Origin of the sequence: Lutibacter sp. B1, assembly GCF_012524075.1 — a bacterium.
Classification (GTDB): Bacteria; Bacteroidota; Bacteroidia; order Flavobacteriales; family Flavobacteriaceae; genus Lutibacter.
On sequence record NZ_JAAZUI010000023.1, the window covers coordinates 1 to 44,823 of the forward strand.

The following is a 44,823-nucleotide window of genomic DNA, read 5'->3' on the forward strand; positions in this document are numbered from 1 at the left end:
TGCTAAGAACAGTCTATGGTGTCATCCAAAGTCGTAAACCATATGATATGAACCATATTTGTATTGACCCAAGAAAAATGAGTTGAAAAAATAACGATTTTATTTGGTTTTTAATAGAGTATATAAATAAGCGAGGGAAGAGGCGTTGGTTTTATGCCGTAGTCTTTTGATGGAAGTATTTTACGAGTTTAAATTGCAGTAATATTGTATGATAATAAACTTCCCTTACGAAGACGTAAGGCTGTGATTCAACAGAATTTATTATTTAAATAGAAAATCCATAAGGTTTAAAGTCAAATTGAAACAATTATTATCAGTATAAATGTTCTTTTAGATGTTGTGAAATCATTGGTTGAACCAAGCCGGTTTCGTTGTCTAAATTTTCACAATCACAAGAGTCAATTTAAAATAAATGTTATAAAATTGAAACTCTCACTGGATTCCAAAACCTTTACAAAAATAGAAATTTCATCTTGCTGTTCTGTAAACATTTCTGTTTTGCTATCAACCAATCACTTCCACTTCATTTTTTGAATACGCACCGCATTTAAAATTGCCAATAATGCAACGCCTACATCAGCAATAACAGCTTCCCACATTGTTGCCATTCCCCAAGCACCAAGAATTAAAACGAGTATTTTTACACTTAATGCCAACCAAATATTTTGCCATATAATTTTGTTGGTTGCATTTCCAATTTTTATAGCAGTTACAATTTTTGACGGTTGATCGGTTTGTATTACAACGTCGGCAGTTTCAATGGCTGCATCACTCCCTAATCCACCCATTGCCATACCCACGTCAGCTATTGTAATTACTGGAGCATCATTAATTCCATCGCCTATAAAAGCTATTGTTCTTCCCATAGCTTTCAATTTTTCTACTTCTGAAATTTTATCTTCAGGAAGTAAATCACCTATTGCTTTATCAATCCCTAATTTATTTGCAATAGTGTCAACAACTGCTTGTTTATCGCCCGAAAGCATAACTATTTCAATTATTATTGGGATTTTATGTAAATTAGTAATTGCCTTTAGAGCATCCTCTTTTAAGGTGTCAGAAATAGTAATATAACCTACATATTGCTGGTTTATTGCAACAACAACAATTGTTTTATCATTTGAATTTATGGCTTCATCAAAAGGAATATTAAATTTTTTCAACAATTTAGAATTACCAGCAAGTATTTCAAAATCACCTATCTTTCCTTTCATTCCATAACCTGAAATTTCTTCAATAGTTGTTGCCTTCAATTTTGAGTTATCAATTTTTACATAATTGACAATTGCTTGTGCAATAGGATGTGAAGAATTGGATTCTAAGACAGCTACTAGTTCTAAAAATAAATTCTTATCAATGTTTGAGGTCACAACTTCTTGTACTTCAAACACACCTTTTGTTAAAGTGCCTGTTTTATCCATAACCACAGTATCTACTTTGGTTATTAAATCCAAATAATTAGAACCTTTAAATAAAATTCCATTGTGTGATGCTGCACCGATTCCACCAAAATAGCCAAGTGGAATAGAAATTACCAACGCACAAGGACACGATATTACCAAAAAGATTAAGGCACGCTGTAACCAAACTTGAAATATATAATTATCGGCAAGAATAAAATAGGGAACAATTACTAATGCAATTGCTAACCAAAAAACAATAGGTGTATAAATTTTAGCTAAACGACTAATTAAGAGTTGGGTCTTTGCTTTTTTACCAACTGCCTCTTGCACCAATTTAAGAATTTTGGAGAGTTTGGTGTCTTCGTATTTACTGGTAACTTTTATTTCTATTACTTTGGTAAGATTTACCATTCCTGCCAGCACTTGCTCACCTTTAGAACTGTTTTTAGGAACGGATTCTCCTGTTAATGCAGCTGTATTTAAAACGGCATCGTTTGAAATTAATTCACCATCTAAAGCTATTTTTTCGCCTGCTTTAACCCTTATTATTTGACCAATATTAACATCTTTAGGATGTTTTATGAAGGTTAATTCATTCTCAATAATTGTTACTTCTTCAACCTGAACTTTTAATAAGGCTTCAATAGAACGTTTTGCTCTATTAACAGCACCGTCTTGAAATAGTTCTCCTACTACATAAAATAGCATAACGGCAACACCTTCTTCATAAGAGCCTATTAAAAATGCACCAATTGTTGCAACCGACATTAAAACAAACTCATTGTAAATTGTCCCTTTAACTATTAATTTTGCTGCTTTTAAAAGAACAGGACCGCCAATAAGCATATAAATTACACTAAACCAAATTAAAGGAATAGGGGCTTTAAAAAAAGGAACTTCAAAAAAATAAAAACCAATACCCAACAATAGAAAAAGTAAACTAATTATTGGAATTATGTAGGCTTTGTTTATGGCTAAAGTTTTATTTGATGCAACAGTTTCCTTTGTGTAATCTACTGCACAAGCACCATCTTCGCATTCATTGTTTTTATTCATAATTTAATATTTAATTCAAAATTAAGTAAATAGTGTATGCAATGGAAGTGCATTTATTAGGTTGATTATTATTATCAACTTGTAAGTTGTTATTAAAAAACTTTTGCTGAAATAAATTATAAAGAAGGCTTCATACGAAATAAGCCAAAACTTCTTTTAACTTGTTACGAATATGAAAATTGAATTCAGTTAACTCATATTAATTTAGTGAAACTAGTTTGATTTTCTCATGTTCCAATGGAAATCTAACAGCTGTTAAAATTTCTTTAAACGAATCTAAATTAAAAGAAATTGGGTCGTATTCTATGTATAGATGCTCCTGCTCAGAAATTTTTATTGACATATTGTCTTCCGAGACTTTAGACAAAACCTGTGTTTTTGTAATAGGCACCAATTCTTGGGACGTTGCATGATACACACTTAACAAAAACAAAATGACATATATGTTTCTTATTTTTCGCATTGATTCTTAATTTATACTGCAAAACTACATTAGTTAAAAACGTAAGCCGGTAGCAAGGGTTACTTAATAAAAAGGCATTGAGTATTGCCAGAAAGGCCACTCCAACATCTGCAAAAACAGCTTCTCACATTTCTGTTCATAACTAGCTCCCAAGAACGAATGTTAATATTTTTACATTAAACGCCATTGTAATATTTTATGTTATCAGATTATGTATGCCTCATTATTCTTATTGCATTCGCCAAATAATGCTTATTTCCTTTATAGTAACAATAGCTTCCGATTTTTGTGTTTATATAGCTTAATTCCTCAACATTTTTAAATCCTGCATTTATCATATAATTTGGAATAAGCCCTTCAACATTATCTTTAGTTGTCTTAAACCCATCTAGAAGTTGGACAATGTAAAACCGAATTCTCATAAGTTTTGATTTGGCTTCCCCCCAATCCCCTATGATCAGTTCACCATTTGGCTTGAGCACTCTAAAAATTTCATTTAAACAAGAATTCTTAGTTTGCTTATCAAGTTGGTGAAAAACCAAGGAACTTACAATCTTGTCGAATGTATTATCCTTATAAGGAAAAACGGTTCCATCGTATAGGTCAAGTCTTATTTCAATCTCTTTTTTTTCCAAACTTCTTTTCTGCAATGTATTTTACTTTTGGATCAATCTCTAAACCGAAATAATTTATCTTCTCATTTCTATTATTTGCTAAAATTAAATTTTCACCTGTTCCAAAACCAAATTCTAGTATCTGTTCATTATCTTGTGGATTCAAGTAATCCTTTATTTAAACTTTCAAATCCATTCATTTCAAGGATAATGATAACCATGAATTGTATTTGACTGCCAAAGCTCAAAACATTTCAGACATTCTAAATCAAATTCTTTCAATGCTAGGTAAGAAATAATAAATTCTTAATCTTTTAAACCTAATTTACTCAAAATGGTTTCCAACAAACACCATTTAGTAAATGCAGATTGGATTAAGTTCACACCTATAAAAACAGTAAACCACAACCAATTTTGATGCACATATACTGCCAATACTACACTTAATAACACAAATGTGCCAACAATAATTCTAAAATATTTATTTAACATTATAATTACTTTTTTAGTTTATATAAATTTTTTAATTGGAACAACCACGGCTTTTATTGGGTTGTTTGTTTCTAAACTTTCATTCAATACTTCTATCAAATCAAATAGTTTTTGGATTTTTTCTTCATCGGTAAATGAGAAGAACAAACTCGATTCCGCTCCTGTTTTTTCACTCGGAAACCAACTTCTGGTCATCATGAGTGAGGCAATATTTTTATAGCCATCAATTTCAGAACCACTAAAGTTTTCTATTTGCGCTTTTTTGAATAGTTTCAAAACATCGCTCTGAAACTGATCTACCGAGGTAACTATTAATAATTTCATTTTTCACATGTAATTTTATCCATTCGAGCGGCGTCTAGAACTAATTACTGTTCTATCAAGGTTAAAGGTCTCGACTGTGCTCGACCAGACAGATTATTTATAATTCTTCTTCTCTATCATATAATAAACCAAAGGCACAACCAATAATGTTAATACAGTTGAGACAATTGTTCCTCCCATTAACGAGATTGCTAACCCTTGAAAAATAGGATCGAACAGAATAACGAAAGCTCCAATCACCACTGTTCCTGCTGTTAATAAAATTGGTGTTGTACGCACTGCTCCAGCTTCAATTGCTGCTTGTTTTAATGGCACACCTTCTGCTGTTCTTAAATTGATAAAGTCAATCAGTAATACTGAATTTCTCACCATAATTCCTGCTAAAGCAATCATTCCAATAAAAGAGGTTGCAGTAAAAAATGCTCCCATTATCCAGTGACCTAGAATAATTCCGATTAAGGATAGTGGTATGGCAACCATCATTACAATTGGTGCTTTAAAGTTTTGAAACCATCCAACAATCAAGATATAAATCAAGATAATGGCTCCTAAAAAGGCAATACCTAAATCTCTAAATACTTCTAAAGTAATTTGCCATTCTCCATCCCATTTTACGGTGTAATTATCTTCAAAATCTGGCTGACCTAAATACAATTCGTTAAGCTCGTAGCCTTTTGGTAACGGAATTTCTTTTAGTTTTTCTTCCATTCCAAGAATAGCATAGGCAGGACTTTCTAACTCTCCAGCCATATCTGCCAAGACGTAAACCACACGCTTTTGGTTTTTACGATAAATACTTTTTGCTGCTATTGTTTCCGTAATTTCTACCAAATCAGCAATAGGAACCATGTTTCCTTGTTTTGATTTCACCTTCAGTTGTGAAATATCACTGATTGTAGATTTCTCTTTTTCATCTAAAGTCAATACTAAACCAACTTGGTTTACTGCATCTTCATCATATAAAGTCGTGATGGCTCTGTTAGACAAAGCCATATTCATAGTGTAGGCTATTTGTTGTGGTGCTACACCATACAACATTGCTTTTTCCTTCTTAATATCAAATTGATATTCCGTTTGGTCTGCTTCAACCATCCAATCGATATCCACCACATCATCTGTGTTTTTCAATATTGTTTTAATGCTATTTGCAATCTTAATCTGTTCGTTATAATCTGGTCCATATACTTCTGCAACAATTGTTGATAAAACTGGAGGTCCTGGTGGCACTTCCACTAATTTCACATTTGCATTATATTTTGAAGCAATCTTTTGAATCTCTGGTCGCAATAACTTAGCAATACCATGACTCTGAATATCACGTTCTCCTTTATCAATTAAATTTACCTGAATATCTGCCATATTAGATCCACCACGTAAATCGTAATGACGTACCAATCCATTAAAAGTAATTGGTGCAGAAGTACCAACGTAGTTTTGATAATTCACCACTTCTGGTCTAGTCGATAAATACTGAGCAATTTCTTTTGTTACAACTCCAGTACGTTCTAAGGTAGTACCTTCAGGCATGTCAATGATTATCTGAAATTCATTCTTATTATCAAAAGGCAGCATTTTTACAGCGACAGATTTGGTAAAAAACAACACCATTGTTGCCATTAATACCATAAAAGTTAACCCTAAAAACAACCAACGCTTCGCTTTGCTTTCTAATAAAGGACGTTCAAACTTGTTATAAATCTTATAGATAAATGTTTCTTCAATAGGTTTTTCTGGTTTTTCTTCTTCACCTTTTTTCTCTTTTTCTCTTAAGAAAATATATCCCAAATAAGGTGTAATAGTTAAGGCAACAAATAAGGATAAAATCATTGCAATAGATGCTCCTATTGGCATTGGTGCCATATATGGGCCCATTAATCCAGATACAAATGCCATTGGTAACACAGAAGCTATTACTGTAAATGTTGCCAAAATTGTTGGATTTCCTACTTCGTTAATCGCATATAAAGCTGCTTGTTTAAAAGGCAAGCGTTTCATTTTAAAATGCCGATGCATGTTTTCGGCAATAATGATAGAGTCATCCACCACGATTCCTGTTACAAAAACCAATGCAAAAAGGGTGATTCTGTTTAAGGTATAATCGAGCATGTAGTAACTCAACAACGTCAATGCAAACGTAATTGGCACAGATAAAAACACAACCAATCCACCTCTCCAACCCATTGCTAGCATTACTACAAGTGTTACAGCAAAGATAGAACCAATAAGGTGCCACAGTAATTCTGATACTTTTTGCGATGCTGTTTCACCATAATTTCTAGTGATTTCTACATGCACATCATCAGGAATTAAAGTGCTACGTAAATGGGCCACTTTATCTATAATGATTTCCGAAAGTTTCATCGCATCTGCACCTTTTCGTTTCGCAACAGAAATAGTTACTGCAGGATATTCCGATTTATAATCTGCCGATTTTACACTTCCTTTTCCGTAACCTAAACTCACATAATTTAGTGGTACTTCTGGTCCATCAATAATTTTAGCAACTTGCTTTAAATATATTGGCTGATTTTGCTGCACACCAACCACTAAGTTCTCCACATCTGTAACCGATTCTAAAAACTTTCCAGTATTGACAAGGAATTCAGTGTCATTCTTATCAAAACTTCCTGAACTTAATTGACTGTTATTCGCCTTTATCATTTCAGAAATCGACAAGAAATCTAATCCACTAGCAGCCAATTTATCTTTATCTAAAACCACTCGCAATTGGCGATTTCTACCTCCAATTTTGTCTGTAATCGCAACATCGTTAACCTTTTTTATTTCGGCTTCCAACTCTTGTGCCATTTGGCTTAATTGGTAATCGTCGTAATTCTCGCTCCACAAGGTTAAACCCAACATTGGGACATCATCAATTGCACGCGTTTTCACCAATGGGAACGTCACGCCTGCTGGCATTTCGTCCATGTGCTTGTTAATTTCGTTGTATAATTTCACTAAACTTCGCTCAATGTCTTCATCTACATAAAATTGCACGATGACCATTCCTTGCTCTTTCATAGACGTAGAATACACATATTCCACACCTTTAATATTCGAAATTAATTGCTCTAAAGGCTTAGTCACGCGCGATTCCACTTCAGTAGGACTTGCTCCAGGATAACCTACAAAAATATCTGCCATAGGCACATCAATTTGTGGTTCTTCTTCACGCGGAATTAAAAACGAACTGTACACACCAACTACCATAAACACAATCATTAACAATACTGTTAGCTTAGACTGCATAAAGACTTTGGCAATTTTTCCTGCGATACCTTCTTTCATAATTATTACTTTTTTTCATTCCCACGAAAGTGGAAATCTTTAAATTTTGGGCGTTTAAACAGGCTATACATTACAATCTTTTTTTGCCATATATGGCAGCAAAAAAAGGATTTTCACTTCTATCCTTAACGCGACTTATAAGTTATTGAATTGTAATTTTCACTCCATTAAACAATTTACCTTCAGCAGAAACTATGTATGCTTCGTCTGCATTTAAACCAGATAGTACTTCTACTTGATCTCCAAAAGTTCTACCCAAACGCAACCAACGTAATATGGCTGTATTGCTTTGACTTACTGTATATATACCAGATAATTGGCCGTTAATTATAATAGCATCTGTTGGAATTAAAACCATTGATGTGTTTGCTTTTCTTTCCACAGGAAATTGTACTGTAGTAAACATTCCAGATAATATATTTGTATCTGTTTTCTCTAAATCTATTTTTACTAAATATTGCCCACCAGTATTCTTTGCAGATGTACTTATTTCTGTAACTTTTCCTTTTATGGTTTTATTAATAGACTTTACTAATACATCAACCGAAGAACCATTTTTAATTTCAGAAATTTCTGTTTCTGGAACCATTGCCATCACTTCAAAATTCTCAGGCGTTTCCATACTTATTAATGGTACTCCAGGATTAGCCATACTTCCAGCCTCTACATTCTTTCTAGTAACTATTCCGCTAAAAGGTGCAGTAATATTGCTGTAAGCAAACTGTGCGTTTATTTCATTTTTCATTTGGTTTGCAGCTTCTACTCTAGCTTTTGCCATGTCATAATTAGCTGTCATGTCATCCATTTCTTTTTGAGATGCGCTATTATCTGCAAATAAATTTTGAAAACGATTGTAATCTTTTTGTGCATTTCTTAAAGCAGCACTTGCTTCTGTAATTCCTGCATTTACTTGTGCTCTTTTTGCTTGTAAATCGCTATTATTGATTGAAACTAATATTTGTCCTTTATTTACTTTATCTCCAACATTTACATGCACTTTATTAACGAAACCCATCATTCTGGTACTTAAATCTGCACTATGAGATGCTTGAATTTTTCCACTAACAGATAAAAATGGACTGTTGCTATTTGCTACCACTTGACTTGTTTTTACAGAAATTGCTGGCGAATTATCTACAACAGGTTTTTTGTCTTTGCTACCACAACTTGCTACTAATAGCACTACAGAAAGTGTTAGGATTGTATATATTTTTTTCATCTTAAAAATTATTCTTTAGTTAAAAATTGTAAATAAGCTTGTGCGTAATTGTATTCAAAAATAGTTTGGTAATATTCTAATTGCTTTTGTGCATATTGTGTTTCAGCAATTAACAAATCGGATGTTTTTTCTAAACCTTCTTTAAATCTATTGGTTCTTATTCTTAAAGATTCTTCTGATTGTTGTAGTGCTAAAGAGGTTAGTTTTAGTTTATTTTCAGCATCTAAAAAAGCACGTTTTGCTTTATTCAATTCTAAATTACTTTGGGACACATATTGCTTGTATTCTAGCTTAGATTTTTCAAATTCCGCCTTACTTTTCTGTTCTTTTCCAAATCGCTTTGAACCTTGAAAAATATCCCAACTTAATTGCGCTCCAATCAAATACCCATTGGCATCACCTTGAAAAATTTGGTCATCATACAATTCGTAACTCCCAAATGCATTTAAACGTGGTAGAAAAGCCATTTTATCTGCTTTATTCATAGCCTCATATGCATTAGAAGCTAATTGCATTGCTTTGATGTCTGAACGATTTTCTGAAATCGTTTTATCTTCAACTGTAAATGTTGCAACAGTTAATTCATCTGATGGTGTATAAACTACATAGTTTTCATCATTCATTAAAAATGATAAGTAATTAGATGCGTTTTGCACATTACTTTTTGCTGTTTGTAATTGGTTTTGCACTTCGGTGACTCTTACTTCAACATTCAACACATCTGCACGTTGTAAATAACCTTGTTTAAAGCTATTATCTGCTAACTTTTTATTGTCGTTTGCGGCTTTTAAAGCTTTTTCTAAAACAGCAACCGCTTTATATGCTAATTGTAATTGCATGTATGCTTTCTCAACCTCAAAAACTAAATAATCTTGTGTGCGTTCTGTTTTTAAAGACATCGCTTCCATTTTAGACTTGGCAGCTTTACGTTGGTAAATACCATCTAAATTGATTAATGGTTGCTGAATTTCGAACTTTGTTGCGTAGTTTTCTATCTGTGAAGGATCATTTAGTAAAGCAGGATTAAAATCGTTTTGCGTTAATATTTCCTGATTCAACTTAGAACCAAAAGCCATTAACGGATTGGTGGTTGCAATGCCTGTATAACTTGCTGTAATATTTGGTAAAAACACAGCATTGGTCTGCCTGTAATCTGCTCTGGCTTGATTAAATTCTTCTTCCGAAATTTTTATTGATATGTTATCTTCCGAGACTTTAGACAAAACCTCTGTTTTTGTAATAGGCACCAACTCTTGGGACGCTGCATGATGCACATTAAACAAAAACAAAATGACACATATGTTACTTATTTTTCTCATTGATTCTTAATTTATACTGCAAAACTACTTTACTTTTGTGTTCATTTTTGTGTTCATTTTTGTGTTCATTTTTCTAATATTTTTTTGTTAATGAATTAATTTTCAAGGTTATTGCTTTTATGTGTTTCTATATACGTTTGTAATAATGCTTTTAAACTATCTAGATAATCGGAAAAAGTGTTAACGGTTAGCTCGGGGTGATCAATCGCAGGAATGGTGGCAGGATTTTCATCCAGATACCTGTACAATTCCGGATATTCTTGTTCTAACTTCAACGTCAAATCGTTGATTTCCTTAGTAAGCTGTTGTAGTTTTTTCATCATTCTGATTTCAAAATTCCTCAATCACCCTCTTTCAGTTTTTCTTTGTCTTGTACTTCTCATAATCAATGTCATTCCTTTTAATTTACCATGATTATGAAAATTGAATTTGATTAACTCATCAAATTCGATGAAGCTAATTTAATATTTTCATCTTTCAATGGAAATCCAACAGCTGTTAAAATTTCTTTAAACGAATCCAAATTAAAAGAAATTGGGTCGTATTCTATGTATAGATGCTCCTCCTCAAGACATAGACTAATAATTCCAGCTATGTTCAAAAAAGGTTTAAATTTTAAGCGAAAGTTACTTTGTTCTTCTGTTGTAAGCGTTCTGTTTGTTTTCAATACTTCAAGCTTAAATGAATTTTTCATGATTTTAATTTTTAATGTTTATTAATACGTTATACGAGATACTGGTCATCATTTACGCATCTCAAGTAATTACCCCATCGTTTTAATCTTTGTCATCTTCATCATCTTCCATTTTACATTGGCACGTTCCATCTTCTTTTTTACACTCACATTCACACTTCATCCCTTTTTCTTTTTTCATTGTGGCCATTTTTTCCTTCATCTTTTTTGACATTGTTGTGTCCTTTTCCATCATCTTCATCATTTTTTCCATCATCATTTTTGACATCATAGAATCTTTCTTTACCATTTTTTCCATCATTTCCATTCTCATTTCGGGATTGTTGCTAATGGCCGTCATAACCTGTTCCTTCTTTTTAGGGTCTTTCAAAATCTTGTCTGTGTTTTGTGCATTGCTTTGAAAACTTATCATCGAAGCTACCAAAATCATTAAAATACCTGCATTTTTAATTTGTTTCATAATATTTGTATTTAATTAATATTTAATTGTTATTGGATTTCATTCTATCAAACACTTGTAACAAACTAAGTGCAATACATAAACTCCATAAATTTATTTGGTTTACCTTCTAAACAAAGTTTAGCCTGTTTAATTTCACTATCTAGTAACTCTATAAATTTATCATTATCACATAAGCCTATTTGAAAACCATTCACGTTTGCCATAATTAGAGGGTTTTTTTCCTTAATTATTTGTTCCCTAAACGCCATACATTCATTTATGTGATATGTTGCGTCGCATTTTAACTGTTTACTAATGTTTGATTTTTTCATATTATATAAATTTTCATTAATTTTTTTTAAGCATAAAAATCAGAATGTCATTCTGGTTGTCTCCTGTAAATATTTGTAACATTTAATCAAAATTATTTTTCAATTTTTGTTTTTTCTAAACCAAACCAGATAAATAAGTAGTAGAGAAATCAATCCAGGAACAATTATTAAAACCGAGTTGAGCGTTTTTGTTATAGTTATTCCGAACCAAACCAGAGGAAACGATTCCGAATACTTTAAAACAGTTTGACCAATGGTTACAGAAGCTAAAATACCTGCTATGAACATTATAATTACTTTTAAATTTTCCATGGTCTTAGACATTAAATCATTAAATATTGTCAATAACACTTTTCAGCTTATCTCTCACTTCTGCGGCGACTTTTCTCAATGTTTCATTCTCTACTGCACTCATAGAAGCAGCGGGGTCAACCGCAGAAACTTCTATTATTCCTTTTTCTCTTTCTTGAACGATAACATTACAAGGCAACATTGCGCCAATTTTATCTTCAGCTTGCAGTGCTTTATATGCAAACGGAGGATTGCAAGCACCCAAGATTCTGTAATTATAGAAATCCACATCGAGCTTTTTCTTCAACGTAGCTTTAATGTCTATTTCAGTTAATATACCAAAACCTTCTTTTTTTAGCTCTTCAGTGACTTTTTCAACTATCTGATCAAAATTTCCAGAAATGATTTTATTGAAATAATAGTTCATAATTATTTTTTATTTGGTATTAATAGATTCACTTTATAAATTTCCTCTTTGATTCCGACTGAACCCTTACTCCGCTTCTAGCATTCTTTTTCTTTCTTCAAACTCTTCTGTAGAGATATCTCCTGAAGCGTATTTACGTCTTAAAATTTCCAAAGAAGAATCTTTTCCTTTCTTATTAATCAAATATGGTTTTAACACCAAAAAGATTACTATTAATATGACAACCCAAAAGAGCCACCAGAATCCGTGCATTCCAAAATAATGCCAATCGTTGTTACATTCGTACCACATGATTTTTAAATTTTAGTATTAATTATTTTATGTTTTAAAGCAAATAACTTCTACACTGTATATTCAATATTATTTATCTCATCCCCATACCACAACCACAGCCTCTTCGCATTCTGTAGTTAGAGTTTTGAGCACTACTTTTCAGAGTACTTAAATAGGCATAGATATCTTCTTTATTTTTATTTTCCATAGCCTCAAATGAAGGCATATAACAAGGACCCATATTTAATATTTGTTTAAATTGGGAAATATTAACCCAATTATTAACTCCATTAAGTAGAGGAGGCTTCATTCCCCATTGCATTTGTTTTGGTGAATTTGAATTTTCTACATCTGGTTCGTGGCATTGTGCACAATTTGCCACAAAAAGATTTTTACCTTGTTCTATAGAAGAAACTTCAGTTACAATAGCTGACTCAGTTGATTCACCGTATAAAAAACCTACAATGGCTTTTCTTTCTGAATCAGATAAATGAGAGAAATTAGGCATTATATTCCTTCCTGTTTTAAGCAGTTCACTTATATGATCTTTACTCAACTTTTGATTGATATCTACTAAAGAAGGAAAAGTCGGTAAGTTTCCTTGCCGTTCAGAGCCGTGACAAACAGCACAGTTATTTTGAAATAGTTCACTACCTGTTATCTTTAGCTCTTTTTTAATAGGCTGATAATTGTTTGTAGCAATTTTAGAATTATTGCTTTGAAAACCATACGCTAACATAATTAATATGGTTAATAATAAACCGAAACCTATATTCATTTTTGTTTTCATATTGTACTTATTTACGAATTAATATTCAATAAAAGTACTTCTATTTATAGTGCAACGGAAGTGCATTTATGTGTTGCATTTATCACAAATACCTGTAACCGTTAAACTAACATTATCTGCCTCATAACCATCAGGTAACTTTATATAAGGAATTTTATTTTTGGGAAAACAAATAGTTTCATTACAAATTTTACAGTGAAAATGTACATGCAAATCCGTTTCTATTTCACAATGGCAATTTTCTTCACACAACGCATATTTTGTAATTCCGGTGCCATCAACAATTTTATGTGCAATTTCGTTTTTTACAAAGGTTTTTAAAGTACGGTATATTGTAGTTCTGTCTGATTTTATAAAATGATCTTCTAAGTCCGTTAAACTAACTGCTGCATTTTTATTTCTGAGAAGTTGTAAAACCAACAAGCGCATAGCAGTTGGTTTTACATTCTTATTCTCCAATATTTTTTCCAAATCTTGCATAGTGCTAAATATTAAATCTTTTTATGGATTTGCCTGTTTTAATTCTGTACGCATCATTAATGTCTGATACATAAATAATCCCATCTGCAGGATACGGTGTAGCGGCATTTTTACAAATGAGCTGGCAAGCTTGTTCGGCTTCTTCATTTTGGCAAACCAATTCAAGTTTAATCATTTTACTGTCCGCAAAGTGAAATTTTAACGAAGGCAATGAGTCCTCACGTTTATAAGTTCCTGTTCCTTCACACTCGGATAATGTTACACTTTCAAAGCCCTTTTCTTTAAGGGCTGCTACTACTTTCTCTAATTTAATTGGTTTTATAAATGCTTTAATTTCTTTCATCTGGTTATATTTAGTTTTTTTTAATGTCAAATGTAATAAGCAAATAGTCATTTCGGTTGGTATTGAAATACTGATTACGCTTATTTCATCTTTTCAAATTTTATATTGACTTAATTTAATCATCATCACCAAACTCACCTTTTTGCATTTCAGAGTTTAGGTAATATGCTCCTTTAATTACAATAATAGTTGTTGGTGAAATTTCTTCAATAAATAAAACTTCAGAGAATCCTAAATCTGAAATACCTCTGTTTACTTGAATCTTTTCAAATTCAATGTTCTCGTCAGTCTTCTCCTTTTGAACAAACACATAATCCAATCCTTTTTCACTTATAAAGGCTTCATCGGATAATGCATTTACTATCTTATTTGAAGTAACTATTCTTGCATCTACGAACATTCCAGCTAAAAACTCGTGACGTTTCTCAATTATATCCGCGTGAACTTTTACAGATCGGGTGTTCATATCAAGTACTTTACCTACATTAAAAATTTCTGCTTCATAGATTTTATCGGGTGTTGTTGTTAGCGAAAACGTGATTTTTTGACCCACTTTGGCTTTGTCAATATCTTTTTCAAAAACTTTCAACCCTAAATGTAAGTGATCATTGTCTACAATTTCAAACATTTCTTGTTCTGGAGAAACAAATTTACCAATATTTATTGCTATACTTTGAACATAACCATTAATTGGAGCAATTACAGGTATAGAAGAAATAATTTGATTATTCTCCAATTCTGAAACATTTATTCCTATTAATTGTAAAGTAGATTTGGAGGCGTTTAGTGCTGATTTTCCTTCATTATATGCCGCTTCTACTTCTTGAAAAGATTTGGAGGATACAATACCCTCTTTTAAAAGTGCCTCCTTACGTTTATAATCTTTTTCTAAATAGGAAATATTACTTTTGTCTATAAGATACTCGCGCTGCATTGTTATAAATTTAGGGTTGTTCAATTGGGCAATTACCTGACCTTTTTTCACATAATCACCCTCAATAACACCAACACTTTGAACACGACCACCAACGATAGCACTAACACTTGCCATATTTTGTGGAGGTACTTCTAATTGCCCATTCACTTTAAATGAAGTGCCTAAATCAACTTGTTTAACAACTCCCAATTCTATTTTCATTACCTCTAATTGTTCGAGTTGCAATGTAAGGGTAGAAGCTTCTTCTTCGTGTTCACCACTTTCTTCTTCATTATTGCCCTCATTATTTTCATTATGTTCATTATTACGAGTAGTCTTATCTTGACAACTTCCAAAAACAATAAGAAGTAGTAAAATGGCGCTTATTTTTAATGTATTTTTCATTTGTTAATTATATTTTCCTGTTAAATAATTGATTTCATTCACGGTTTGATTGTAAAGATTTAGCCTATCCAAATAATCCCTTTTAATTTGTACTGCTTGCTCTAAAGTTGTGATATATTCTACATAACCAACTTCGCCTTCTTTATAGGCTGTATTGGCTGAAGAAAAAAGTTTATCGGCCAATTGCAAGCCTTTGGTTTCATAATATAATAATGATGCCTTATGTTTTTCATATTCTTGGATATTAGCCTGTAATACCGAGTTAATATCTAATTTAGTTTGTTCAAAATTCATTTGGGCTATTTCAGTATTTTTCTTGGCGGCTTGTGTTTTTCCTTTTTGAGACCAAAAGAACAAAGGGACTTTTACACCTACCTGAAACCCGGTAAAGTTTTCTACACCTTCTATTTGCTGATTGAAATAACCGGCAGATAAATCGGGTAAAAACTGTGCCTTTTCTAATTTATATTCTCTTTCTGAAACAGCAACAAATTGTTCCTGAACTTTTAAAATTGGACTATTGTCACCTGATTCTTCCGAAATAAAAGAGGTTTTTTGCAAGGCACTATCTGAAATTGTTAAAGTATCTGTTATATTAAGGATTAATTGCAATTGCCTTCTTAAATTATCTACATCTAAACTTGCTTCAGATTTTAAGAGGTTTATTTCTTCCCGTTTCCCTTCAGCAGACATTTTCTCTATTAAATTTGTTTCACCAGATTCAAATCTTTTTTCGGCAATAATGGCAAAACTTTGAAACTCTTTTTCTAAATTTGAAATTAAAATAAATTTACTTTTAGCAAACCACAACTCCATATAAGCCGCTCTCACATTCCGTTCCAACCTATTTTTTTCGAGAGCCAAAGAAACTTCGCTTAATGCAATCCGTTCTTTCTGTAATTTTGATTGTGTGCCATAAACAGTTGGAAATTTAAAATCTTGATTCACGCTGATTTCATAATCGGTTTGCAACCCATTTAGTTGCCCTTTTGTATATGAAATTGCTGTTTTATCTAAATCGAAAGCCGATTTTTTTAAACTTTCTTGCTTTTCAATTTCCAGATTGGCCGCTTTTATGGTTGGATTATTTTCAAACGCAATGGCAACAGCTTCCTCTATTGTTAAATGTTGAGGCTGTTCTTGGGCAATTGCTGAATTTATTCCTATGAAAGAAAAGAAAACCAATAGGATTATCGATAAAATTGAAGTATTTATTGCACCTGTTTTTTTATCCATTCTTTTTTGTAAACGCTTTTCAACAAAATAATATAACACAGGAACCACCAATAATGTTAATAGGGTTGATGAAATTAAACCACCAATAACAACAGTGGCTAAAGGTCGTTGAACTTCAGCACCTGCTGAGCCAGAAATTGCCATTGGCATAAAGCCCATGATAGCTGCAATTGCTGTTAATAATATTGGGCGCAAACGTTCTTCGGTTCCTAATAAAATACGATCTTTTAAATTTGTCATTCCTTCTAATTTTAAGCTGTTAAACCTACTTACCAGCACTAAACCATTTAATACAGCTACACCAAACAACACCACAAAACCAACACCTGCCGAGATGCTAAATGGCATACCACGTAAAAACAGGCTAAAAATTCCGCCAATAGCCGCCAATGGCACCGCCATATAAATCATTGTTGCTTGTTTTACAGAGTTTAAGGCGAAGTATAGCAATATAAAAATCAGAAAAAGGGCTATAGGCACTACAATGGTTAAGCGTTCTTTTGCCCTTTTTAAATTTTCAAAAGAACCTCCATATTCAATAAAATAACCTTCAGGTAGATCTAATTCAGCATCTAATCTTTTCTGTACTTCTTCTACCATAGATTCCACATCTCTACCTCTTACATTAACACCTACAGAAACTCTTCGATAGGTATTATCACGAGAAATTTGCATAGGACCAGGTTTGTAACTAATTTTAGCTAATTCTTTTAGTGGGATTTGAGAACTTTCATTCGGTAAATCCACAAATAAGTTTTTTAAATCATCAATACTTTGCCTGTTCTTATCTGCAAAACGAACTACCAAATCGAATCGTTTTTCACCTTCGAAAATAATTCCAGCATCGGCACCTGCAAAAGCAGTGCTTACATATTGGTTTAATTTATCTATGGTTAATCCGTATTTAGCCAGTTTCGCTCTTTGGTAATTTACTGTAATTTGTGGTAATCCGTCTGTAGCTTCAGCACGAACACCTGCAGCACCATCAACCGTTTGGATAATTTTAGCCATTTCTTCCGCTTTAATTGCAAGTACATCCAAATCGTTACCATATAATTTAATAGCAACATCTTCACGAACACCTGTAAGCAATTCATTAAATCGTAATTCAACTGGTTGTGTAAACAGAAAATTGGCACCTACAATAGCTTTCAACTTAACTTCCATTTTTTCAATTAATTCAGCTTTAGTTTCTGCTGAGGTCCATTTACTCTTATCTTTTTCAAGAATGATAAACGTATCCACAATATCCATAGGCATAGGATCCGTTGGTATTTCTGAAACACCGATTCTACCAACCATTGTTTTAACTTCATCAGGGAAATTAGCATTGATGATATTTTCCGCTTCTTCTGACACTTTTATGGATTCTGACAGCGAACTACCGGGTTTCATAAAAATTTGCATTGCAATATCCCCTTCATCTAATTTTGGAATAAATTCTCCTCCCATTCTTGCAAACACAAAAGCCGCAATTACAAATAAAAACACAGCCATAGCAAGTACCATTTTTCTGAACTTTAAAGCACCTTGAATTAAAGGTTTATATACTTTAAAAATGCTTGTCATCATTTTACCACTAATTTTGGTTAACCAATCTTCAAGTTTGGAGAACCAATTTCGTTTTTTCTGTGAGGTTGGCTTTAAAAATAATGACGCCATTACAGGTACATAGGTTAAGCATAATAATAAAGCGCCTAAAACAGCAAATCCAAAGGTGTATGCCATAGGGGTAAACATTTTACCCTCTACACCAGTTAAGAATAAAATAGGTGTAAAAACGATAAGGATAATTAGTTGGCCAAAAAAAGCCGAGTTCATCATCATACTACTCGATTTATAAGTAAGTTCGTCCATTTCTTGAGACGTAAAATCGGCTTTATTCTTTTTGATTCGTTGCTCTATATGATGCACAGTTCCTTCAACTATAATAACAGCCCCATCCACTATAATTCCAAAATCAATAGCACCTAAAGACATTAAATTTGCCCAAACCCCTGTTGCTTTCATCAAAATAAAAGCGAACAATAAGGATAAAGGAATAATAGATGCCGTTAGTAAACCTCCTCGTAAACTTCCCAACAATAAAACCAATACAAATACAACAATCAATGCCCCTTCAATTAAGTTTTTTGAAACGGTGCTTGTAGTACGTGCAATTAAATCACTTCTATCTAAAAAGGGTTTTATTTCAAGACCTTCTGGTAGTGATTTTTGAATATTTTCAATACGTTTTTGAACATTTTTAATCACTTCATTCGGATTCTCTCCTTTTAGCATTAGTACTTGACCACCAACAGCTTCCTGGCCGTCTTCAGTGAAAGCGCCATAACGAACTGCAGACCCAAAACGAACGGCATCAGCCACATCTTTTATTAAAATGGGTGTGTTTTCATTGTTTTCTATAACAATATTTTCAATGTCTTCTAAAGTTCTTGCTAAGCCTTCTCCACGAATAAAGTTGGCCTGATGATTTTTTTCGATGTAAGCACCACCTGTATTGGAGTTGTTAGCCTCAAGAGCTTCAAAAACCTCACTAATACTAATTCCCATACTGTTCAGTCGATTGGGATTTAATGCTATTTCGTATTGTTTAACATTACCTCCAAAAGAATTGATTTCAACTACTCCTGGTACTAATGCCATTTGCCGCTTAACAATCCAATCTTGAATAGTTCGTAAATCTGAAGGCGAATATTTATGTTCAAACCCTCCTTTGGCACCAATGAGTATTGGTAAATTTCTCCCAAACCAGTAGCGATTGGCGCCATAAATGGCTTTCCAAAACCTGCCGGTATATCTTCTTGTATTTCAGCTAATTTTTCTTGAACCAATTGGCGGGGTAAATAAGTTCCCATTTCATCTTTAAATACAATGGTTACTACTGAAAGGCCAAAACGAGATACAGAACGCAACTCTGTAACACTTGGTAAATTAGCAACAGCCAACTCAATAGGATAGGTAACAAATTGTTCAATATCTTCTGTTCCCAAATTGGGAGCAACAGTAATTACTTGTACTTGATTGTTGGTAATATCGGGTACAGAACCCAATTTTATGGTCATCATTGAATGTATTCCAGCACCAATAAGTACCAAAATAAATAAGCCAACAATGAATTTATTGTTAATAGAAAAGCGAATGATTTTATCGATCATTTTATGATATGTTTAAGTTATAAAAATGTGTAATCACCAACAAAAATGCAGGTGCTTAAAAACGTATTTATAAACTAAACTTGAGGGGGCTGATCTATTTTGTTAGAAAAATTATTTAAGAAGAATGTTTCTTGTATGCCAATAACTGCTTTTGAAGCTATTGTAATATAAAGCTCTTTCTCAACAGGTGGCGTTGGTTTTGTGATACTAATAGAACAACATGCGCAAATACAAAAAGGAGAGCATAAATCCATCGTATTATCACCGTTATCATCATTATTTTGAGTAATTGAAGCTAATTGCTCAGACCCAAAAACAGCTTCATCATCACAATGTATTGCTGTTAAGGCTATAGAATAAATAGATAATATGATTACTAATACTTTCATTAAGGAAGCAAATATAACAATTTAATAAATGCAATAGGGTTGCAAAGTTTTTTTAGCAGCGTTTTAATTTTATTTAAAAAAGGTTAACAGCAACCTTTTTTTTCTTGAATAGATGGGCAAGCGACTGTTCCATAAGTACAATATATACAGCAATCTCCTTCATTTGGTTTTAGAACGCTTTTACAATTTTCACATTCGTAAAAGAATTGACAAGCATCTGTTGGCATTGTTTCCTCTTTTTTATGTCCACAGTTTGGACAAGTGATTTCTGATTTTAATATGATTTTCATAAATTTTGTTTTTTGACCTACTTAATTTATTGCTTTTTAAATATACAAATAAATTGATGCAATGGTAGTGCAAAAAAACAACTCCTTATTAATTATTATAAAATAAGAAAGCCTTCAGAAATATTAAATGAAGGCTTTAAAATATTTTTATGTTGTTATAATGATCAATTTATTTTTTTTGTCCCTGAAAATGAAATTCTCCATTTTCCATTTTGAACGTATATTCAAAAGAGTGGTTTTGCATATTAAAACCTCCAAAATGTTCATCAGAGTCTTGATGTTCATTGTTTAAATGTTGCATCCACTCTGAACCCATATTTTGCATATTTCCATTCATATTTCCTTGACCCATCATATGACCATACATGTTTTCAAAATCGGAACCAGTTAAACATGTGTTCATCATGTTGCCATCTTCAAAAAGATTTAACATAATTGTGGTATCAAAATCATCGTTAAAACAATGAACTTCAATTTGATCACCTACCATAGTTACTTCAGCTGTTGCAATATTATTGACTTTTGAACTACTTGATTTACCAGCTATATTGGTAGTTAATGTACCTTTATAAACGCCTACAACATCATTATAAGCTACATCATCATTTTTATCGCAAGCTGTAAACAACAATCCTATAGCTATTACTAAAACACTTGCTATTCCTATATTTTTATTTATTTTCATTTTATTATTTTTTAATTATTTATACTGTATTTATTGCTTATTTGAAAGTAACTATAGCATTTATAAAAACGCCTATTTTGAGTTACTTAAAATGGTTTGAATTGTATGTTAGTGTTGAGTCCCAACACTACTATTTTAAATCAAATTAGAAAGCATTGTATAAAAATTAATACATCTTTAAAAATTAAGGGAGGCGAGTAGTTATGATATTCACCCCTATTGTTTGTAAGACCTACTAATTTTTCAAATAAATTAAAATAATTATTTGAATTGAAAAAGGAAGTTTGAATGCTAAAATTTGAATCAAGATTTTTTTCAAATATAGAACCTTGCTTTAATTCCAAAACATTTGTGCAACAACTCGATTTAGAAAAGGATGCATTATGGTTTTCCAATTTACAAATTGGCATATCCATTTCACATTCTTTTGCATTACCAAAAACTGAAAAACTCTTAAGTTTACCCTGACAATAATGTTGATCAATTAACACAAAAGAAGATGAAAACAACACTAAGGTTGTCATTAAAATTGCCGATATTTTGAGCGGTATATTTTTCAATTTTATGTACTGATTTATACTATCAAAAATACGCAAATGTGGCAACTCTATATGCTACTTAAGTTACATAACTAGTTGTTTTTTTAAATCATTTCACGAAGTTATTTTGTGTTAAAATAAAAAAATATACTTATTAAAGTTCTAGTATTTAAATGTTTGCATTTTTTTATATAAACATAAATACCTTCAGAGTTTTTATAATACTTCTGAAGGTATTTAAAATTATTAGAAACCAATTTCTTCAGTTATATATTCACTGATACCTTCAAAATGATATTCCATATCATCAATTAAAAATGTGTAATTAAAACTATTGTCCAACATTTTAAAAAAGCCATAATGTATATCATTTTCAATATGCTCTAAATCTAAATGATGCATCCATTGCAAGTTCTTATTTTGCATATAGCCAACCATATTCTCCTTACTTAAACGATGTCCATACATAATAAGCCAAAACTTCTTTTAACTTGTTACGAATATGAAAATTGAATTCGGTTAATTCATATTAAATTAGTGAAGCTAGTTTGATTTTCTCATGTTCCAAGGGAAATCCAACAGCTGTTAAAATTTCTTTAAACGAATCTAAATTAAAAAATATTGGGTCGTATTCTATGTATAGATGCTCTTCCTCAAGACATAGACTAATAACTCCTTCTATGTTCAAAAAAGGTTTAAATTTCAAACGAAATTTACTTTGTTCTTCTGTTGTGAGAATTTTGTTTGTTTTCAAAACTTCTAGTTTAAATGAATTTTTCATGATTTTAAGTTTTAATGTTTATTAATTAATTATTAAATTGACTATTACTGTTTGGTATTTCTTTAAGTTCAGCTTCAAAAAAACATTATCAATAGGTGAATCTTTTAAACCAACCATCTTAATATTTAATACCGGTTTCATATTTTTATAAATTATTATTGGATTTCATTCTATCAAACACTTGTAGTAAACTAAGTGCAATCCATAAACTCCATAAATTTATTTGGTTTACCTTCTAAACAAAGTTTAGCCTGTTTAATTTCACTATTTAGTAACTCTATAAATTTATCATTATCACATAAGCCTATTTCAAAACCATTGACGTTTGCGATAATTATAGGATTCTTTTCCTTTATTATTCGTTCTCTAAACACTATACATTCATCTATATGGTATGTTGCATCGCATTTTAACTGTTTATTAATTCTTACTTTTCGCATATTTTCTAAATTTTTTGGCATATAAATCAGAATGTTTTTCTAGTTGCTGCCTGTAAATATTTGTAACATTTCATCAAAATTATTATTCAATTTTTACTTTTGATTTTCTAAACCAAAACAAATAAATAATTATTAGAGAAATCAATCCAGGAACAATTATTAAAACCGAGTTGAGTGTTTTTGTTATAGTTATTCCAAACCAAACCAGAGGAAACGATTCCGAATACTTTAAAACAGTTTGACCAATGGTAACAGAAGCTAAAATACCTGCCATGAACATTATGATTACTTTTAATTTCTCCATGGTCTTAGACATTAAATATTATCGATAACCCTTTTTAATTTATCTCTTACCTGAGAAGCTACTTCACTCAATGTTTCATTCTCTACTGCACTCATAGAAGAAGCAGGGTCGACAGCAGAAACTTCAATTTTACCCGCTTCTTTTTCCTGAACAATAACATTACAAGGAAGCATTGTGCCTATTTTATCTTCTGACAGAAGTGCTTTATATGCAAACTGAGGGTTGCAAGCACCCAAGATTCTGTAATTATAGAAATCTACATCGAGCTTTTTCTTTAAGGTAGCTTTAATGTCTATTTCAGTTAATATACCAAAACCTTCTTTTTTTAGCTCTTGAGTGACTTTTTCAACTATCTGATCAAAATTTCCAGAAATGATTTTATTGAAATAATAGTTCATAATTATTTTTTATTTGGTATTAATAGATTCACTTTATAAATTTCCCATTGATTCCCATTTTTCAAATTCTTGACCAGACAAGGACGGCATCATATAATCACTATTCTCATAAATATTTAATAAAACTGTAGTATTAAAATCATCATTATAAAAATAAACTTCAATTTTTTTACCAATGGAAGAAACTATCGCAGTAGCCTATTTTGAATTAATTTGATTGCCTTGTAAATTTCCAAATTTTTTGTTAAGGTACCAGTATATGCGCCTATAATATGGGCATTTGTTATTTCATCATCCTTAGAGCAAGCAACTTAAATTATACCAAATGAAATTATCATTAGGCATTTTGCTATTTGATTTTTTTTCATGATATTTTTTATTAATAATTAACTACCTAGTTTAAAAAGAATGTTAAAGAACATTTTTTCAATAACACTTCTTTTCTTGCCAATGGAAGGTTTATTAATTAGCTGATCTTAAAAAATCAAATATTTTTTTTGATTCATCAGCTGTTAAATTTGCTCTCACTCTCATATGCATTTCAATTGTTGACCAATCCGCATCATTAAAATCTGCTGGAGATGGTGTATTATGACATCTCATACAGGTTTCACTCCATAATTGAACGCCAGATTTACCTTGAACTATGGCAGCTCTTTCAGGCGAACAAGAGATAGTTGCAAATCCAATAAATCCTATAATCGATACTATTTTAAATGTTTTCATAATTTAAAGTTTTAATTTATTATATACCAAATGCCCATTGTATGGTAAATAGTTTTTTATCTATTCCGCCACCACCGTGGCCACCGGTACCATCTGTAATTTGATAATTTACCTTTAAGGCTGACCTCCAACTTAACCAATAATTAATTCCAAAAGCCGTTTGCTTAACATTTGATTCCCATTCAGCACCTTCGGGAGTATTTAATTCAGAGTAACGCCCAACTAATTCTATATTTTTCAAGAAATTACTGGCCGACATTGTAGGTTTGTAACTTAATTGTGCATAAAAGGAATTACTTGTATTATTAAAAGTATATTCTTCAAAACCACCGCCATCTAAAGGTTCAAAATATTCCGCGTCATCAACTAAGGATTTATTATATTGAGCTTTTATATCAATTATACCTGCTAAAGGATTTACTTTTTTAATAAAGGAGAAGTCATACGCAATTAATTTTGCCCCAATTTTTTCATAATCAGATTCTGTATTCCCAACTTTTGAATTTAAAAATGAAAAACCAATTTCTGTTGAAGAGTCCGTAAATGGTAAATACCCAATTCTACCACCCAAAGATTTATTTTTATTATTATCTTCATAATTATCGAAATGTAAAATTCCTGCCTCATCTGGATCCATACTACCATCATTTAATTTTGGACCATTTGTAGAATAAACAGCATAGTTAAATTTAGAGCCACTTACTGTAAAAGTTCCTCTTAATTCTACTCCTACTCCAGAAGAAGGAACAATCCCATCGTGACCGAAACCTAAAGGAACTGATGATAATTTATTAATCCACGAAGGATGCAAGCGCTCCATAAATGTACCAAAAGGCAGTAAAAATTTACCTGCTCTAATTGTCATATAATCGTTTAATATATACATTACATCGGCATATTCAAGAGCTGTTTCTAATTCGCCATTTTCATAGGCAAATTCCATTTCTGTTTCAAACATAAACTTGTCAGAAAATTTAAATAACATTATTGGTGCAAAAGTTCCACTATTAAATGAAGACTCTTTTTCTCCTTCATCATTTAAAGATTGAAAACCTGCACTTCCATAACCTCTAATCATAAATTGAGTTTTGCTTGGTTTTAAGTCTTGTTGTGCAATTATATTGCCTACAAAAAACATTGCTAGGATTGGTAAAATAATTCGTTTCATAATTATATTTTATTTTTTAATGGTTTTTAAATAACTTACCAATTGCCAACGTTGTGTAATTGAAAGTGATTCTTTGTAAGAAGCCATTGGAGGTTTACCTTCCGTAAGCTTCCAAAAAACAGCTCCATCAGTTTGTTTGTGAAATTTATCTATTGTGAAATTTGCAGGTTTTGGATTTAAAGCGGCACTCGCTACACCATCTCCTTTACCCTTATCACCATGACATACAGCACACAATTGCAGATAAAGTGTTTTTCCTTTTTTAATTGCCGTTTGATCGTTTTTTAAAGGATTTGAAATTACATCAGCATTTTTTGGTGCTACCCAAGTAGATTGAGCTTTTGTGTTTACAAATCCAACAAACAGTACCAATGCAACTACAATTTTGTTTTTTGTTTTCATATTTTAATCTGGTTTATAATTACTGGCAAAGTTATATTTTGCATAAAATAAAATTATACCCAATTACCCCCATAAATTACAGTTTATGAAAAATACCATGTAATACGTAGTTTTACGGTTTTATTAAAATAACTGAAAGTAAATTATTTTAAAAATTGGATAAAGAAGCTGGATTTTATGTAAAAGAGGTAGATAAGGGAGTTATTAAATCAAATTATTTTGAATTGCATAGTGAACCAATCCGATAGTGCTTTTTACATGTAGTTTTACCATAATGTTTTTCCTATGAGTTTCAACAGTTCTTATGCTAATAAACAGTTTATCTGCAATTTCTTGATTACTATAATCTTTAACAATAAGTTTTAATATATCTATTTCTCTATTGGTTAAAGGTGTTTTTTCCTTAATTTTTATCTTACCTTTATCCAAAAGGGCATCATCTTTTAGCACCTCTTTATCATCATCTCTTTCTCTTTGGTTATAAGCTAGATATAATATTCCTGTTTTATGATTGTTGCTATCATAAATAAATGATTTAGAAAAAGTTATTGGTATAGCCTCATTATCTTTAGTAAAATAAGTATTGAAAATATTTTGTGCAGATTCATCTTCTGTTGTTGTCGGTATGTTTTTTCTTTCACCTAAAAGAACCTTATTAATAGATTCTCCAATTAGTTCCTGTTCAGCATATTTTAATAATTCTAATGTAGATTTATTAACTATCAAAATATCTCCATCAAGATTTGTAATTATTAATGATTCATCAATTCTTTGAAGAATAATATTGAGGTAATCTTTTGATACCGTATTTTTAGACAAAACACGAATCATATTTTTAAATAAATTCGAAAAATTATCAATCTCATCGTGGTTAATAGGTAATTCTTTTAACTTTGATTTTGAATTTACTGAAGTGACTTTTTGAGCTATTAATGTTAAATTTTTTATTGGCCTTGTAATTTTTTTTACAAAATAGTATCCACCAACCAATAAAAGAATCATTATTATTACCAATACTATAATAATTACACTTGTTGCTTTTGAATTTGTGATTTGACTATTGCTTATGTAAGCACTTACTAAAGAGGATGATGACGCTAATAAAATATCTATTTTTTTTGTGCATCTATAACAATGCCATCCATTACTTCCATCATGATAGCTCCTTCATTATTTCCAATCGGTTCTTTTAGTTCGAATATGTTATTACTCAATCTTTCAACCTCATGAAAAATATCTTCAATTTCTTCTAAAAAATGCTCGTTAAAATGATTGTCTTCAAAAGTGTTAGATTTCTCTAATTGCAACCTAGTAATAGCATTTAACTTATTGAAATTTAAAATTTCAACTTTATTGCCATGAATAAGATAATCATTTGCCGGCATTAAAAGTTCCGTGAAATTTAATTTTAAATTCTGAAGATTGTTGTATTTATTAGTTTCCTTTAATACAATTTTAGAATTGTTTTTAAGTTTATTGGCACTTACAATTCCAACATAAGCAACAATAATATTAAGTATAAGTAATGCTATTATCCCAATCAATAACTTTTGGAATATTGTTAAATTTATTTTTAAAGTTTTAAACAACTTTAGCATATCTTATATTTTATATGAATTACCTTTTGTAATTATTTTTTTATTTAAATCATTTTTAATGATGATGACCTTGATGCACTATTTGATCCCCAAAAATGGCTTCATAATTTTTATTGTTATTTTTTAGTTTCAACACTACTTGTTGAAAATTATTAAGGCCATTGATTCCTAATTTTACCCATAAAAAATTATCTTCAATATTTAATTTACTAACTTTTTGTGTTCCGTCTTTAAAAATTACAATTATTCTGCCAGTTAGCTGAGATAAGTCCAAGGTATTATCAACCAAATTGAATTTGATTTTTTTATTTCTAATTAATTCTTTACCACATACAATACAATTACCATTCTCATATACTAATTTGTTGGGATGAAAGTCACAAGAATATGATTCCAGTACCATTGTTATTTTAAAGTCTTTTAAGTCAACAACATTGGTATTAATTATATGTTGTCCACTAATTTTTACCACCGTAAAAAGTAACAGAAATAAGGTTATATTTAATTTATTCATTTTTTGTTTTTTATTAATTTTCTAATAGTTTTAGAAGAAGTAAACCATAAAACGAAACCACTTAAAACGGTTAAAAGTCCTAATAAAGAAAACACTCTTAAAACAATGGTATTAAAATTATCTCTTCCTTGATAATCCATAGTATGTGTCATCCACAAAAAATCAAACCATCTCCAATTTCTATGACGAACTGTTTGAAAACTTCCATCACTAATCGAAACATACGCTTTTATGTTTTCTTTGTGGTTGTATGAAATTACATAAGCAGGTAATAGTTTTTCTCTATATTCGTGGTGTTTATCAGTTTGTGTTATTAACTTTATATCTTTAACAATTAGCTTTTTTAACATATGCTTTTTTGCAATGGATAATGCCTCATTCTCAGTAATACCATTTTTAAGATGACCTGTTGTAGCATTATATAAGCTATTTTTATTTATCCAATAAAACGGTTGGTTATCAATTTCTTTTAATTCAATTGAATTTACACCTGATACTATATTTAATTTTGAAGGGCTGATTAACTTGTTAAATGACTTTGGTTTGTAGTTAAGATTTCTAAAATTATCGCCGTGTATTTGGTCAATATCGGTCCAACTAAAATACAAACCACTTACTGTCCACATTATAAATTGTAACCCTATAAATATCCCTAAATATCTGTGAATTTTTCTAATCTTTTTTTTCATTTATACACTATCTTTTAATTTTGTGAACCATTCAATAACTTCCTTTTTTTGTAACTCATTTAATTTAGTATTACGATGTATTAAGGTATAGGATTTTAAAGGCATTTTATCATCTCTAATTTGATTGATTATTGATTTTAATTTACTTTTTTGTTTACGTTTCGAATAGTCACCAAAAGTGCTAAAGTTGAGTTCTTTCTTACCTTCGTTTATGTGTTTTTCTAAAAACCAACTTGCTGGTTGAATTTTATTATACCAAGGATAATTGGTGTTATTGCTATGACAGTCGTAACATGAGTTTTTAAGAATATTTTGAATATTTTTAGGAACCACAATATAATTATTGAATTCTGTTTTTGAAATTACAGAACTTTGATTGTGATTTGTGGGTACCAATTGGATACCCACAAATACAATCAGGAAAAAAAACAACATTTTTTTAAGATGTTTCACTAATTTATTTTCTTTTGAATATTGCCACAAGTTGGCATATTACTACCTAAATATGGATTTTTGATTGTTTCGGTTTCACTTAACCACATTGCTCCTTTATTGTTATTGTACATAGGACAAAAATCTACATATAATGTTTTATCTGTGCCAATTAATTCTATCAGGTCGTTAACGTCTTTACTTAATTCTTCAAAATGTTCCCGTTGGTGATCAATTGGACTTTTAATAATATGTTCCGCATGTTCTTTCGAGTTTTCCATAATTTCCATATAGGTCATGTGTTGTTCATCAGACAATTTGGTCATATCAAAATTTGAAAAAGCAGTAAGTATTTTATTTCCTGCTTCAGCAGCTTTGTCTTTGCTATCTTCGGTTAATGCATTTTTTAACTGTAAATACGCATCTATTATTTCAGAACTACTGCTATTTTTTTCGGTTGTACTTTTTAGATCTCCTTGCATTGACGAGTTATCCATTGAACTATGTTCGTCTTGCTGATGCATGTTAGTTTCTTCCATTGAGGCATCATGTGATTCGGTTTGTTTTTTGTCGTTTTTACAAGCACTTAAAAATAATATTGAAAATGCTATTACGTAGATTGTTTTTTTCATTTGTTTTGATTTTAAAATTAGTATTTAAATTATTTTTCTTTTAAATTTCTCTCTCCATATTTATAAAATGGATGGCTTCTTTTATACTAAGTGGTCTTGTTGAATTACCTGTTCTTAAATAAAAAGTAGTATTTGAACCTGTTATAACATAGGCAGGTTCTTTAGTTTTTTCGACATCGACAATACAAATAGAATTTTTTTCAATTTCCTGAAAAAACACAGTTATATAAGCACAGTATTCTTTCCCTATAAATTTTGAAATGATTTGATATATTTTTTGCTCAAAACCATCTATATTTTTTAATTTTAGTGTATTATAATCATTTTCTAAACCTAATACTTGACCTTTGTCATTAATACCAATAATTAATTTACCACCTTTTGCATTCATAAAACCAACAATGGTTTTTGCAATTACCGTTTCAAGATCAACATTCACTTTTTTTAGCTGATAATCAAAACGAATAGATGATTTAAACTCTAGAAATTGGTTTTCTCCTTGATTTATTAAATTAATTAAATCTTTTTTTAGTAGACTTAAATGTTTGTTTAGTTTTTTAGTTTTAATACGATACATTCCAAATACAGCTCCAATAGCACCTCCCATTATTATGAATGCCAGTGACATATTTAACATTTTATATGAAAAAGAGTGGAGTGTTCTATGACTTAAAACTTCAAAAAATGATTTTGTTGTAATAGGTTCCTTGTTAAATTCGTACCAATATAAAACCATAGTTATAGGGTGAAAAATGAAATAAAAAACAACTACACCTAAAATGATATGAATTAGGATGGTTTTGTTTTTAGCTACTTTATTTCTATTTGCACTAACTGCTATCATAACTTATTTCGGTAAACTTAAAATTGTTTAGAGTTTTGCGGTTCTTAACCTTAGTGAATTAACTATTACTGAAACAGAGCTAAAACTCATTGCCAATGCTGCAATAATTGGCGAAAGTAAAATACCAAATACTGGGAATAATAATCCAGCAGCTACAGGTACACCAAGCACATTGTACGCAAAAGAAAAGAACAAGTTTTGTTTAATGTTTTTCATTACTTCTTGACTCAAATTTTTAGCTTTCACAATTCCTTTTAAGTCGCCTTTGATTAAAGTAATTTCAGAACTTTCAATAGCAACATCGGTACCTGTTCCCATAGCAATACCAACATTGGCTTGAGCTAGCGCAGGAGCGTCGTTAATTCCGTCACCTGCCATTGCTACAATTTTTCCTTCTGCTTGTAATTTTTTAATAAACTCTAATTTATCTTCGGGTAAACAGCTTGCTTTGAAATTACTTAGGTGTAATTCATCTGCCACTGCTTTTGCTGTATTTGCATTATCCCCAGTTAGCATAATAACATCAAGACCTTTCTTCATTAGTTCATTTACTGCTTCTTTGCTGGTTGTTTTTATAGCATCAGAAATACTTACATAACCCAATGCAATATTATTAACAGCAATGTATGAGACCGTTTTACCTAATTTTTGTTCAACTAATATTTCCTTTTTTAAAGTTGATGGTACTGTTGTATTTAGTTTTATCATTAACTTTTCATTACCTACAGCAACTTTAGCTTCGTTAACAGTACCTATAATTCCCATTCCTGTTATTGCTTCAAAATTTGAAACTTTTGAAAATTTGAGTTCATTTTTTTTGGTATATTCAACTATAGCCTTTGCTAAAGGATGTTCGCTATATTGATTTAACGAGCCAATTTTACATACTAAATCAGTTGCTTCACCTTCAATAGCAAATACTTTTTCAACTGATGGTTTTCCTTCAGTTAAAGTTCCTGTTTTATCGGTGATTAATACATTTACTTTATTCATTAATTCTAAAGCTTCAGCATTTTTAATTAAAATACCATTTTGAGCACCTTTACCAACTCCTACCATAACAGACATTGGTGTTGCTAAACCCAAGGCACAAGGACACGCAATAATTAACACTGCTACTGCATTTACAAAAGCATAAACCAATGCAGGATCTGGTCCAAAATTAGCCCAAATAATAAAAGTAATTATTGATATAAGGACTACAACAGGCACAAAGTATTTTGAGATGGTGTCGGCTAATTTTTGAATTGGCGCTCTTGATCTACTAGCATCACTTACCATTTGTATTATTTGAGCTAAGAGCGTTTCAGAGCCAACTTTAACAGCTTTCATTACAAATGATTTAGTACCATTAATTGTTCCTGAACTTACGGTATCGCCTTCTTTTTTATCGACTGGGATAGGTTCACCAGTTATCATAGATTCATCTATGCTGCTATTTCCTTCTGAAATAACACCATCAACGGGTATTTTTTCCCCAGGTTTCACACGTAATAGATCGTTTTTTCTAATTGTGTGAATAGCAACAACTTTATCTTCACCATCAACAACTAAAGTTGCCTCAGAAGGTGCTAGTTTCAGTAGTTCTTTAATGGCACCACTTGTTTGGCTATGCGCCTTTGCCTCCAACAATTGTCCAAGTAAAACTAAAGCAAGAATAACCGCTGTAGCTTCAAAATACATACTTACATCACCCGATGAGCCTTTAAATTCGTTTGGAAAAACCTCAGGAAATAATAAACCAACTATACTAAACAGAAATGCAGCACCCGTTCCAATACCAACTAAAGTAAACATATTTAAATTCCAAGTGATTATTGATTTCCAGCAACGCACAAAAAACATCCAACAGGTATAAAATACAATAGGGATTGTTAATATAAATTGAACCCAATCCCAGTTATATTGTGATGTAATTTGTAACAATGGATTTTCAGGTAAATGTGCTAACATTGAAATTAAAAGTACTGGAATTGCTAAAAAAGCTGAAATTTTCATCTTTTTAGCTAAGGATCTATACGTTTTTAATTCTTCACTTTCATCCGGTTCCATTGGAACTAAATCCATTCCGCATTTAGGGCAGGAACCTGGTGAATCTTGAATTACTTCAGGGTGCATTGGACAGGTATATTTAGTTGCTTGAATTAATTTTGGTTGCTCAACTAAGTCCATTCCACATTTAGGGCAGCTACCTTGTTTATCATACGTTTTGTCACCCTCACACTGCATTGGACAATAAAAAATTCCATTACCCTCTTTAGGTTGATTGAGATGATTGGGTTTCTGATTTTTCTGAGATGCATTGGTATCTCCAACATTTGAAATTGTATAGTGTAAACCTGCTTTTAACAATGTTTCTTGTAATTTTTCCAATGAAATATGTGATGTCATTTCAATAACAACTTCACCTTCTTTTAAATCAGCAGTTACTTTTGTTATTTCCTTTAAATTATTCAAAGCTGTTTCAACATTGATTTTGCAACCACTGCAAGTCATTCCGGAAATATGGTATGTGTGCTTCATTTTTATATAATTTTATAGTAGTAGTTAAAAATGTCTTGAGTTGAAGAGGTAAAGAATCTATAAAAATTTCTGAACAGAAAAAGGAATACCGCTATGAAACAAATTTTAAAAAGATAAAATAGTATTCCCCTTTCTTTTGTTCAGAACTAAATAAAAACCAATGAGAGGGTTTAAGATTTTATAAAATCTTTATAGGTTTGTAGAGATTCAAAATAAAGAACGTCGTTATTTCCAGTAGGACTCAAAACAATAAAAGCCATTGCTTTATCAACTTCATTTCCTGTGAAAGGGTCTTTAGCGTAACGAGTTTCTCTCATTGTTTTTAATTTCACTACACATCCTTCGCAACATCCATAATAGGTCTTATTTTCAAATTCAACTGGAATTTGATCTATCCCCATATATTTGTTATTTACATAACATACTTTTTTCGACTCAATTTTAGCAACCTCTGCAGCATTTGAAAGTGTTTCTTCAGAAACCTCAATTTTATTTTCTCCTTTTGTTACTTCCTTTTGTTTTGTTTGATTATTGCAACTACTTATTATAAAGCCAATAAGAAATAAACCTATAATTAATATTTTTGTTTTCATAATTTTATGAATTTAAATTGTGCCTGGGCAAGAAAAAGGAATTATATATTTAAGAAAAAATCAATCAAATAAATCAATATATTTTTACACTCCTTTTTCTTAGCGTCAGGACTTTTACTAATGTTTGTGCTCTTTATGGTCTTTTTCTGTTTTCTTTATTTCTGTTTTCTTCTCAATAAGATCCATTTTACATTTAGGACATTTTCCTGGTTTTTCTGAATTTATTTCTGGATGCATTGAACAAGTATAAGAAGTTTTCATTTTAGAATGATCCATTTTCATTTCCATTTTTTTAAGTTTCATTCCGCATTTAGGGCAATCACCTGGTTTTTCCATTTTAACATCTGCGTGCATTGGACAGGTATAAACATTTTTCACCATCATTTTAGAATGATCCATTTTAGAATGATCCATTTTCATTTTTGTTGAATCTTTTTTCATTTTAGAATGATCCATTTGAGCATTCATTGTTGATATTCCAAACAATCCAATTGCAAATACCATTATTAAAATTTTTGTTTTCATTTTTTGTTTATTTTTTGTTTATTTATATACTATAAAGGTCTATAGATTTCATAATTTAGTTGTGCATAATTATGTTTAAATTGTATCTAATTTCCCTCGAGAGCCTATATTTTTATATTGTGTAGGCGTGATTCCTGTAATTTTTTTAAATTGACGAGATAGATGTTGAGGACTGCTATAATTTAATTCATATGAAATTTGGCTTATCGTTAGCTCATTGTAAAAAATTAATTCTTTCACTCTTTCTATTTTCTGTTGAATAATGTAGTTTTCAATTGTTCGTTTTTCTAATTCAGAAAATATCCTACTTAACTGACCATATTCTATTTTTAAATTTGAAGATAGGAATGTTGAATAATTTTCATTGAACAATTTGTGCCTTTTGTGAAAGATATTCTCAATAATTAATGTTTTAATTTGATTTACTATTTTTAAATCTGATTCTTCAACTATTTCAAAACCCTCTTTCTCTAAAATTGTCTTAAGCGTTTTTAATTCATTTGTTGAAAGGTTAATTTCGAAATGAATTTTGCCTAATTCAATTAGTTCAAACATTATATTATTTTTAATCAACTCATCTTTAATCACTTTGATACAACGATCGCATACCATATTTTTTACGGTAACTATATTTTTTTGTTCCATTATCATGAGTTTTTTAATTAAACTATTTTAAAACTACCCATCAAATAATTGAAAGGTAGTTTAAAATTCTCGTTATTTGATTGTAGCTTCTGTACTACCACATTTAAGCATTGCTTGTCCAAAATAAGGGTTCTTAATTTCTTCATCCAAGCTTAACCAAAAAGCTCCTTTATCATTATTAGCCATTGGACAAAATTGTTTAAGCACTTTTCTATTTACTCCAAATGTTTCAATTGATTTAATTATATTATTAGATAACGACACAAAATATTCTCTTTGAATTTTAATTTCAGTTGTGCTTGAAATTTTGTTTGAAGAGGATTTAAGTACTTCTAGAATTGGCATCCATACATTATGAGATTTACTATCTTTTAAAAGCTTCATATCCATCTTTTCAAGATTATCAATAAAAGTTATTGCGGAGGTTTGTGTAAGTTTAGTATTATCATTAACCAAAGCATCTTTTATTGCTAAATAACTGGTAAATAAGTTGCTTAATTGATCTTGAAACTTGGAATCAACTTTAATTCGATTAACAACTTCTGTTTCTCCATTTTGGTCATTTCCAGTATCTTGCATTCCTATATGATTTTCGTGACCAGTAACTACTATTCCTCCTTCTGGACTCATCATACTTTTTTTCCCTTGAAGTTGTGCAGCGGCATCTACAGTAAAAGTTCCGTTGGTAACAATTTCTTCATTTTCAGATAAACCATTTAAAATTTCATAATGTTCACCAATTTCGTTTCCTAAAGTAACTTCTCGTAACTCAAAAATTGGTTCATCACCTTGTTTTTTAACATAAACTACAGAGCGTTTTCCGGTCCATAAAACAGAAGATTTAGGCACAGATATTATAGTTTTTTTATTGCTTTTTACATTACTTGAAGCTAACACCCCTTTGACAAACATTCCAGGTTTTAATTCTCCATTTCGATTATTTAATTCTGCTCTAACCACAACTGTTCTAGTTGAAGTATTTAGAACTGGATCTATAAATGAAATTTTCGCTTTCAGCTCTTTGTTTGGGTTTGTGTTGGTTGTAATTGTAATGTCATCCCCTTTTTTTATGGTTGAAAGTTGCTTTTCATAAGCATCAAAATCTGCCCAAACTGTAGTTAAATTTGAAATCATAAGTAAGCTTTGACCTTCCTTAACATAATTACCTTCTTCAACCATTTTTTTAGTAACTATTCCACTAACATTTGCATACACTGGAAAGTTGGTAATAATTGCTTTAGATTCTTCAATTTTATTAATCTGACTTTCAGAAAGTTTCCATAATTTTAATTTATTTCTAACAGCTTTGTACAGTGTCAAATCCTTTGTTTTTGATTCTATGGCCGTTAGTAATTCTTTTTGTGCTGTAACCAATTCAGGGGAATAAATGAGTGCTAATTGTTGTCCTTGATTCACCTTTTCTCCTGTAGAATTCACAAATAGCTTTTCAATTCTACCACCAAAATGTGCAGTTTGTATAGCATTTGTTTTTTCATTTTCATTAATTTTTCCTGAAAGCGTTAAACTACCTGCTGAATTTGTGGTATTACTAATTATGGTAGACTCAATATTTGCTAATGCTAATGCATTTTGTGACATTTTAAATTCGTTTGCTTCTAATCCATCTGCTGAAGTTTCTGCAGGAATTAAATCCATTCCACAAATTGGGCAATCACCTGGTTCTGGCTGCATAATTTGTGGATGCATTGAGCACGTCCATTGTTGATTTTCCGTTTGAGAAGATTCGTGATTGTGTTTTTCTTCAGAGTTTGAAGAATTTCCAAATAACAACCATCCTAAAATTAGACCAGCTGTTAATATTCCTATGTAAATTATATATTTTTTCATCTTAGTTATCTTTTGTTAAAAATTCTAATGTTGATTTTTGAATTTCATACTCTTTTTCTGAAATCACTTTTTTTAATTGAAATTTTAATTGTAATTGCTGAATTTCAAGTAATTGTTCAAAATCAATTTTTGAAGTTTCATAAGCAGCTAACAATACTTTTTTTGCACTTTCTGCCTCATTAATATTTTTTATTTGTGTTGCAATTGAAACTTTTGAATTAGAAAGTTTACTTTTTGCATTTTCAAAAACGGTTTGCAATTGATTGTAGGTATTTACTTTAGTTGTTTCAATTGCTTTTTGCTCTAATTGTAATTGCTTTTGTTTAGAACTGTATTTTTTTGAAAACAATGGAAAAGAAACAGTTACCATTGGCATCACAATATCTTTTCCGTTATCAGCAAGGTTTTCAACAGCTCTATTTTCAATAAAACCATAGTCTAAACCAATACCAATGGTTGGTAAGCCTTCTTTTTTAGTTGCCAATTCCGATTTTTCTGAGGCATTTTTCAAATTTTCCAATTGTAACAATTTTGGATTATCTGAAATTTGTTCTTTATTAAAATCTTCTGAATATATAATATTTACATTTTCAACAACTAAAACAGTACTTTTTTCATCCCTGTTGAGCAATAAATTAAATGCAATTTTTTTAGCACTCAAATTTTCTTGAACCGTACTTAATTGATTTAAAAGTTCGTTTTTTTCCATTCTAATCTTAAGAACATCTACCATAGTTGAACGATTGTTTTCCAACTCATTCAATGCCAAACTTTCAAAAGTTTTTAGAATTTCTATATTTTCAACAAGCAATTGCTCTTTTTGGTTGAGTTCAAACAATTCAAAATAGGTAGTTTTCACATCTAAAAACAATTTCCTTTTTGCAAATTCATAATTGTTTAATTGTGCAGCAGCATTAAATTGTGCACTTTCCTGTTTTGCATTTAAAGTTCCAAACCAAGGTAACATTTGACTTGCCGAAATTTTTGCTTTTTGAGCCCCAACTCTTGTTTCTACCTCTTGCGCAAAATAGCCAACTGAAATGGTTGTATTTGGTAGGCTTCCTACTTCAACAACTTTTTCTAAAGCACTTTCGTATTTATATTGAATAGCTTTTAATTCAGGATTATTTTCTGAAGCTATTTGTAAGTAGTCGTTTAACGATTGAGCTTTTACCGTTAGGGTTAGTAGAAACGCAATCATAACTATTAAATTAATTTTCATTTGTTATTTTTTTTAATGAAATTTCTTTTTTAAAACTGAATAATACAGGCACTACAAACAAAGTAATAAGCGCAATTAACATTCCTCCAAAACTTGGAATTGCCATTGGAATCATAATATCTGATCCTCTTCCTGTAGATGTTAATACTGGTAACAATGCAAGCATTGTTGTTGCAGTTGTCATTAAACAAGGACGAATTCTTTTTTCACCAGCTTCAATTATAGAAGCTCTTATTTCTTGTTTCGTAGTTGGTTCATTTCTTTCAAAAGTTTGAGTTAAATAGGTTGCCATCACCACTCCATCATCGGTTGCAATTCCGAACAAGGCAATAAAACCAACCCAAACAGCTACACTTAAATTAATAGGGTGCATTTGAAAAAGTTGACGAAGGTTTACGCCAAAGACATCAAAGTTCAAAAACCAAGCTTCACCATATAACCAAATCATCATAAAACCACCCGCAAAAGCTACGGCGATTCCTGTAAACACCATTAATGAAGTTGTTACAGAACGAAATTGGAAATACAAGATTAAAAAGATTATTGCCAAGGCTAAAGGAACAACAACCGATAAGGTTTTTTCTGCCCTTAACTGGTTTTCATAAGTTCCTGTAAACTGGTAATTAATCCCTTTTGGAATTACCAATTCTCCTCTGTCTATTTGCCCTTGAATGGCAGCTTGAGCTTTTTCTACTACGGTAACTTCAGCTTCACCATCCATCTTATCAAATAATACATAGCCCACTAAAAAAGTATCTTCACTTTTAATTACTTGTGGACCTTGCTCATATTTAATTGTGACTAATTCTGCTAATGGAATTGGATTTCCACCAGGTGTAGGTACATAAATTTTCTTTAAATCTTCAGGACTAGTACGTTTTTCTCTCGGATAACGCACTCTAACTCCATAACGTTCTCTTCCTTCTACTGTTTGAGTTAATAATTTACCACCAATTGCAACTTCCAAAATACTTTGTACTTTGTTAATAGACAAACCATAACGCGCTAATTTTTCTCGATCAATATCAAATAACAAATACGGTTTTCCTACGATTCTATCAGCAAAAACAGCTTCTTTTTTAACACCTGGAACTTGCTTTAAAACATTTTCCAACTCTAAACCAAAAGCTTCGATTTGTGCTAAATTTTGACCTTTTACTTTAATTCCCATAGGTGCCCGCATTCCTGTTTGAAGCATCACCAAACGAGTTTCTATTGGTTGTAATTTAGGAGCTGAAGTAACACCAGGTAATTTTGTAACCCGAACTATTTCATTCCAGATATCATCAGCAGATTTTATTTGTTTACGCCAGTTTCTATAATATTCACCATCTGAATCTTTAATTAAATTAGTGGTTTCAATTTTGGTTCCAGAAGGAATGAAGTTTCCTGCTTTAGTTTCAAACAAATCATTTTCATTAACTTTAAACTTAATCCGTTTTCCATCTTCATCTAATTTATATTCTGGCTTGTAAATTATTACATTCTCATACATAGATAATGGTGCTGGATCTAAGGCACTTTCTATTCTACCCGATTTACCAACCACTGTTTTAATTTCTGGAATGGTTGCCACAGCCATATCTAATTGTTGTAAAACACGTTTGTTTTCAGCAATTCCAGAATGTGGCATAGAAGTTGGCATTAATAAAAATGAACCTTCATTTAATGCCGGCATAAATTCTTTTCCTGTATTTTTCCATACACTTACACCTAATATTATAATGATGGTTGGAACGCTTAAAAACAAAATTTTGTTATTTAAAGCCCAGTTTAAAATTTTCACATAACTTCTTCTAAACAATGTGAAAACACCAAGCAATCCAAAACAAATTACGCCTACAAAAACTAGATTTGTGAATATAGAATTGTCAACTCCTAAAGGTCTCCAATACACACTTAGTAATGCAACAATAGTTATGGCTGATATTGTAATATTTAAGTAGTTTGCTTTTTCTTCGGTAAGAATTTCTTTTATTTTTAAAATACTTGAAACGCCGAAAGCAATTAGTAAGAATGCTACATAATAACCTCCAACAACACCAACAATACCGGCTATAATTAATCCGATACTACCAATATATTTTCCTTTTTTCAAAGAAGGTTTCCATCCAAATAACCAAGCTGCAAAAGGTGGAATTAAAAATAAAGCTACAATTAAAGCTGAAGTTAACGCCATTGTTTTTGTAAAAGCCAATGGTCGAAATAATTTACCTTCAGCACCTATCATAGTAAATACAGGAACAAAACTTATAATAGTGGTCATTACTGCAGTAATAATCGCACCTGATACTTCAGCAGTTGCATTATATACAACTTTATTTATCGGTAAATTGTCTTTATCCTCATCCATATGCCTTATAACATTTTCAGATAAGATGACCCCAACATCTACCATTGTTCCAATTGCAATCGCAATACCTGACAGCGCAACAATGTTAGCATCAACGTTAAATAATTTCATTGAAATAAAAACCATTAAAACTGCAATGGGCAATAATCCAGAAATTAAAACGGAAGCCCTAAGGTTAAAAACCATTACAATAATTACCAAAATTGTAATTAAAATTTCCAGCGTTAAAGCTTCATCTAAAGTGTTTAATGTTTCCTGAATTAGTTCGGTTCTATCGTAAAAAGGAACAATAGTAACTTGTGATGTACGACCATCTTTTAACACTTTTGAAGGTAAACCTGTGCTTATATCAGCTATTTGTTTTTTTACATTGGTAATCACTTCCATTGGATTTGCACCATAACGTGCTACCACAACACCTCCAACAACTTCGGCACCTTCTTTGTCTAAAATCCCACGACGTTCTGCTGGACCCAACGTAACATTCGCTACATCTTTTATTAAAATGGAAGTAAAATCTTTGGAGGTTACCACTGCGTTTTCTATATCTTCAACAGTTTTTATATAACCTAAACCACGCACTAAATATTCTGCCTGATTAATTTCAATGGTTTTTGCTCCAATATCTTTATTGGTATTACGTGCAGCATTTACTACTTGTTCTAGTGAAATGTTGTATTCCTTCAAAATATCTGGATCTACATCTATTTGATATTCTTGCACGTAACCACCAATAGAAGCAACTTCAGAAACTCCCGAAGCCGAAGAAAGCGCATATTTCACATAATAATCTTGTATGCTTCGTAATTCGTGTAAATCCCAGCCACCAGTTACATTTCCTTGTTCATCTCTTCCTTCTAAAGTGTACCAGTAAATTTGTCCCAAACCAGTTGCGTCTGGACCTAATGCTGGTTGAACATCGTTTGGAAGTAATCCACTTGGAAGTGAATTTAATTTTTCTAAAATTCGACTTCGACTCCAGTAAAATTCAATATCCTCTTCAAAAATGATATATATGCTGGAAAAACCAAACATAGAAGAACTTCTAATTGTTTTAACACCTGGAATTCCCAATAAGGAGGTTGTAAGTGGGTAGGTAATTTGATCTTCAATATCTTGTGGAGATCTTCCGCCCCATTTGGTGAAAACGATTTGTTGATTTTCTCCAATATCTGGAATGGCATCAACTGCCACTGGGTTTCTTGGAATACTTCCGGTATTCCAATCAAATGGAGCTGTTGAAACTCCCCATCCAATGAATAGCAATAATAATAATACAGCTACTAATTTATTTTCTATTAAAAATTTAATGCTTTTATTTAACATTTTTATATGTATTGATATGTTTTAAATAACATTTTAGATTTCGTTAAAAAACTAAAACATACGTTAACTTGGTCTAAATCATTTCTGATTTAAACACAACTATGCCTTAACAAATAAAAATTTGCTAAAACTCAATACTATAAAATCAAATTAAAAATACTTGATCAAGAACTTGGATGTCCGTGACAATAAGTGGAGGTGAATAATTTTTAAAAGGAACAATATTTTTGTCTAATCCTTCAAATAAATTAATATAAGAATAAATAAAAGAAGCAATAAATAATTGTTGCTCAAAGTCTAAATTAACAACTTGAATATTCAACCCATTTTGACCTTCAACAATCTTATTTATATCTTTACAACAATCTTCTTTTTCGAAATTACAATCTTCTGTAGATGACGGCATATCCATCTCCATTTCACAAGAATCCGCTTCAAAAAACATAGCTACATCTACTAAGTCACCACCACAGTAGTGTTCACTTATAGTAAATGACATTGTGGAAAAAAGAACCACAAAAGCCATTAAAAAAGCTGATATTTTTTTAAATGATTGCATAATAATTAAATGCAAAGTTAATTATTTATTTCAAAAATATATTAAAATACTGTTAAAGTTGAAAATAAAATTTTACAACAACAGCTATATCTCAATGGTAATCAGCTTATTATAAGTTGTTTTTCTTACTCTAAATTACATTCTTTTATCAATTGAGTTTTGATTAAAACTAATTAAGTTAAACATTGCTCTCATTCGAATGCGACTCTACTTTCAGGCTTGAAATAAAAAATTCAACATTTTTTTTAAGACATATACTACATTTTTTAAATGCGGGGCTGAAATATTAATACACTTTCTGTTGAGTTTCTATCATTACTTTTTAGTTTTCTTAATTTGTCTTCAAATATAAAAGCAAGATTGATGTACCAGTCTTTTAATGGAAGTCTTTTATGAGTTTAACTTCTGTGGATATTGTATAATAATTAACTTTCCTTTCGAAGCAATCAAGGTTGCTATTTATCAAAAGGCATTATTCGAACTGAAAATTCATAGGGATTAAAGACAAATAGAAGAGATTAGCATCAATAAAAATGTTGTCATCAAAATAGCAAGATGTTGTACCTATGTTGTACCTGTCGTTTTTCTAAATCAATTTTAAACAAAAAAAGCCGAAGATTTCTCTTCGACTTTTTGTGCGGGCGGGGAGACTCGAACTCCCACACCTTGCGGCATCAGATCCTAAGTCTGACGTGTCTACCAATTCCACCACGCCCGCATTTAAATATTTTAACAGTTTTTATTTCACTATGTCCTAAGTCTAGCGTGTCTACCAATTCCACCACGCCCGCTTAATTATTGTGGGTGCAAATATACACAATACTTATAAATTGCAAAGTAGTTATTATATATTTTTTTATCAATTATAAACAAAATAAAAATACGTAATTTTGAAACAAACAAAAATAATTATTCTTAATGGAAAATATTAAATCATACGTCAATCAACATAAAGAGAGATTTATTAATGAGTTGATTGAATTACTTAAAATGCCTTCAATTAGTGCCGATTCTGCTTACAGCCAAGATGTTTTAAATACTGCCGATGCAGTTAAGGAAGCTTTAGAAAAAGCCGGGTGCAATAAAGTTGAAATTTGCGATACACCAGGTTATCCAATAGTTTATGGTGAAAAAATTATTGATAGTACTTTACCTACTGTTTTAGTATATGGACATTATGATGTACAACCTGCCGACCCAATTGAATTATGGGAATCACCTCCTTTTGATCCGGTAATTAAAAAAACCGAATTGCATCCTGACGGTGCAATTTATGCGCGTGGAAGTTGTGATGATAAAGGGCAAATGTACATGCACGTAAAAGCGTTGGAATACATGACACAAACAGGAAATCTTCCTTGCAATGTAAAATTTATGATTGAAGGCGAAGAAGAAATTGGCTCATCAAGTTTGGCTTGGTTTGTAAAACGAAATCAGGAAAAATTAGCCAATGATGTAATTTTAATTTCTGATACGGGTATGATTTCAAACACTCAACCATCCATAACAACAGGTTTACGTGGTTTAAGTTATGTAGAAGTTGAAGTTACAGGTCCAAACAGAGATTTACACTCAGGTTTATACGGAGGTGCTGTTGCCAATCCAATCAATATTTTAACAAAAATGATTGCATCATTACATGATGAAAATAATCATATTACAATACCGGGTTTTTACGATAAAGTGGAAGATTTAACAGCTGAAGAAAGAGCCGAAATGGCAAAAGCGCCTTTCTCATTAGAAGCCTATAAAAAAGCATTAAATATTAATCAAGTATACGGAGAAACCGGTTATACAACTAACGAAAGAAATTCTATTAGACCAACATTAGATGTGAACGGAATTTGGGGTGGTTATACAGGTGAAGGTGCAAAAACTGTAATTGCAAGTAAAGCCTATGCTAAAATTTCTATGCGTTTGGTACCAAACCAAGATTGGAATGAAATTACTGAGCTGTTTACCAAACATTTTTTAAGTATCGCTCCACCATCTGTTAAAGTGAAAGTTACACCACATCATGGCGGACAAGGGTATGTAACGCCAATAGACAATGTTGGTTATAAAGCTGCAAGCAAAGCTTATGAAGATACTTTTGGCGTAACACCTATACCTCAACGTTCAGGTGGAAGTATTCCTATTGTAGCGCTGTTTGAAAAAGAACTAAAAAGTAAAACCATTTTAATGGGATTTGGGTTGGACAGCGATGCTATCCATTCTCCAAACGAACATTTTGGACTATTTAACTACTTAAAAGGAATTGAAACCATTCCGTTATTTTACAAATATTTTGTAGAAATGAATTCATAAAAAGCACTATCTCATAAACTGTGTAAATAAAAATATCGGGGGTTGCAACCCCCGATATTTTTTTGTTTAATTTTAAACTTTTATACAGTCATGAAGAAAGAAGATTTATTAAGTAATGATTTTCTG

Annotated in this window: 46 protein-coding genes, 1 tRNA gene and 1 pseudogene; 1 reads left to right on the plus strand and 47 read right to left on the minus strand. The window is 31.0% G+C overall.

What is annotated here, in order from left to right:
* Nucleotides 1–512 precede the first annotated feature (512 nt).
* The 47 genes and pseudogenes from HGB55_RS12505 to HGB55_RS12730 form a co-directional block, all read right to left on the minus strand.
* Nucleotides 513–2,459 carry a heavy metal translocating P-type ATPase gene (locus HGB55_RS12505; RefSeq protein ID WP_168817240.1) on the minus strand — a complete coding sequence of 649 codons (1,947 nt, stop codon included), beginning with the start codon at nt 2,457–2,459 and terminating at the stop codon, nt 513–515.
* Nucleotides 2,460–2,658: 199 nt separating this feature from the next.
* On the minus strand, nt 2,659–2,922 hold the full coding sequence (locus tag HGB55_RS12510; RefSeq protein ID WP_168817241.1) for a hypothetical protein: 264 nt from the start codon (nt 2,920–2,922) through the stop codon (nt 2,659–2,661).
* A gap of 209 nt (nt 2,923–3,131) precedes the next feature.
* On the minus strand, nt 3,132–3,572 hold the full coding sequence (locus tag HGB55_RS12515) for a class I SAM-dependent methyltransferase (RefSeq protein WP_211047391.1): 441 nt from the start codon (nt 3,570–3,572) through the stop codon (nt 3,132–3,134).
* Nucleotides 3,538–3,702 carry a hypothetical protein gene (locus tag HGB55_RS15440; RefSeq protein WP_211047392.1) on the minus strand — a complete coding sequence of 55 codons (165 nt, stop codon included), beginning with the start codon at nt 3,700–3,702 and terminating at the stop codon, nt 3,538–3,540. The genes HGB55_RS12515 and HGB55_RS15440 overlap by 35 nt, the downstream gene beginning before the upstream one ends.
* 140 nt (nt 3,703–3,842) lie before the next feature.
* Nucleotides 3,843–4,028, minus strand: a complete 186-nt coding sequence (locus HGB55_RS12520) for a DUF2892 domain-containing protein (RefSeq protein WP_168817242.1) — start codon at nt 4,026–4,028, stop codon at nt 3,843–3,845.
* 18 nt (nt 4,029–4,046) lie between these two features.
* Nucleotides 4,047–4,352: a hypothetical protein gene (locus HGB55_RS12525; RefSeq protein ID WP_168817243.1), complete on the minus strand. Its 306-nt coding sequence runs from the start codon at nt 4,350–4,352 to the stop codon at nt 4,047–4,049.
* 93 nt (nt 4,353–4,445) lie between these two features.
* Nucleotides 4,446–7,640, minus strand: a complete 3,195-nt coding sequence (locus HGB55_RS12530) for an efflux RND transporter permease subunit (RefSeq protein WP_168817244.1) — start codon at nt 7,638–7,640, stop codon at nt 4,446–4,448.
* Nucleotides 7,641–7,782: 142 nt separating this feature from the next.
* Nucleotides 7,783–8,859 (minus strand): efflux RND transporter periplasmic adaptor subunit, encoded by a 1,077-nt coding sequence (locus tag HGB55_RS12535; protein WP_168817245.1) that lies wholly within the window; start codon nt 8,857–8,859, stop codon nt 7,783–7,785.
* 8 nt (nt 8,860–8,867) lie between these two features.
* Nucleotides 8,868–10,178 carry a TolC family protein gene (locus tag HGB55_RS12540; protein WP_168817246.1) on the minus strand — a complete coding sequence of 437 codons (1,311 nt, stop codon included), beginning with the start codon at nt 10,176–10,178 and terminating at the stop codon, nt 8,868–8,870.
* A 95-nt stretch (nt 10,179–10,273) separates the two neighbouring features.
* Nucleotides 10,274–10,522 carry a hypothetical protein gene (locus tag HGB55_RS12545; RefSeq protein WP_247649220.1) on the minus strand — a complete coding sequence of 83 codons (249 nt, stop codon included), beginning with the start codon at nt 10,520–10,522 and terminating at the stop codon, nt 10,274–10,276.
* An 89-nt stretch (nt 10,523–10,611) separates the two neighbouring features.
* A complete protein-coding gene (locus HGB55_RS12550) occupies nt 10,612–10,872 on the minus strand; it encodes a hypothetical protein (RefSeq protein WP_168817247.1) in 261 nt (86 codons plus the stop codon).
* Between the two features lie 82 nt (nt 10,873–10,954).
* Entirely contained in the window at nt 10,955–11,332 is a 378-nt protein-coding gene (locus tag HGB55_RS12555; protein WP_168817248.1) for a hypothetical protein, read from the minus strand.
* Nucleotides 11,333–11,745: 413 nt separating this feature from the next.
* Nucleotides 11,746–11,958, minus strand: a complete 213-nt coding sequence (locus HGB55_RS12560; protein ID WP_168817249.1) for a hypothetical protein — start codon at nt 11,956–11,958, stop codon at nt 11,746–11,748.
* A gap of 19 nt (nt 11,959–11,977) precedes the next feature.
* Complete coding sequence (locus HGB55_RS12565; RefSeq protein WP_168817250.1) at nt 11,978–12,364, minus strand: DUF302 domain-containing protein; 387 nt, start codon at nt 12,362–12,364, stop codon at nt 11,978–11,980.
* Between the two features lie 66 nt (nt 12,365–12,430).
* The gene (locus HGB55_RS12570) at nt 12,431–12,655 is read right to left on the minus strand and encodes an SHOCT domain-containing protein (protein ID WP_115880635.1); all 225 of its coding nucleotides are present in this window, start codon (nt 12,653–12,655) and stop codon (nt 12,431–12,433) included.
* 73 nt (nt 12,656–12,728) lie between these two features.
* Nucleotides 12,729–13,427 carry a c-type cytochrome gene (locus HGB55_RS12575; RefSeq protein ID WP_115880633.1) on the minus strand — a complete coding sequence of 233 codons (699 nt, stop codon included), beginning with the start codon at nt 13,425–13,427 and terminating at the stop codon, nt 12,729–12,731.
* 66 nt (nt 13,428–13,493) lie between these two features.
* Nucleotides 13,494–13,907 carry a Fur family transcriptional regulator gene (locus HGB55_RS12580; RefSeq protein WP_115880632.1) on the minus strand — a complete coding sequence of 138 codons (414 nt, stop codon included), beginning with the start codon at nt 13,905–13,907 and terminating at the stop codon, nt 13,494–13,496.
* Between the two features lie 4 nt (nt 13,908–13,911).
* Nucleotides 13,912–14,250: a P-II family nitrogen regulator gene (locus HGB55_RS12585; protein WP_168817251.1), complete on the minus strand. Its 339-nt coding sequence runs from the start codon at nt 14,248–14,250 to the stop codon at nt 13,912–13,914.
* A 115-nt stretch (nt 14,251–14,365) separates the two neighbouring features.
* Nucleotides 14,366–15,571 carry an efflux RND transporter periplasmic adaptor subunit gene (locus HGB55_RS12590; RefSeq protein WP_168817252.1) on the minus strand — a complete coding sequence of 402 codons (1,206 nt, stop codon included), beginning with the start codon at nt 15,569–15,571 and terminating at the stop codon, nt 14,366–14,368.
* Nucleotides 15,572–15,574: 3 nt separating this feature from the next.
* A pseudogene (locus tag HGB55_RS12595) lies at nt 15,575–19,965 on the minus strand (CusA/CzcA family heavy metal efflux RND transporter).
* A 74-nt stretch (nt 19,966–20,039) separates the two neighbouring features.
* Nucleotides 20,040–20,354, minus strand: coding sequence for a DUF6660 family protein (locus HGB55_RS12600; RefSeq protein ID WP_115880626.1), 315 nt, complete (start codon nt 20,352–20,354; stop codon nt 20,040–20,042).
* Between the two features lie 83 nt (nt 20,355–20,437).
* Complete coding sequence (locus HGB55_RS12605) at nt 20,438–20,644, minus strand: GDCCVxC domain-containing (seleno)protein (protein WP_115880624.1); 207 nt, start codon at nt 20,642–20,644, stop codon at nt 20,438–20,440.
* Nucleotides 20,645–20,813: 169 nt separating this feature from the next.
* Nucleotides 20,814–21,329, minus strand: a complete 516-nt coding sequence (locus tag HGB55_RS12610; RefSeq protein WP_168817253.1) for a hypothetical protein — start codon at nt 21,327–21,329, stop codon at nt 20,814–20,816.
* A gap of 785 nt (nt 21,330–22,114) precedes the next feature.
* Nucleotides 22,115–22,336: a hypothetical protein gene (locus HGB55_RS12615; RefSeq protein WP_168817254.1), complete on the minus strand. Its 222-nt coding sequence runs from the start codon at nt 22,334–22,336 to the stop codon at nt 22,115–22,117.
* Between the two features lie 61 nt (nt 22,337–22,397).
* Nucleotides 22,398–22,649 (minus strand): hypothetical protein, encoded by a 252-nt coding sequence (locus HGB55_RS12620; protein WP_168817255.1) that lies wholly within the window; start codon nt 22,647–22,649, stop codon nt 22,398–22,400.
* Between the two features lie 191 nt (nt 22,650–22,840).
* Nucleotides 22,841–23,089: a hypothetical protein gene (locus HGB55_RS12625; protein WP_168817256.1), complete on the minus strand. Its 249-nt coding sequence runs from the start codon at nt 23,087–23,089 to the stop codon at nt 22,841–22,843.
* 82 nt (nt 23,090–23,171) lie between these two features.
* Entirely contained in the window at nt 23,172–23,393 is a 222-nt protein-coding gene (locus HGB55_RS12630) for a hypothetical protein (RefSeq protein ID WP_168817257.1), read from the minus strand.
* A gap of 11 nt (nt 23,394–23,404) precedes the next feature.
* Entirely contained in the window at nt 23,405–23,791 is a 387-nt protein-coding gene (locus tag HGB55_RS12635; protein ID WP_168817258.1) for a DUF302 domain-containing protein, read from the minus strand.
* Between the two features lie 462 nt (nt 23,792–24,253).
* Complete coding sequence (locus HGB55_RS12640; protein WP_168817259.1) at nt 24,254–24,517, minus strand: cytochrome c; 264 nt, start codon at nt 24,515–24,517, stop codon at nt 24,254–24,256.
* Nucleotides 24,518–24,536: 19 nt separating this feature from the next.
* A complete protein-coding gene (locus HGB55_RS12645; protein WP_168817260.1) occupies nt 24,537–25,685 on the minus strand; it encodes a hypothetical protein in 1,149 nt (382 codons plus the stop codon).
* A gap of 9 nt (nt 25,686–25,694) precedes the next feature.
* Nucleotides 25,695–26,087 (minus strand): cytochrome c, encoded by a 393-nt coding sequence (locus HGB55_RS12650; protein ID WP_168817261.1) that lies wholly within the window; start codon nt 26,085–26,087, stop codon nt 25,695–25,697.
* A gap of 204 nt (nt 26,088–26,291) precedes the next feature.
* A complete protein-coding gene (locus HGB55_RS15445; protein WP_211047393.1) occupies nt 26,292–27,089 on the minus strand; it encodes a LuxR C-terminal-related transcriptional regulator in 798 nt (265 codons plus the stop codon).
* A gap of 107 nt (nt 27,090–27,196) precedes the next feature.
* The gene (locus HGB55_RS12660) at nt 27,197–27,631 is read right to left on the minus strand and encodes a hypothetical protein (RefSeq protein ID WP_168817262.1); all 435 of its coding nucleotides are present in this window, start codon (nt 27,629–27,631) and stop codon (nt 27,197–27,199) included.
* Nucleotides 27,632–27,740: 109 nt separating this feature from the next.
* Complete coding sequence (locus HGB55_RS12665) at nt 27,741–28,199, minus strand: hypothetical protein (protein WP_168817263.1); 459 nt, start codon at nt 28,197–28,199, stop codon at nt 27,741–27,743.
* A complete protein-coding gene (locus HGB55_RS12670) occupies nt 28,196–28,888 on the minus strand; it encodes a PepSY domain-containing protein (RefSeq protein ID WP_168817264.1) in 693 nt (230 codons plus the stop codon). Before HGB55_RS12670 ends, HGB55_RS12665 begins: the two co-directional genes overlap by 4 nt.
* A complete protein-coding gene (locus HGB55_RS12675) occupies nt 28,889–29,341 on the minus strand; it encodes a heme-binding domain-containing protein (RefSeq protein ID WP_371807823.1) in 453 nt (150 codons plus the stop codon).
* A complete protein-coding gene (locus HGB55_RS12680; RefSeq protein ID WP_089378768.1) occupies nt 29,341–29,952 on the minus strand; it encodes a DUF3347 domain-containing protein in 612 nt (203 codons plus the stop codon). The genes HGB55_RS12675 and HGB55_RS12680 overlap by 1 nt, the downstream gene beginning before the upstream one ends.
* Nucleotides 29,953–29,992: 40 nt before the next feature.
* A complete protein-coding gene (locus HGB55_RS12685) occupies nt 29,993–30,796 on the minus strand; it encodes a helix-turn-helix domain-containing protein (protein ID WP_089378767.1) in 804 nt (267 codons plus the stop codon).
* A gap of 27 nt (nt 30,797–30,823) precedes the next feature.
* Complete coding sequence (locus tag HGB55_RS12690; protein ID WP_168817265.1) at nt 30,824–33,319, minus strand: heavy metal translocating P-type ATPase; 2,496 nt, start codon at nt 33,317–33,319, stop codon at nt 30,824–30,826.
* A 170-nt stretch (nt 33,320–33,489) separates the two neighbouring features.
* On the minus strand, nt 33,490–33,912 hold the full coding sequence (locus HGB55_RS12695; RefSeq protein WP_115880598.1) for a hypothetical protein: 423 nt from the start codon (nt 33,910–33,912) through the stop codon (nt 33,490–33,492).
* A gap of 117 nt (nt 33,913–34,029) precedes the next feature.
* On the minus strand, nt 34,030–34,416 hold the full coding sequence (locus HGB55_RS12700) for a heavy metal-binding domain-containing protein (RefSeq protein WP_168817266.1): 387 nt from the start codon (nt 34,414–34,416) through the stop codon (nt 34,030–34,032).
* Between the two features lie 96 nt (nt 34,417–34,512).
* Nucleotides 34,513–35,082 carry an AraC family transcriptional regulator gene (locus tag HGB55_RS12705; RefSeq protein ID WP_162880010.1) on the minus strand — a complete coding sequence of 190 codons (570 nt, stop codon included), beginning with the start codon at nt 35,080–35,082 and terminating at the stop codon, nt 34,513–34,515.
* 72 nt (nt 35,083–35,154) lie between these two features.
* Entirely contained in the window at nt 35,155–36,930 is a 1,776-nt protein-coding gene (locus HGB55_RS12710) for an efflux RND transporter periplasmic adaptor subunit (RefSeq protein WP_168817267.1), read from the minus strand.
* Nucleotide 36,931: 1 nt separating this feature from the next.
* Complete coding sequence (locus HGB55_RS12715; protein ID WP_115880591.1) at nt 36,932–38,152, minus strand: TolC family protein; 1,221 nt, start codon at nt 38,150–38,152, stop codon at nt 36,932–36,934.
* Nucleotides 38,142–41,831 carry an efflux RND transporter permease subunit gene (locus HGB55_RS12720; RefSeq protein WP_168817268.1) on the minus strand — a complete coding sequence of 1,230 codons (3,690 nt, stop codon included), beginning with the start codon at nt 41,829–41,831 and terminating at the stop codon, nt 38,142–38,144. Before HGB55_RS12720 ends, HGB55_RS12715 begins: the two co-directional genes overlap by 11 nt.
* A gap of 145 nt (nt 41,832–41,976) precedes the next feature.
* Nucleotides 41,977–42,390, minus strand: coding sequence for a hypothetical protein (locus tag HGB55_RS12725; protein ID WP_247649221.1), 414 nt, complete (start codon nt 42,388–42,390; stop codon nt 41,977–41,979).
* A gap of 636 nt (nt 42,391–43,026) precedes the next feature.
* Nucleotides 43,027–43,108 (minus strand) — tRNA-Leu (locus tag HGB55_RS12730).
* A gap of 200 nt (nt 43,109–43,308) precedes the next feature.
* Between HGB55_RS12730 and HGB55_RS12735 the strand changes: the two genes are divergently transcribed.
* Entirely contained in the window at nt 43,309–44,697 is a 1,389-nt protein-coding gene (locus tag HGB55_RS12735; RefSeq protein WP_168817269.1) for a dipeptidase, read from the plus strand.
* Nucleotides 44,698–44,823 lie beyond the last annotated feature (126 nt).

Coding starts and splice junctions, on each gene's coding strand:
- HGB55_RS12505 (WP_168817240.1), bottom strand. CDS start 2,459: ATGAATAAAAACAATGAATGCGAAGATGGTGCTTGTGCAGTAGATTAC.
- HGB55_RS12510 (WP_168817241.1), bottom strand. CDS start 2,922: ATGCGAAAAATAAGAAACATATATGTCATTTTGTTTTTGTTAAGTGTG.
- HGB55_RS12520 (WP_168817242.1), bottom strand. CDS start 4,028: ATGTTAAATAAATATTTTAGAATTATTGTTGGCACATTTGTGTTATTA.
- HGB55_RS12525 (WP_168817243.1), bottom strand. CDS start 4,352: ATGAAATTATTAATAGTTACCTCGGTAGATCAGTTTCAGAGCGATGTT.
- HGB55_RS12530 (WP_168817244.1), bottom strand. CDS start 7,640: ATGAAAGAAGGTATCGCAGGAAAAATTGCCAAAGTCTTTATGCAGTCT.
- HGB55_RS12535 (WP_168817245.1), bottom strand. CDS start 8,859: ATGAAAAAAATATATACAATCCTAACACTTTCTGTAGTGCTATTAGTA.
- HGB55_RS12540 (WP_168817246.1), bottom strand. CDS start 10,178: ATGAGAAAAATAAGTAACATATGTGTCATTTTGTTTTTGTTTAATGTG.
- HGB55_RS12550 (WP_168817247.1), bottom strand. CDS start 10,872: ATGAAAAATTCATTTAAGCTTGAAGTATTGAAAACAAACAGAACGCTT.
- HGB55_RS12555 (WP_168817248.1), bottom strand. CDS start 11,332: ATGAAACAAATTAAAAATGCAGGTATTTTAATGATTTTGGTAGCTTCG.
- HGB55_RS12560 (WP_168817249.1), bottom strand. CDS start 11,958: ATGGAAAATTTAAAAGTAATTATAATGTTCATAGCAGGTATTTTAGCT.
- HGB55_RS12565 (WP_168817250.1), bottom strand. CDS start 12,364: ATGAACTATTATTTCAATAAAATCATTTCTGGAAATTTTGATCAGATA.
- HGB55_RS12570 (WP_115880635.1), bottom strand. CDS start 12,655: ATGTGGTACGAATGTAACAACGATTGGCATTATTTTGGAATGCACGGA.
- HGB55_RS12575 (WP_115880633.1), bottom strand. CDS start 13,427: ATGAAAACAAAAATGAATATAGGTTTCGGTTTATTATTAACCATATTA.
- HGB55_RS12580 (WP_115880632.1), bottom strand. CDS start 13,907: ATGCAAGATTTGGAAAAAATATTGGAGAATAAGAATGTAAAACCAACT.
- HGB55_RS12585 (WP_168817251.1), bottom strand. CDS start 14,250: ATGAAAGAAATTAAAGCATTTATAAAACCAATTAAATTAGAGAAAGTA.
- HGB55_RS12590 (WP_168817252.1), bottom strand. CDS start 15,571: ATGAAAAATACATTAAAAATAAGCGCCATTTTACTACTTCTTATTGTT.
- HGB55_RS12600 (WP_115880626.1), bottom strand. CDS start 20,354: ATGAAAGTATTAGTAATCATATTATCTATTTATTCTATAGCCTTAACA.
- HGB55_RS12605 (WP_115880624.1), bottom strand. CDS start 20,644: ATGAAAATCATATTAAAATCAGAAATCACTTGTCCAAACTGTGGACAT.
- HGB55_RS12610 (WP_168817253.1), bottom strand. CDS start 21,329: ATGAAAATAAATAAAAATATAGGAATAGCAAGTGTTTTAGTAATAGCT.
- HGB55_RS12615 (WP_168817254.1), bottom strand. CDS start 22,336: ATGTATGGACATCGTTTAAGTAAGGAGAATATGGTTGGCTATATGCAA.
- HGB55_RS12620 (WP_168817255.1), bottom strand. CDS start 22,649: ATGAAAAATTCATTTAAACTAGAAGTTTTGAAAACAAACAAAATTCTC.
- HGB55_RS12625 (WP_168817256.1), bottom strand. CDS start 23,089: ATGCGAAAAGTAAGAATTAATAAACAGTTAAAATGCGATGCAACATAC.
- HGB55_RS12630 (WP_168817257.1), bottom strand. CDS start 23,393: ATGGAGAAATTAAAAGTAATCATAATGTTCATGGCAGGTATTTTAGCT.
- HGB55_RS12635 (WP_168817258.1), bottom strand. CDS start 23,791: ATGAACTATTATTTCAATAAAATCATTTCTGGAAATTTTGATCAGATA.
- HGB55_RS12640 (WP_168817259.1), bottom strand. CDS start 24,517: ATGAAAACATTTAAAATAGTATCGATTATAGGATTTATTGGATTTGCA.
- HGB55_RS12645 (WP_168817260.1), bottom strand. CDS start 25,685: ATGAAACGAATTATTTTACCAATCCTAGCAATGTTTTTTGTAGGCAAT.
- HGB55_RS12650 (WP_168817261.1), bottom strand. CDS start 26,087: ATGAAAACAAAAAACAAAATTGTAGTTGCATTGGTACTGTTTGTTGGA.
- HGB55_RS15445 (WP_211047393.1), bottom strand. CDS start 27,089: ATGATTCTTTTATTGGTTGGTGGATACTATTTTGTAAAAAAAATTACA.
- HGB55_RS12665 (WP_168817263.1), bottom strand. CDS start 28,199: ATGAATAAATTAAATATAACCTTATTTCTGTTACTTTTTACGGTGGTA.
- HGB55_RS12670 (WP_168817264.1), bottom strand. CDS start 28,888: ATGAAAAAAAAGATTAGAAAAATTCACAGATATTTAGGGATATTTATA.
- HGB55_RS12680 (WP_089378768.1), bottom strand. CDS start 29,952: ATGAAAAAAACAATCTACGTAATAGCATTTTCAATATTATTTTTAAGT.
- HGB55_RS12685 (WP_089378767.1), bottom strand. CDS start 30,796: ATGATAGCAGTTAGTGCAAATAGAAATAAAGTAGCTAAAAACAAAACC.
- HGB55_RS12690 (WP_168817265.1), bottom strand. CDS start 33,319: ATGAAGCACACATACCATATTTCCGGAATGACTTGCAGTGGTTGCAAA.
- HGB55_RS12695 (WP_115880598.1), bottom strand. CDS start 33,912: ATGAAAACAAAAATATTAATTATAGGTTTATTTCTTATTGGCTTTATA.
- HGB55_RS12700 (WP_168817266.1), bottom strand. CDS start 34,416: ATGGTATTTGCAATTGGATTGTTTGGAATATCAACAATGAATGCTCAA.
- HGB55_RS12705 (WP_162880010.1), bottom strand. CDS start 35,082: ATGGAACAAAAAAATATAGTTACCGTAAAAAATATGGTATGCGATCGT.
- HGB55_RS12710 (WP_168817267.1), bottom strand. CDS start 36,930: ATGAAAAAATATATAATTTACATAGGAATATTAACAGCTGGTCTAATT.
- HGB55_RS12715 (WP_115880591.1), bottom strand. CDS start 38,152: ATGAAAATTAATTTAATAGTTATGATTGCGTTTCTACTAACCCTAACG.
- HGB55_RS12720 (WP_168817268.1), bottom strand. CDS start 41,831: ATGTTAAATAAAAGCATTAAATTTTTAATAGAAAATAAATTAGTAGCT.
- HGB55_RS12725 (WP_247649221.1), bottom strand. CDS start 42,390: ATGCAATCATTTAAAAAAATATCAGCTTTTTTAATGGCTTTTGTGGTT.
- HGB55_RS12735 (WP_168817269.1), top strand. CDS start 43,309: ATGGAAAATATTAAATCATACGTCAATCAACATAAAGAGAGATTTATT.